Origin of the sequence: Brachybacterium aquaticum (assembly GCF_014204755.1) — a bacterium.
Taxonomy (GTDB): domain Bacteria; phylum Actinomycetota; class Actinomycetes; order Actinomycetales; family Dermabacteraceae; genus Brachybacterium; species Brachybacterium aquaticum.
This window is the reverse complement of record NZ_JACHLZ010000001.1, coordinates 1,477,222-1,534,892: the sequence shown is the minus strand read 5'-3', so window position 1 is coordinate 1,534,892 and position 57,671 is coordinate 1,477,222. Positions and strand designations below refer to the sequence as shown.

Here is a 57,671-nt window from a genome sequence, read left to right as displayed (position 1 = left end):
CCACCATCCCGAGCGGATCGCGCGCGCCCTCGGGATCCTCCGCTCCCACCGCGTGGACGGCCTCGTGCTCGGCATGATGACCGGCCGCGAGATCGCTCTGCCCGCCCCGGAGGGCGCCGAGGCGCGGATCGTGCTGAACGGCATCTCCGAGGGCTGGCCCGCCGTCGGCCCCGACGAGTTCCCCGCCGGGCAGGCGGCCGTGCGCCATCTGCTCGAGCGCGGCCATCGGCGCATCGCGCTCATCGGCCGCCATCCCGAGCGCGCCCTGCCCTCCGTCTCGACCAACATCCCCGTCCGTCTCGACGGGATCGACGACGCGACGGCCGAGGCGGGACTGCGCTTCACCGCCGAGCACCACGGCGACGTGTGGGAGCCCGAGCTCGGCTTCCGCGGCGCCCACGCCGTGCTCGACGCCGCCCCGGACACCACCGCGATCCTCGCCGTCAACGACCGCGTCGCCTTCGGTGTGCTCCAGGCCGCGGCCGAGCGCGGTCTGTGCGTGCCCGCGGACCTCTCGCTCATCTCCTTCGACGACGAGGAGCTCGCGACCATGGTGCGGCCGCAGCTGACCACGCTCCGCCTGCCCTACCGCGAGATGGGGGAGGTGGGTGCCGGCATGCTCCTGGACGCCGTCACCAGCGGCGCTGCGCTGCCCGCGGAGCGCACGCTGCTCCCGCTCGAGCTCATCGAGCGCGACACGGTCCAAACGATTTAGCAAAACCTCTAAGCAGGGGGCGAGCGGAGTGCTATGTACTACCTAATCGTTATAGCAACGATGGTCCGACCGGCTCCCTCCGCCGGCTCCGGCAGCGCATCACCCGGCAGTGCAGTGCCCCCAGGATTCCCCTGAGGGCGTCCCGCATCCCGACCCGCTTCAATGTCGAAAGGTCACCATGTCGACGTTCACCCGCTCCCTGCGGAACTCCTCGTACCAGTTCGGCTCCGTCACGATCCTGCTGTACTTCGCCTCCTGGGGGATCTGGTGGTCCTTCTTCCAGATCTGACTGACCAGCGAGGCCGGCGGCCTCCAGCTCACCGGCTCCCAGGTCGGCACCATCTATTCCGCCAACTCCGCGGCCACCCTCGTGTTGATGCTCCTGTACGGCACGATCCAGGACCGCCTGGACCTCAAGCGGAACGTCACCATCGTCATCTCCGCGCTGATGGCCCTCGTCGGCCCCTTCGCGATCTTCGTCTACAAGCCGCTGCTCGAGAACAACTTCGGACTCGGCGTCGCGCTGGGCTCCGTGTTCATCGCCGCGGCCTTCGTCGGCTCGACCGGCCTGTTCGAGGCCTTCGTGGAGCGCCTCAGCCGCCGCAACGGCTTCGAGTTCGGCCAGGCCCGCATGTGGGGCTCCTTCGGCTACGCGATCGTCGCGCTCATCGCCGGGTTCCTGTTCACCCGCGATCCCGACCTGAACTTCTGGGCCGGCTCCGTCCTGGGCCATGCGCTGCTGCTCGTCCAGCTCCTGTGGCGCCCGCGCGGCGCCGAGCAGCCGGTCGCCGGCCAGGTGCTCCCCAGCACCCCGGGCGTGCGCGAGATGGCGGGCCTGCTGAAGAGGCGCTCGCTGTGGGTCGTCATCGGCTTCGTGATCCTCTCGTGGACCTTCTACACCGTCTACGACCAGCAGATGTTCCCCGACTTCTACACCTCCCTGTTCGACGACCCGGCCGTGGGCCAGCAGACCTACGGTGCGCTGAACTCGGCGCAGGTGTTCCTCGAGGCGCTGATGATGGGCGCGGTCACGGTCGTGATGCGGCACGTGGGCGTGCGGAACACCCTCCTGCTCGGCGTGAGCGTGATGTTCGTGCGCATTCTCGGCACCGCGGTGCTGGACGGGCCCGTGCTCATCAGCATCGTGAAGATGCTCCACGCCTTCGAGGTGCCCCTGTTCGTGCTGGGCATCTTCCGCTACTTCACCCTGCACTTCAGCACCGGGCTGTCGGCGACGCTCTACCTGGTCGGCTTCAACATCTCCGCCCAGATCGGCAACGTCGTCCTCTCCCGCCCGCTCGGCGCGCTGCGCGACCAGCTCGGCTACCAGCCCACCTTCCTCGTCATCGCCGGGGTCGTCGCGCTCGCGGCGGTCTACGCGCTGGTGCTGCTGGAGAAGGACGACCGGCAGGTGCTCGGGGAGCCCTTCGTGCGGGGCCGCGCCCCGAAGCCCGAGGCTGCCGACGAGCCCGCCGCGGTCTGAGCGGGCCGGCTCCCACCCCGCCACCACACCGTTTCCGACCCTCCCGAGGAGATCATCGTGCCGACCACCGCTGAGTCCACTGCGGAGCCCACTGCTGAGTCCGCTGCAGCGCACGCTGCGGCGAGCCACGTGCACGCGGACGCCCTGGAGCGCGCCGCGGCGGCGAACACCGCCCTGCTCGCCACCCGCGACGACCGCTGGTACCCCACGTTCCACATCGCCGCACCGGCAGGCTGGATCAACGACCCCAACGGCCTGATCCACTTCCAGGGCCGCTACCACGTCTACTTCCAGCACCACCCCGCCGGCACCGACTGGGGGACGATGCACTGGGGCCACGTGTCCAGCGAGGACCTCGTCACCTGGCGGCGCGAGCCGCTCGCGCTCGCGCCGAGCCTCGAGGCGGATCGCGACGGGATCTTCTCCGGCTCCGCGGTCGAGGACGAGGACGGGACCCTGGCCGTGCTCTACACCGGGCACCGCTGGAACAACGGCACGGACGACTCGGGCGGCGTCACCCAGGTCCAGTGCCTGGCCACCTCCGAGGACGGGGTCCGCTTCACCAAGCACGGCACCGTCATCGAGGCACCCCAGGACGTGCTCGACTTCCGCGACCCCAAGGTGTGGCGGCAGGACGGCACCTGGTGGCTCGTCGCCGGTGCGCAGTCCACCGACCATCGCGGCCAGGTGCGGCTCTACCGCTCCGAGGACCTGCGCGAGTGGACCTTCGCGACGGTCCTGTTCGAGGACCCCGACCCGTCGGCGTACATGCTGGAATGCCCGGACCTCTTCCCGCTCGGTGACCGGTGGGTGCTCACCTACTGCCCGATGACGACCGCGCGTCCGGCCGGGTACGCCGGGCGCAATGGGCACAACGCCGGGTACGTCATCGGCGACTGGGCGCCTGGCGAGCAGTTCCGCACCGCGGCCGAGTACCGGCCCGCGGACTGGGGCCACACCTACTACGCGCCCCAGAGCTTCGAGGCCCCGGACGGTCGGCGCCTCCAGCTGGGATGGATGGGCGGATTCACCCTGCCGCTGGCCTCCCAGGCCGAGGACGGCTGGAGTGGCCAGCTCAGCGTGCCGCGCGAGCTGACGCTGGGGGAGGACCTGCGGCTGCGCGCCCTCCCCGTCGCCGAGCTCGCCACCCTGCGCGACAGCGCGGGGGAGCGGGTGCTCGAGGACGCCGACATCCCGTCGGACGTCACCGAGGTGCTCCTCGAGGACGTCGACGCCTGCGAGATCGAGCTCGAGGTCGACCTCGCCCGCACCACCTCCGAGCAGGTCGCCCTCGAGGTGCAGCGCACGGCGAGCGGATGCACCTGGGTCGCCTACGACGACCAGTCCGGGCGCGTGGTGCTGGACCGCCGCACGAGCGGCGGCGGGCCCGGCGATCGCGGATACCGCTCCGCACCCTTCGATGGCGGCGACACGCTGCGCCTGCGGGTGCTCGTGGACCGCGGCAGCGTCGAGGTGTTCCTCGGCGAGGGGGAGGAGACCCTCAGCTCCCTCGCCTTCCCGGCGGACGGTCCGCGCAGTCTCGCACTGACCTCGGTCGGCGGGGTGATCCATGTGACGCGCCTCGTCGCGCGCCGCCTGCACCCGATGTGGGAGACCCCGGACCGCTGAGCGGGGGTGCGTGCGCGGGCCTCGGTGCCCTCGCACGCCCCCACCTGGGGTACCGGATGCGGGACTCGAACCCGCACGCCCTCACGGACAGCGCATTTTGAGTGCGCCGCGTCTACCATTCCGCCAATCCGGCCTGCTCCTCGGCCTCGAGGGCTGGACTAGGATACCGCTGATGACCATCGGCCTCCGACGCACGGGCTCTTGCCCGTGACCCCGGGCTCCTGCCCGGGACGAGGCCCAGAACGAGACACAGGGCGACATGACTGACGACACCACCGACCTCCGCGACGACGCCCAGGACACCACCGCGGGCGACGGCGCGCCCCGCCGCACCGCCGTGGTGGCCGAGGACGAGAGCCTCATCCGCATGGACATCGTCGAGACTCTCACCGAGGCGGGCTTCGACGTGCTCGCCGCCGTCGGCGACGGCGAGAGCGCGATCGCCAAGACCCGCGAGCTGCGCCCCGACGTCGTCATCCTCGACGTCAAGATGCCGCAGACCGACGGCGTCACCGCCGCGGAGAAGATCGGCGAGGAGAACCTCGCCCCGGTCGTGATGCTCACCGCCTTCTCCCAGGCCGAGCTCGTCGAGCGCGCCCGCGACGCCGGCGCCATGGCGTACGTCGTCAAGCCCTTCACCCCGGCGGACCTGCTGCCCGCCGTCGAGATCGCGATCTCGCGGTACCAGCAGATCGTTCAGCTCGAGTCCGAGATCGCCGATCTCGGGGAGCGCTTCGAGACCCGCAAGCGCGTGGACCGCGCCAAGGGCCTGCTGCAGACCAACATGGGCCTGTCCGAGCCCGAGGCCTTCCGCTGGATCCAGAAGACCTCGATGGACCGCCGCCTGACCATGCGCGAGGTCGCCGACGCGGTCGTCGACCAGCTCGGCGGCCAGGGCAAGGACTGATCACGGACTGATCGACTGATCCAGGACTGATCTCGGCCCCGGCGCGCGGGGGCGCGTCGGGACGAGGGGACCGCACGGCAGCCGACGGGGCCGGGCGGGGAAGGGGGACGCGGCGACCATGGCGATCACGCGACGCAGCCTGGTGCGCGGGCTCGGCCTCGGGGTGCTCGGCGCCGGGGCGCTGAGCGCCTGCGAAGGCGGCCGCCGAGGGGGCAGTAGAGGCCAGACCACCCCGCCCCCGTCGGCCGGCGCGCTCGTGGAGCCCGAGCAGCCGCTCGTGATCGGCTCGATCGGGGCGTCCTACGGACGGATGGCGAAGTTCGAGGACGGGATCGCGATCGCGATCGACGTGGCCCGGATCGACGTCAACGCCCGCTGGGAGGGTCTGTTCGACCAGGAGATCGTGCTGGTGGAGCGGCACGTGATGGCGGCGCCCGACGAGGACCTCGCCCCGGTGATCCAGCAGATGGCGGAATCGGGGGTCACCTGCGTGATCACGTCCATCGACGAGGAGTCGCTGATCGCGGCGATCCCGTCGTTCGTGGAGCACCAGATGACCGTGATCGACCTGTTCAGCTCGGGAATGCAGGTGCGGGCCGAGGACGTGCAGACCTCGAACCTGCTGGTGCGCCTGGCGCCCAACGACGCGACGATCGCCGCGATGTACGCGGAGCTCGCGCTCGGAGCGAGCTCGGACCGCGGTGGGGCGCCCGGCACGATCGCCTACCTCTCCGAGGACACGCTCCAGGGGCGCAGCCTGCTCTCCGAGATCGAGCGGGTGCTGAACCCTGCGAGCGGTCGGGTCGTCTCCCAGCAGCTGTATGCCGTGGGGGACTTCGGCGACGTCGCCGCACGGGTCGGGGCCGTGCTCGAGACCCCTCCGGCACTGCTGGTCCTCAACGGCGGGGCCGAGGCGGCGCCCTTCCTCTCCGCCCTGCGCGAGGCGACGCTCGACGAGGGCGGACGCCCGAGCGTCGAGTTCCCGGTGCGCGTGGCACCGTGGGCGGTCATCGACTACGCCCAGGAGGAGGTGGCCGGGTCCCTGGCGGCCGAGTCGCTCTCCACGGCCACGGGCTTCGAGCCGGGCGGTGAGATCACCGTCGACCACGAGAACATGATGCTCAACCGCGACGCGTCCTTCCTGCAGCGCGGCTACGCCTACACCCAGCAGGGCTACGACGCGGTGGTCATCGCATGCCTCGCCGCGCAGCAGGCGCTGTCGGTGGAGGGGCCCGCCCTCGCCGCGGCCATCCCCAGGGTGCTCACCGGCTCCGAGGATTGCACCGACTACTCGGCATGCAGGCAGGTCCTCACCACCGCGGTGGACGCGGGGCAGACCGCGACGATCAGCTACTCCGGCCGGATGGGCGACCTCGAGCTCGGGCCGCGCTCGGATGCCCGCGTCGGGCAGATGCGCACCTACACCTGGTCCGAGGCGAACGCCCTCGAGGGCGGGAGCGCGGCGGGCTTCGAAGCACCCGCCTGAGCGCCCACCGAGAGTGCGTCCCCGCGCCTCAGCGTGGAGGCAGCAGCTGGGTGGAGACCGTGATGGTGCTCAACAGGCGCCCCGCCTCGTCGTGCACGTCCACGAGGTAGCTCGCCACCTGCCGACCCAGGTGCCGGGCCGTGCAGGTCGCCGTGACCGTGCCCTCCCGTGCGGAGCGGTGGTGCAGCGCGGAGACCGAGGTGCCGACCGCCGCCGCGCCCTCGCCGTGCACCGCCCGGGCCTGCAGCAGGGCGGCGATCGAGGCGATCGACTCGGCCAGCGCGATCGTCGCGCCGCCGTGCAGCAGACCGGCCGGCTGCGTGTTGCCCGCCACCGGCATGGTCATCGTCCCGCCGTGCGGAGCGATCGTCAGCAGCTCCATCCCGCAGCGCTCCACGAGGGTGCCCGCGAAGGCGGGCAGGAGCCGGGAGCGCAGCTCCTCGGTCAGCGGCGGCGCGGTCTCCTGGGCGAGGGCGGCGGGAGCCTGGGCTGCAGTGGCGGGCTCGGCGGGGCGGGGCGCATCGGTCATGGCACGAGACTGCCACAGCACTGCGGCTCTGCTACTGCACGGCGGCCCGGCGGCCCTGGGCGCGCACTGCACCGCAGGTCGTGGGAGACTGCTCCCCATGAGTGCGAGCGACACCGATGACCAGCGCCTCCTCCTGATCGACGGGCACGCCATGGCGTTCCGCGCCTTCTTCGCCCTGCCGGCCGACGGGTTCAGCGACGGCCGTGGCCAGGCCACCAACGCGGTCTACGGGTTCACCCGGATGATCATCAACGTCGTCGCCTCCGAGCGGCCCACCCACCTCGCCGTCGCCTTCGACCTGCCCGGCGGCACCTTCCGCGACCGCATCTACGACCAGTACAAGGGTGGCCGCGAGGAGACCCCGCCCGCGTTCCACGGGCAGATCGGCCTGATCCAGCAGGTCCTGGACGCCCTCGGGGTGCGCTGGCTGACCTACGAGGACTACGAGGCCGACGACATCATCGCCACCCTCGCCACCCGCGCCGAGGCGCAGGGGCACGAGACCCTGATCGTCTCCAGCGACCGCGACGCCATCCAGCTGGTGGGGGAGAAGGTCACCCTCCTCCAGCCCGTCAAGGGCGTCACCGAGATGCGCCGCATGACCCCCGCCGCCGTCGAGGAGAAGTACGGCATCCCGCCCGAGCAGTACCCGGACCTCGCGGCGCTGGTCGGCGAGGCCGCGGACAACCTCCCGGGCGTCCCCGGCGTCGGCCCCAAGACCGCCGCCAAGTGGATCGTCCAGTACGGCGGCCTCGCAGGTGTGCTCGAGCACGCGGAGGAGATCAAGGGCAAGGCCGGCCAGTCCCTGCGCGACCACCGCGAGGATGTCGAGCGCAACCGCCGCATGAACGCCGCCTTCACCACCCTGGACCTGCCCGAGGACGCGGCCCACTACGCCCTCGGCGGCGGTGACCGGGCGAAGGTGCTCGAGGTCTTCGACGACCTCGCCTTCGGCGATACCATCCGCCGCGACCTGCCCGCCGCCCTGCTCGGCGAGGCGGTGGAGGCCGACGAGGCCCCGGCACCCGCCGCGGACATCCTCCACGTCGAGGACGCGGCCGCCCTCGCGCAGCTGCTCGGCGACTCCGCCGACGTCCTCGCCCTCGACGTCGCCGAGGACGTGCGCGGCGGCGCGCTGCTCGGCCTCGCGACCGAGGAGACCGCCGGGGCCGTCGCGCTCGGCCGACTCGACTCCGAGGCGTCCGAGGCTCTCGCCGCCGCGCTCGAGGGCGCGCGCGAGCTGCGCATCGCCGACGTCCCCTCGGTGCGGACCTGGCTCGCCGAGAACGGCTACCGCCTGGGCGAGGGGGTGCGGGACCTGGCCCTGGAGGCGTTCGTGCTGCGACCCGGCGCCCGCAGCTACGACGCCGAGACCCTGGCCTCCGACCTCGCCGGGGTGAGCTTCGAGCCGAGGCCCCGCAAGCCCGCGGAGTCCACGCTGAAGAAGGAGGCCGCCGAGGTGAGGGCGGGCCACATCGCCCGCGCCGAGGAGCGCCTCGCCACCGCCGCGGCGGCCCTGCACCCGGCCGCCGCGGAGCTCGCCTCCCGCCTCGGCGAGGCGCCCTGGGCGGAGGGGATCCTCACCGACCTCGAGCGGCCCCTGCAGCAGGTGCTGGAGACGATGCACGAGCGCGGCATCGCCATCGACCACGACGCCCTGCAGACGCTGCGCGACGAGTTCGAGGGCTTCGTCGCCCAGGCAAAGCGCGAGGCCGGCGAGATCGTGGGGGAGGAGGTCAACCTCGCCTCGCCCAAGCAGCTCCAGGTGGTGCTGTTCGAGACCCTCGGTCTGCCCACGACCCGCAAGATCTCCTCGGGCCACTCCACCGACGCGGAGTCGCTCACCGACCTCATGGAGACGCTGGACCCCGAGTCCGCCGGGCACCGCTTCCTGTCCTGGCTGCTGCGCTACCGCGAGATGAGCAAGCTGACCGGCTACCTCGTGGGCCTGGACAAGGTGATGGACACCGGCGCCCGCGTCCACACCACCTTCCAGCAGACCGCGGCCGCGACCGGCCGTCTCGCCTCCACCGAACCGAACCTGCAGAACATCCCCGTGCGCACCGCGGAGGGTCAGCGCATCCGCGACGTGTTCGTGGCCGGCGAGGGCTTCGAGACGCTCATGACCGCGGACTACTCGCAGATCGAGATGCGCATCATGGCGCACCTGTCCGAGGACGAGGGCCTGATCGAGGCGTTCCGCTCCGGTGAGGACCTGCACAACTTCGTCGCCTCGCGCGTGTTCGGCGTGAGCCCGGACGCGGTCGACCCGGCCATGCGCTCCAAGACCAAGGCCGTCAGCTACGGCCTGGCCTACGGGCTGTCCGCGTTCGGCCTGTCCCGTCAGCTGCGGATCTCCCGCGCCGAGGCCACCGCCCTGCGCGACGGCTACTTCGAGCGCTTCGGCGGGGTGCGCGACTACCTCCACGAGTCCGTGGAGAAGGCCCGCGAGACCGGCTACACCGAGACCATCCTCGGCCGTCGCCGCTACCTTCCGGACCTCACCAGCGACAACCGCCAGCGCCGCGAGAACGCGGAGCGGGTCGCGCTGAACTCGCCCATCCAGGGCAGCGCCGCGGACATCATCAAGCTCGCGATGCTCGCCGTCGAGGCGCGGATGCGCGAGGCGGACCTGCGCTCGCGCATGCTCCTCCAGGTCCATGACGAGCTCGTGCTCGAGGTCGCGCCCGGCGAGCTCGAGCAGGTGCGCGAGATCGTCGAGGACGGCATGGACTCCGCCTACGAGCTCTCCGTCCCGCTCGAGGTCGGCATCGGCGTGGGCCGCACCTGGCGCGAAGCCGCCCACTGAGGGAGCGCGGGGCCGTCCGCCCCGTCGGCCGCACCCCCGCACGGGGTGCAGGACATCACACCGGGAGTGCGCCCGGCGCCCCGGCGCGCCCTCGCACACGGGGCACACGGCTGGTAGGCTTGTGAAGGTCTGTGCGCCTCGGCGCGCGGCGAACCCGCCTCTCGTGGGCGGAGCACGTCCCCCGACCCTACTCATTTCCTGTCCCGACGGAGCCCTTAACTACATGACCGACACCACGACCCCCCAGATCGCCATCAACGACATCGGTGACGCCGACGAGCTCATGGCAGCCATCGATGCGACCATCAAGTACTTCAACGATGGCGACATCGTCGAAGGCACCGTGGTCAAGGTCGATCACGACGAGGTCCTCCTGGACATCGGCTACAAGACCGAGGGCGTCATCCCCTCCCGCGAGCTGTCCATCAAGCACGACGTCGACCCCGGTGAGGTCGTCGAGGTCGGCGACGAGATCGAGGCCCTCGTCCTCCAGAAGGAGGACAAGGAGGGTCGCCTGATCCTGTCCAAGAAGCGCGCCCAGTACGAGCGCGCCTGGGGCACGATCGAGCAGATCAAGGAGGACGAGGGCGTCGTCACCGGTCGCGTCATCGAGGTCGTCAAGGGCGGTCTCATCGTCGACATCGGCCTGCGCGGCTTCCTCCCCGCCTCCCTCGTCGAGATGCGCCGCGTCCGCGACCTGCAGCCCTACGTCGGCCAGGAGATCGAGGCGAAGATCATCGAGCTGGACAAGAACCGCAACAACGTGGTCCTGTCCCGCCGCGCCTACCTCGAGGAGACCCAGTCCGCGGTCCGCTCGGACTTCCTGCAGACCCTGCAGAAGGGCCAGGTCCGCGAGGGCGCCGTGTCCTCCATCGTCAACTTCGGAGCGTTCGTCGATCTCGGCGGTGTCGACGGCCTGGTGCACGTCTCCGAGCTGTCCTGGAAGCACATCGACCACCCGTCCGAGGTCGTCGAGGTCGGTCAGAAGGTCAAGGTCGAGGTCCTGGACGTCGACATGGACCGCGAGCGCGTCTCCCTGTCGCTGAAGGCGACCCAGGAGGACCCGTGGCAGCTCTTCGCCCGCACCCACGCCATCGGCGAGGTCGTGCCGGGCAAGGTCACCAAGCTCGTCCCCTTCGGTGCGTTCGTGCGCGTCGAGGACGGCATCGAGGGCCTGGTGCACATCTCCGAGCTGGCCCAGCGCCACGTGGATCTGCCCGAGCAGGTCGTCACCGTCGACCAGGACGTCTTCGTCAAGGTCATCGACATCGACCTCGAGCGTCGCCGCATCTCCCTCTCTCTCAAGCAGGCGAACGAGGGCGTGGACCCCGAGGGCGACGACACCACCTTCGATCCGGCGCTCTACGGCATGGCCGCGGAGTACGACGCCAACGGCGAGTACAAGTACCCCGAGGGCTTCGACCCGGAGACCAACGAGTGGCTCGATGGCTACGACGCCCAGCGCGAGGAGTGGGAGGGCCAGTACGCGGCCGCCTACGAGCGCTGGACCGCCCACAAGGCCCAGGTCGCCGAGGCCATCAAGGCCGACGAGGAGTCCGCGAACGCTCCGGCCGCCGCCTCCACCTCGTCCTCCGAGTCCGCTCCGGCTTCGACCTCGTACCAGTCGAGCTCCTCGGACGAGGGCACCCTGGCCTCCGACGAGGCCCTGGCCGCCCTGCGCGCCAAGCTCACCGGCAACTGATCTCCGGATCGCTGCTTCGGACCGGCCCGGTCCCCGCACTGCGGGGGCCGGGCCGGTCCCGTTCCGCGAGGCGCTGCGAGCCCCGTCGGCCGACGGACCGCCGCGGACCCCGGAGACGAAGGCGCCGCCGAGAGGGCACACTGGTGCCATGACGACCGTGCTCGAGGACTCCCCGATCCACACGTGGCTGACCGACATGGACGGAGTGCTCGTCCACGAGAACACCGCCCTGCCCGGCGCCGCCGAGTTCATCGCCGCGCTGCAGCAGTTCGGCCGCCCCTTCCTGGTGCTCACCAACAACTCGATCTTCACACCGCGCGATCTGCGGGCGCGCCTGTCCCGCAGCGGCATCGAGCTGCCGGAGGCGGCGATCTGGACCAGCGCGCTTGCGACCGCCCGCTTCCTCGCCGAGCAGCAGCCGGGCTCGGCCGCCTATGTGATCGGCGAGGCCGGTCTCACCAGCGCCATGCACGACGAGGGCTTCATCCTCGCCGACACCGATGTCGAGTTCGTGGTGCTGGGGGAGACCCGCACCTATTCCTTCGAGGCGATCACCCGCGCGATCCGCCTGATCCGGGACGGCGCGAAGTTCATCGCCACCAACCCCGACGTCACTGGGCCGAGCGCCGAGGGTCCGCTGCCGGCCACCGGGGCGGTCGCCGCGATGATCACCGCCGCCACCGGCATCCAGCCCTACTACGTCGGCAAGCCGAACCCGCTGATGATGCGCACGGCCCTGAACCGCATCGGCGCCCACTCCGAGACCTCGGTGATGATCGGGGACCGCATGGACACCGACGTGAAGTCCGGGCTCGAGGCGGGCATGCGCTCCGTGCTCGTCCTCACGGGCTCCACCCGCGCCTCCGAGATCGCCCAGTACCCCTACCGGCCCACCGCCGTGCTCGACGGCATCGCCGATGTGGTGCCGCTGGTCGAGCGGCTCACCCCGCACGAGGCCGAGGAGCTCGACGAGGACTGACCGGCGCGGCCCGCCCTGCCCCGGCCGACGCGAGGACGGGACCCGGCCGACGCGAGGACGGGACCCGGCCGGTGCGGGGACGGGACCCGGCCGGTGCGGGGACGAGGCCGACGGGACGGGACGAGGAGCAGGTCACGGCGGACGCGGCCGCCCCGCCGCGGCACCCCGTGAGAGAATCGTGGGCATGCTGCGCTGGCTCACGGCCGGGGAATCCCACGGCCCCTCCCTCATCTCCCTGCTCGACGGCGTCCCCGCCGGGATCGAGCTGACCAGTGACGATCTCAAGGACGCGCTCGCCCGGCGCCGCCTCGGCCACGGCCGCGGCAGCCGCCAGAAGTTCGAGCAGGACGTCCTGACCGTCCACGGCGGTCTCCGCCACGGCCTCACCCTCGGCTCCCCGCTCGCGATCGAGATCGCGAACTCCGAGTGGCCCAAGTGGGAGAAGGTCATGAGCGCCGACCCGGTCCCGCGCGAGGACCTGCTGGTCGACGCCGGCACCGGCGACGAGCGCGAGATCGCCCGCAACCGCCCCCTGTCCCGTCCCCGCCCCGGCCACGCCGACCTCTCGGGGATGCTGAAGTACGGCTTCGACGAGGCCCGCCCGATCCTCGAGCGCGCGAGCGCCCGGGAGACCGCCGCCCGCGTGGTCGCCGGTCGCGTCGCTGCGGCGCTGCTCGAGCAGGCCGCCGGGATCCGCCTGGTCTCCCACACCCTGTCCGTCGGACCCGTGCGCGTCCCCGAGGGCGCGGCGCTGCCCACCCCGGACGATGTCGAGCGCCTGGACGCCGACCCGCTGCGCTGCTTCCACGAGGAGACCTCCGCGGCGATGGTTGCCGAGGTCGACGCCGCCAAGGCCGACGGCGACACCCTCGGCGGCGTCGTCGAGGTCCTCGCCTACGGCGTCCCTGTGGGACTCGGCTCCCACACCCAGTGGGACCGCCGCCTCGACGGCCGACTCGCCCAGGCCATCATGTCCATCCAGGCGATGAAGGGCGTCGAGATCGGCGACGGCTTCGACACCGCCGCCCGTCGCGGCTCCGCCGCCCACGACGAGATCCTCGCCGTCGGCAGCGAGGGCCACGAGGGCGAGGAGTCCTTCCCGCGCGTCAGCAACCGTGCCGGCGGCCTCGAGGGCGGCATGAGCAACGGCCAGGTCATCCGCGTGCGCGGCGCCCTGAAGCCGATCTCCACCGTCCCGCGCGCCCTGCGCACCGTGGACGTGTCCACCGGCGCCCAGGCCACCGCCAACCACCAGCGCTCGGACACCTGCGCCGTTGCCCCGGCCGCCGTGATCGCCGAGGCCGTGGTCGCGCTGACCCTCGCCGACGCGTTGCTGGAGAAGGCCGGCGGCGACTCGGTCGCCGAGATCCGCGCCCACCTCGAGGGGACGAAGGACCTGCAGGCGGCGCTGACCGACCGCCGCCCGGACAGCGCCTCGTGACCGACCCGCGCCCCGCCGACCCGTCGGCCGCGCGCCCGGCGGGCCCGCTGGCGATCCTGATCGGCCCCATGGCCGCAGGGAAGACCAGCGTCGGCAAGGCCCTCGCCGCCCGGCTCGGGGTCGCCTTCGCGGACCTCGATGCCCTGATCGTCCGGGCCGAGGGACGCTCCATCCGCGAGATCTTCGCGGCCGACGGGGAGAAGACCTTCCGCGCCCTGGAGGCGGACGCCCTCGCCCGTGCCTTGGACGAGCACGGCGGGATCCTGTCCCTCGGCGGGGGTGCGCCGCTGACCCCCGCCTCGGCCGAGCGCCTGCGCGGCCGTCCTGTCGTGCTGCTCGAGATCGACGAGCGCATCGTCGCCCAGCGCCTCGGCACCGGTGCGGACCGGCCGATGCTCGCCGGGGAGGACCCCCTGACCCGCTGGCGGGCCGTCACCTCGCAGCGCATGGAGGCCTATCGCGACCTCGCGCCCTATCGCATCGACGCGGGCCAGGGCAGCCCCGCCCTCGTCGCCCGCGCCATCGCCCGCATCCTGCAGCTCGACACGCCCTCACGGGTACCGGAGGAGACCGAATGAGCACCACGACCATCCCCGTGACCACTCCGACCGGCGGCTACGACGTCCTCGTCGGCCGCGGTCTGCTCGCCGACATCCCGACCCTCGTGCCCGAGCGGGCCCGCCGCGTCGTCCTCGTGCACCAGCCGAGCCTGCGGGAGGTCGCCGAGCAGGTCCGCGCCGCGATCGCCGAGACCGGTCGGCAGGCCTTCGCCGCCGAGATCCCCGACGGCGAGGAGGCGAAGACCGCGCAGGTCGCCGGGTTCCTGTGGGGCGTGTGCGGGCAGGCCGAGATCGGTCGCCAGGACCTCGTGATCGGGCTCGGCGGCGGCGCCGCCACCGATCTCGCGGGTTTCGTCGCCGCGTCGTGGCTGCGCGGCATCGACGTGCTGCAGGTCCCGACCACGGTCGCCGCCATGGTCGATGCGGCAGTGGGCGGCAAGACCGGCATCAACACCTCCGAGGGCAAGAACCTCGTCGGCGCCTTCCATCCGCCGATCGCCGTGATCGCCGACCTCGACGTGCTCGCCGGGCTCGGCGCCAATGACGTCGCCGCGGGCCTCGCCGAGGCGGTCAAGGCCGGGTTCATCGAGGACACCGCCATCCTCGACATCGTCGAGAAGGACCCGAAGGCCGTGCTGAACGTCTCCACCGACGCCTTCCGCGAGGCGATCGAGCGCGCGATCCGGGTCAAGGCCCGCGTCGTCTCCGCGGACCTCAAGGAGTCCGGGGAGCGGGAGATCCTCAACTACGGCCACACCCTCGGCCACGCCATCGAGCGCAACGAGCGCTACCAGTGGCGCCACGGCGCCGCCGTGAGCGTGGGCATGATGTTCGCCGCCGAGCTCTCGCACCTGGCCGGCAAGCTCTCCGAGGCCGAGGTGGACCGCCACCGCGACATCCTCGTCTCCCTTGGACTGCCCACCACGTACCGCGACCGCCAATGGCCCAAGCTCGAGGACGCCATGAAGCGGGACAAGAAGACCCGCGCCGGCCTGCTGCGCTTCGTGGTCCTGGACCGCATCGGCAAGGTCTCCCGCATCGAGGGGCCGGACCCGGCGCTGCTGCTGTCCGCCTACGCGGCGATCACCGAGGACTGACCGCCGTGAGCGACGAGCGGCGCCGCACCGCGACCGTGCGCGGGATCGAGCTGGGGCGCGGCCGGCCCGAGATCATCGTGCCGCTGGTGGGGGAGGACCTCGAGCCGCTCCTCGCCCAGGCGGAGTCGGCCCTCGCCTCCCCGGCGCGGATCCTCGAGTGGCGCCTGGACCTCTTCCGTCCGGACCTCGAGGACGCCGGGGCGCACCGGGAGGCGGTGCTCGAGGCGCTCTCGCCCCTGCGCACCGCCCTCGGCGCCGACCGGGCGCTGCTTGTCACCTTCCGCACCACCGCGGAGGGCGGGAGCCGGCCGCTCTCCGACCGGGACCTCGGCGCGCTGCTCGAGGCACTGATCACCGGTCGCCGCGCCGGCACCCAGTCCGCCGTGGACCTCGTGGACATCGAGACCGCCCGCGACCGGTCCGTCGTGGATTCCGTGATCGCCGCGGCCCGACGGCACGGCATCGCCGTGGTCGGGTCCTTCCACGACTTCGACGGCACCCCGGACGAGGCGCGGCTCGTGGAGCTCCTCCGCGCCCAGCGCGCTCGCGGCGCCGACATCCCCAAGATCGCCGTCACCCCGCGCAGCGCCCGCGACGTGCTCACCCTGCTCTCGGCGAGCCTCACCGTCGCCGAGGACCGCACCGGCCCGCACCTCGCGATCTCCATGGGATCGCTCGGCGCGACCAGCCGCGTCGCGGCCGAGGCCTTCGGCAGCGCCGCAACCTTCGCGAGCGTCGGCGAGGGCTCGGCGCCCGGCCAGCTCGCGGCCGACGAGGTCGCGCGGATGCTCGAGCTGCTGCGTCCCTGACCCGGCCTCAGCGCGCCCCGAGCGGTCCCTGCTGGGGATGCCCGCCGTCGGGCCCCGTCTCCTCGCCGTCGTGGAAGACCCGCTCGACGTACGCCGTCTCGTCGACGTCGTCCGTGATCAGGTCCTCGGCGAGGTCGTCGTTGTCCAGGTTCACCACCGGGATCGCACCGGTCTCCGCGGCGACCCGCTCGCGCTCGGCGGTGCGGGTGCGGCGAACCAGGCGCTTCAGCTGCGCGGCGGACATGGTCACCTGCCACTCGTTGTGCGCGGGCAGGCTCCAGCGCCGCCACGCGGCGACCCCGGCCAGCAGCGCCCCGACCGCGACCGCGATCAGCACCGTCGGGGCGGGCAGGCCCAGAGCGAAGACGAGCCAGGTCAGCACCGCGGTGAGCAGCGACCCGGTCGCGTACAGCGGGCCGCCGCCGAAGATCGCGGGGATACGCCCCACGAGCACATCGCGCAGCACACCGCCGCCCACCGCGCTCGCCACGCCCAGCAGCACCGCCGGCAGGGCGTCCAGGCCGTAACCGAGGGACTTCGCGGTGCCCGTCGCGGCCCACAGCCCCATCGCCATGATGTCCAGCACCGTCACCAGGCGACGCCACCACTGGCCCTCGGCGTTGATCAGGAACGAGAGCGCGGAGCCGGCCAGGGCGCAGGTGAGGTACCAGGGGCTGGAGAACGCGGCCGGCACGCCGAAGTCGAGGATCAGGTCGCGGACGATGCCGCCGCCGAGACCGGCGGTGATCCCGATGATCGCGAAGCCCACCACGTCGAAGTTCAGGCGGGCCGCGATCGCCCCTGCCGCGACACCCATGATGAAAACACCCACGAGGTCGAGCACGCGCAGGAGGTCGTTCGTCACGAGCAGCTGAAGCGGATCCACGCGAGCACCGTAGTACGCGCGCCCGCCAGTCGGAATGCTCCCGTGACCAGGTCGACCCGGCCCCGTCGGCCGAGCCCAGTCGGCCGGATCCCGTCGGCCGGTCCCCGTCGGCCGCTCCGCCCCCGTCGGCCGACCGCGCGCCCCGCGCGCCCTACGATCGGGGCATGGCTCCCGCACCCGCCCTCCACCGCATCGGCCTCACCGGCGGCATCGGCTCCGGCAAGTCCACCGTCGCCGCGCTCTGGCGCGAGGAGGGGATGCGGGTCATCGACCTCGACGCCCACTCCCGCGCGGTGCTCGACGTGCCCGGGGACGGGGTCGAGGAGGCGATCGCCCGCTTCGGCGAGGAGCTGCGCAACGCCGCCGGCACCATCGACCGCGCCGCCATGGCCCGTCTCGTCTTCGCCGACGACGCCGCCCGCGCCGACCTCGAGCGCATCGTGCTCAGCCGTGTCGACGAGGCCGTCGCCCGCGAGGAGGCGGAGGCCGCGGCGGCGGGGGAGTCCCTCGTCGTCCACGACAGTCCGCTGCTGCTGGAGAAGGGCAAGGAGGGCGACTACCGCGCAGTCGTGGCGGTGCTCGCACGGCGCGAGGACCGGATCGCCCGCGTGATGCGCGATCGCGGCAAGGACCGCGAGTACGTCGAGTCGATCATGGCCGCGCAGGTCACCGATCGCGAGCGGATCCTGCGCGCGGACCGTCTGGTGCTGAACACCGGCACCCGCGAGCAGCTCGCCGCGCGTGCCCGTCACACCCTGGAGCGCCTGCGCGCGGATGCGCCCTGAGCTGACAGCGCCGCCCGCACGTTCCGGCTGTCGCACCCGCGTCGTAGGCTGGTTCCCATGCGTCCTGTCACCGATCTGGTCCGCGCCGAGCATCCCTTCGAGGTCGTCTCCGAATACACGCCCTCGGGAGATCAGCCGCAGGCGATCCGGGAGCTCACCGAGCGGTTGAACAACGGCGAGCAGGACGTGGTGCTGCTCGGCGCGACCGGCACCGGCAAGTCCGCGACCACCGCCTGGCTCATCGAGCAGGTCCAGCGGCCCACCCTGATCATGGCGCACAACAAGACCCTCGCCGCGCAGCTGGCCGCGGAGTTCCGGGACCTGCTGCCCCACAACGCGGTGGAGTACTTCGTCTCCTACTACGACTACTACCAGCCCGAGGCGTACGTCCCGCAGTCGGACACCTACATCGAGAAGGACTCCTCGATCAACGCCGAGGTGGAGCGGCTGCGCCACAGCGCCACCAACTCGCTGCTCACCCGGCGCGACGTGGTCGTCGTGTCCTCCGTCTCCTGCATCTACGGCCTGGGCACCCCGCAGGAGTACGTGGACCGGATGGTCCAGCTCAGCCGCGGCGACACGATGGACCGCGACGAGCTGCTGCGCCGCTTCGTGGACATGCAGTACGACCGCAACGACGTCGCCTTCGAGCGCGGCACCTTCCGAGTGCGCGGCGACACGGTCGAGATCATCCCGATGTACGAGGAGCTCGCGATCCGCATCGAGTTCTTCGGCGACGAGATCGACGCGCTGTACACCCTGCACCCGATGACGGGCGAGGTCATCCGCGAGGAGGAACACATCCACGTCTTCCCCGCCTCCCACTACGTCGCGGGCCCCGAGCGGCTCTCCCGCGCGGTCGACTCCATCGAGGTCGAGCTCGGCGAACGGCTCGAGGAGCTCGAGTCCCAGAACAAGCTGCTGGAGGCTCAGCGTCTGCGCATGCGCACCACCCACGACCTGGAGATGCTGCGCCAGACCGGTTCCACCAACGGCGTGGAGAACTACTCCCGCCACCTCGACGGGCGCGGCCCCGGCACCGCCCCGAACACGCTGCTGGACTACTTCCCCGAGGACTTCCTGCTGGTCATCGACGAGTCCCATGTGACCGTCCCGCAGATCGGCGCGATGTACGAGGGGGATCGCTCCCGCAAGCGCACCCTGGTCGACTTCGGCTTCCGCCTCCCCTCGGCGCTGGACAACCGCCCGCTGACCTTCTCCGAGTTCACCGAGCGCACCGGTCAGACGGTCTACCTCTCTGCCACGCCGGCCGCGTACGAGCTGGGGCGCAGCGACGGCGTGGTCGAGCAGATCATCCGGCCGACGGGGCTGGTCGATCCCGAGGTGATCGTCAAGCCCGTCAAGGGCCAGATCGACGACCTGCGCGAGGAGATCGAGAAGCGGGTCCAGCGCGATGAGCGCGTGCTTGTCACCACCCTCACCAAGCGCATGGCCGAGGACCTCACCGACTTCCTCCTGGAGAACGGGGTGAAGGTCCAGTACCTCCACTCCGACGTGGACACCCTGCGCCGCGTCGAGCTGCTGCGCTCCCTGCGCCTCGGCGAGTTCGACGTGCTGGTGGGCATCAACCTGCTGCGCGAGGGCCTGGACCTGCCCGAGGTGTCGCTGGTCGCGATCCTGGACGCGGACAAGGAGGGCTTCCTCCGCTCGCGCACCTCGCTCATCCAGACCATCGGTCGCGCCGCCCGCAACGTCTCCGGCCAGGTGCACATGTACGCCGACCGGATCACCGACTCGATGCAGGAAGCGATCGACGAGACCAACCGCCGCCGCGAGAAGCAGATCGCCTACAACACCGAGCACGGCATCGACCCGACCCCGCTGCGCAAGCGCATCGCCGACGTCACCGACATGCTGGCCCGCGAGGACATCGACACTGAGACCCTCATGGCCACCGACTACCGCTCCGGCAAGGAGCGCGTGGCGCGGGACCGGGCGCGCGCGAACGCCGTCGACTCCGTGCAGGGCCGACAGATCGATCTCGGCGACGATCCCGTCGGCGCGCTCACCGGCATGATCGACGAGATGACCGCCCAGATGCACCAGGCCGCGGAATCCCTGAACTTCGAGCTCGCGGCCCGGCTGCGCGACGAGGTGCAGGAGCTGAAGAAGGAGCTGCGCGCGGTGCAGCGGTCCTGAGCCCGCTCCGGCCGGACCGTGGACGCCGGCTCTCACGTCGTGGCACGCTCGGATTCCATCGCGTCACGAGGGGAAGGCCGGACCCATGACCGCCGCGGAGAGCACCTCGACACCGCATCGGCATTCTCAGGACTGCTCCGCGGAGGCCGCCCGGCGTGCCCACACCGCCGCGCCCCGCGGGTCCGGGCATGATTCGGGAGACGGGGGAGGAGAGGACCTGGGAGCTGACCGGTCCCGAGGGAACTGTGCTCGAGATCCTCGTCTTGTCGGCGGCGGAGTTGGCGTGAGCCGGGTGCTCGGCGCCGTGCTCACGGCGGGGCACCGGCTGCGGCGGCTCTGGTGGCGGGTGCGCAGGCCGCGCACCTTCGGAGTGAAGGTGCTGCTGCATCCTCCGGAGGACCCTTTGCGGTTCCTCGCCGTGCGGCACTCCTACGTCGACCGGGACCGTTGGGCACTGCCGGGAGGCCGCTATCGTCCACGTCGCGAGAGCCCTGCCGAGGCCGGGCGTCGCGAAGTCGCCGAGGAGCTCGCCCTCGCGATCACGGGAGACCTCCAGGAGGTGACCGCTCTCGAGACGGTCACCGAGGGCAAGCGCGACCGGCTCACGATCCTCGTCGGCACCGCCGCCTCGAGGGAGGTGAGCACCTCGCTCGAGCTGAGCGAGGCCCGGTGGCTGCGCACCGATCTCGCGGACGTCCCGGATGGGGCGCCCCTCTCGCGCTGGCTGCGGATCGCGCTCAGCCCTCCGGATCCGTCGCCCGCTCCCAGCTCTCGACCGGACCCGGCACCACGGTGAACAGCGGATGCACCGTCGGCGCGGAATGCGCTGCGGTGAGCGCCTCGCTCCCGGGACTGCGCTGCGCGAGCTTGGCGAGCAGATGGCGCCATTCCAGGTCGACCTGTCCCCGGGTCACGGGGATCCGTGGCACGCCGGCCGCGGCATCCGTCGGCGCGTGGCCGGTGAGCTCCTCGGGGCGGCGGTCGATCCGCGAGAGGTCGAAGCGGTAGCCGCGAGCGGTCGCCTCCCGCGCGAGCACCTCGAGGTAGGTGCCCACGGCATCGAGCGGGGCGGGCTGGGCCCGGAACCGTTCGAGCTGCGGATGGGAGCGGTACCCGCGAGTGCGCCCGGCGAGCACGGCCTGCGCCAGCAGCGATTCCCGCCAGCAGCCCGTGAGACCCTGGCGGTCGAGGTGGCGGGGGTGCAGTGACCAGAGGCGCATCGGCCCATCCTCCCTCATCCGCCGAGCCGCGGTCGAAGGACACCCCGGGCACCGACGATCGTCGTCTGTCACAGTCGGCATCGCCCGATATCGTCGAGGGCACGCCCCGCCCCGTGGCGCACGGCGGGCCCCGCGGCGAGAGAAGAAAGACCCCGTGACACAGTCCCAGCGCTCCCGCATCGTGCGCCTGGCCGTCGGCACGGCTGCTGCGTCCGCCCTCGGGATGTTCCCTGTGCACCGTCTCCCGCGCCCGGTGCGCGTCGGACACGTCGCGCTCGCCGCGGTGCTGATCACCGGTGTCAGCCTCCTCGCCGCGCAGGGCCGGCCGGGAGCGCCGGACGACGGCGACGCGTCGCGCCTTCGCGGTCTGCGGACGCCGGCCCTCTCCGAGGCGGCGCTCGAGCTCGGCCTCGGTGGTCTGATGGCCGGAGCCGGTGCGGCAGGCCTCCGGCTGGATGGCGCGGTCGAGGGCTTCCTGCGTCGACGAGGCGTGCCCGCCCCGCGCGTCTGGATCGGGCTCGCCACCGGTGCGATGACCCTGGCATCGGTCCTGCTCGACGACCAGGACCCCGAGCACGAGGGCACCTCGACGCAGGAGCAGGTGCTCGCCCTCCTGACCCGGGAGGACCCGGCGGGCCTCGCCCCAACCACGGACGGCATGCCCGAGGACGAGTACGAGCCGGAGGCGCAGGCGATCGCGGAGCTGCTGGACACCGGTGTCGCTCCCACGGCGGCGCAGCTCGACGAGCTCTGGGAGCACTGGTTCTCCGAGCCGCTCAGCCCGCTGCTGGGCGCTCGACGCATGGACTCCCTGCTCGAGGAGCTCGCCGCGCTGGTCCCTGAGCACCCCGCCGTGTAGCACCCGCACCGGAGCGCGGGGGTCTGCCAGGATCGAGCGATGGGGACCCTTCGATGCGTGCCGCCGTTCGTCGTCCTGCGCGGGAACTCCGCCTCGGGGAAGTCGACGGTGGCACGACGCGTCCAGCGTGCCCTGCCGCGCGGCGAGGTCGCCGTGATCGGGCAGGACCATGTGCGGCGCGAGCCGTTGTGGGAGCACGACAGCGGGCAGGGTGAGACCGTGGGCCTGCTCGAGACGATGGTCCGGTACTGCCTCGGGGTCGGGCGGATCACGCTCCTCGGCGGCATCTTCGGCGCCGAGCGGTATCTCGGCATGTTCACGCGCATGCTGCGGGAGGCGCTCGGTCCGTGACTCGTGTACTACCTCGACGTGAGCCACCAGGAGACGCTGCGGGGCCGTCCCGGCAAGCCGATCGCGGGGCACGTGACCGCTGAGGAGGTCGCGTCCTGGTACCGCCCCCGCGACGTGCTCGGCGCCCGCGGGGAGCAGGTCCTCGGTGAGGAGCTCGCCGAGGAGCAGATGCTCGAGTGCATCCTCGCGGACCTCGCACGGCACGGGTGACGGTGGTCCTCCGCTTCACGCCGCGCCGGCCACCTCCGCACTGAGGCATCGGTCGCAGGGAGGCCAGCGGCGCTCACTTCTCCGCCGAGCGCTCCGTGATCGCGAGGTCCAGCGGAAAGTCGATCGGACTGCCGGGGAACAGCAGTCGCCCGGCCGCGTCGGCGCTCTCGCGGATGGCGGCGGCCGCGGCCTTCGCCTGACCGGCAGGGGCGTGCACGATCACCTCGTCGTGCAGGAAGAACGCCAGGTGCGCGCGGCGGGAGAACACCGGCCCCGAGGGCTCGGCCCGCTCCTCGAGCGCGGCCTCGGGCAGCTGCGCGAGCCGCAGCCGCAGCGCCGCCATCCAGGACAGCGCCCACTCGGCCGCGGTGCCCTGCACGACGAAGTTGCGGGTGAACCGCCCGCGATCCCGGGCCGCGCGCCGGGCGCGCTCCTGCTCACCGGCCCCCGCGTCGGGTCCGTTGGCGCTTCGTTGCGCGGCGGTCCAGGCCGCCTCCGGGGCGGGGGAGGAGCGCCCCAGCCAGGTCGTCACCGTCCCGCCCCGCTCGCCGGTCGCGGCCGCCCCGTCGACCAGGGCCATCGCGTCCGGGAAGGTCCGGCGCAGCCGCGGCACCACCCGGCCGCTGTCCCCGGTGGTCCCGCCGTACAGCGCGCCGAGCACCCCGACCTTCGCCTCCGGCCGGCTCGTGACCACCCCTGCCTCGACGATGCCGGAGTAGAGATCCTTCCCGGCCCCCGCCTCGATCATCGCCGCGTCGCGGGACATGGCGGCGAGCACCCGCGGCTCGAGCTGGGAGACGTCTGCGCTGACCAGCAGCCAGCCAGGATCGGCACGGAGCGCGGGCCGCAGCCGGCGCGGGATCTGCAGCGCCCCGCCGCCGCTGGAGGCCCAGCGCCCGGTGACCACGCCGCCCGGCACGTAGACGGGCCGGTAGCGGCCCTCCCGGACCCACTCGTCCAGCCACGTCCAGCCGTTGGCGGTCAGCAGGCGGGACATCTTCTTGTACCGCAGCAGCGGCTCGATCGCCGGATGCTCGTGCTTCTGCAGCTCCCACTGCGAGGTGGAGGAGACGTCGATGCCGGCGCGGTGCAGGGCGCGCAGCAGCTGTGGCGGCGAGTCCAGCGACACGGTCGGGTCCTCGAGAGCGGTGCGCACCTCGGCGGCGACCTGCACCATCTGCGCGGGGAGCGTCCCGGGGGAGGAGCGCGGCCCCAGGGCCTCGGTGAGGATGCGGTCGTGCTCGGCCACGTCCCAGGGGATCCCCGCCGCCTGCAGCTCGGCCGCGATCAGCGCGCCGGCCGACTCCGCCGCGAGCAGCAGCCGCAGCCGCCCCGGGTCCTCGGCGCCCGCGATCGCCGAGAGCTGCCGCTCGAGCTCCGCCCCGGTCTCCTCGATCCCGTCGGGCACGCCGTGGGCGGCCGACGGTCGGGCGTCGAGGTCGAAGAGTGTCGCGCCGAGGTCGCGCCGCGGCTCCTCCGGCTCGAGCGGGGTGTCCCAGTCTCTGCGCTCTCGCAGAGGACCGGGCTCCGTCACCAGCTCGGAATGGCGCAGGATCCGGTGCACCAGGCGCAGGTCGTGGCAGCGCTCGAGCGTCACCCCGGCTGCGAGCAGGCGCGGGTACCAGGCGGCGGCGTCGCTCCATACCCAGCGCGGCCGGTGCGCGGCCTCGAGCTCGGCGACGAGGGCGGGGAGCGCGTCGAGGGTGAAGGTCCGCTCGTCGAGGACGGAGCCGTCGGCCGCGACCTCGCGCAGCACGACTGCTCCGCCCGCCCCGCGACCGAGCACGCACCGCGCCGGGGCGGGCGTGGCGGTGCCCGGCGGGGGCGAGGTCACCAGCCCCGCTCGCGCCAGGCCGGGACGGAGGCCCGCTCGGCCCCGAGCGTGGTGTCGTCGCCGTGGCCCGGGTACACCCAGGTCGCATCGTCCAGCCGGTCGAAGATCCGTTGCTCGACGTCGTCGATCAGCTGCGCGAAGCGCTGCGGGTCCCGGTCGGTGTTGCCCACCCCGCCGGGGAAGAGGGAGTCACCGGTGAAGAGGTGGTCGCCCTCTTCGCCGCCGCGCCACAGCACCGCCACCGAGCCGGGGGTGTGGCCGCGCAGGTGGATGATCTCCACCCGCTGCTCGCCGAACTCGATCACGTCGCCGTGGGCGAGGGGCAGGTCGATCTTCTCCGCGATCTCCTTCGCGTCCTCCGCACCGGCGGCGGTGCGGGCGCCGGTCGCCGTGATCATCTCCGCCAGCGCCCCCACGTGGTCGTGGTGGCTGTGGGTGGTGAGGATGACGTCCAGCCAGTTGTGCTCTGCGCCCTCCGCGATCATCCGGCGCAGGGCGTCGGGGTCCGCGGCCGCGTCGATCAGCAGCTGGGCGCCGGTCGACCGACAGGTCAGCAGGTAAGCGTTGTTGTCCATCGGCCCGACGGACAGCTTGCGGACCTGCAGGTGCTCGAAGTCGCGCACGGCGGGCTCGCCGCCCGGCTCGACGTGTCCGGTGTACTCGTGATCAGCCATGGAGACAGTATGTCGCCCACATCTCCCCCGAACAACTGTTCGAAGGTCGGTCTGCGCCCCTAGAATGCCGGGGTGACTGATTCCCTGGTCGTCCGTGGTGCCCGCGAGCACAACCTCAAGAACATCGACATCGACATCCCCCGCGACAGGCTGGTGGTGTTCTCCGGCCTGTCCGGCTCGGGCAAGAGCTCCCTCGCCTTCGACACGATCTTCGCGGAGGGCCAGCGCCGCTACGTCGAGTCCCTCTCGAGCTACGCCCGCCAGTTCCTGGGCCAGATGGACAAGCCCAGCGTCGACCTCATCGAGGGCCTGTCCCCGGCGGTGTCGATCGACCAGAAGTCCACCAACCGCAACCCGCGCTCCACCGTCGGCACGATCACCGAGATCTACGACTACCTGCGCCTGCTCTTCTCCCGCACCGGCGAGCAGCACTGCCCCGTCTGCGGCGAGCTGGTCACCTCCTCCAGCGCCGAGCAGATCGTGGACACCCTCCTCGAGGAGGACGAAGGCACCCGCTTCCAGCTGCTGGCCCCCGTGGTCCAGGGCCGCAAGGGCGAGCACACGGATCTGCTCAGCTCCCTGCGCTCCCAGGGCTATGCCCGCGCGCGGATCGACGGGAAGAACCGGCGTCTGGACGAGGAGATCAGTCTCGACAAGCGCTACAAGCACACCATCGAGGTGGTCGTGGACCGCCTCGCCGCCAAGCCCGACTCCCGCCGCCGCCTCACCGACTCGGTCGAGACCGCGCTGCGCCTGGCCGAGGGCATCCTCATGGTCGACTTCGTGGACCTCGACGAGGACGATCCCGGCCGCACCCGCCGCTTCTCCGAGAAGCGCGCCTGCCCGAACGACCACCCCCTCGCGATCGACGACATCGAGCCGCGCACCTTCTCCTTCAACGCCCCCTACGGCGCCTGCCCCGAGTGCACCGGCCTCGGCCAGCGCCTCGAGGTGGACCTCGAGCTCGTGATCCCCGACGAGGACCTCTCCCTGGCCGACGGCGCGATCGCCCCCTGGGCCATGGGCTCCTCCGACCACCACCAGGAGGTCATGGCGGGCCTCGCCGAGGAGCTCGCCTTCTCCATGGACACCCCCTGGCGGGCGCTGCCGCAGCGCGCCAAGGAGGCGCTGCTGCACGGCAAGGACCACAAGGTCCACGTCAAGTACCGCAACCGCTTCGGCCGCGAGCGCACCTACTCCACCGGCTTCGAGGGCGTGATGCACTTCCTCGAGCGCCGCCACTCGGACACCGAGTCCGACTGGGCCAAGGACCGCTACGAGCAGTTCATGCGCGAGGTGCCCTGCCCCGCGTGCCAGGGTGCGCGCCTGCGCCCCGAGGTCCTCGCCGTCACCGTGGGCGGGCGCTCCATCGCCGAGGTGTGCGAGATGTCCATCCGCGACGCCCTCGCGTTCCACGACGGCCTCGAGCTCGGCGTGCGCGAGGCCGCGATCGCCGACGAGGTGCTGCGCGAGATCCGTGCCCGTCTCGGCTTCCTGCTCGACGTGGGCCTGGACTACCTCTCCCTCGCCCGCGCCGCCGCGACCCTCTCCGGCGGCGAGGCGCAGCGCATCCGCCTCGCCACCCAGATCGGCTCCGGCCTCGTGGGCGTGCTCTACGTGCTCGACGAGCCCTCCATCGGCCTGCACCAGCGCGACAACGAGCGCCTCATCGCCACCCTCGAGCGGCTCCGCGACCTCGGCAACACCCTCATCGTCGTCGAGCACGACGAGGACACCCTCAACGCCGCCGACTGGGTCGTGGACATCGGCCCGCTGGCCGGCGAGCACGGCGGCAGGGTCGTCCACTCCGGCACCGTCGAGGCGCTGAAGGAGAATCCCGAGAGCCTCACCGGCCGCTACCTCTCCGGCGAGCTCGAGATCCCCGTGCCCGAGTCGCGGCGGAAGATCGATCGCGACAGGAAGCTGACCGTCGTCGCCCCGCGCGCCAACAACCTCACCGGCCAGGACGTCACCTTCCCGCTCGGCGTGCTCACCGCCGTCACCGGCGTCTCCGGCTCCGGCAAGTCGTCCCTGGTCAACGACATCCTCTACTCGGTCCTCGCCAAGGAGCTCAACCGCGCCCGCATCGTCCCGGGCCGGCACAAGCGCGTGACGGGCCTGGAGCACCTGGACAAGGTGGTGCACGTGGACCAGTCGCCCATCGGCCGCACCCCGCGCTCCAATCCCGCCACCTACACCGGCGTGTGGGACCGGGTGCGCACCCTGTTCGCCCAGACCACCGAGGCGAAGATGCGCGGCTACACCGCCGGGCGCTTCTCCTTCAACGTCAAGGGCGGGCGCTGCGAGGCCTGCTCCGGCGACGGCACCCTGAAGATCGAGATGAACTTCCTGCCCGACGTGTACGTGCAGTGCGAGGTGTGCAAGGGCCAGCGCTACAACCGCGAGACCCTCGAGGTGAAGTTCAAGGACAAGAACGTCGCCGAGGTGCTGGACATGTCCATCGCCGAGGCGCTCGAGTTCTTCGACGCCGTCCCCGCCATCCGCCGCCAGATGCAGACCCTGGTCGACGTGGGCCTCGGCTACGTCAAGCTCGGCCAGTCCGCGACCACCCTCTCCGGCGGCGAGGCCCAGCGCGTGAAGCTCTCCTCCGAGCTGCACAAGCGCTCCAACGGCCGCACCGTGTACGTCCTCGACGAGCCCACCACGGGCCTGCACTTCGAGGACGTCCGCAAGCTCCTCGAGGTGCTGCAGGGCCTGGTCGACAAGGGCAACACCGTCATCGTCATCGAGCACAACCTCGACGTCATCAAGACCGCGGACCACGTCATCGACCTCGGTCCCGAGGGCGGCGCGGGCGGCGGGAAGGTCGTCGCCACCGGCACCCCCGAGCAGGTCGCGACGGTGGAGGGCTCCTACACCGGGCGCTTCCTCGCCCCGATGCTCGCGGCCGGGCGGAAGGGCCGCATGTCGAAGGGCGGCTCGAAGGGCTCCTCGAAGGCGGCGTCGAAGGCCGACGCGAAGGCCTGAGGGAGGATGCCCTGATGGCAGACCCGTCGACCTACCGCCCCGCCACCTCCACCATCCCCACCCGCCCGGGGGTGTACCGGTTCCGCGACGAGCACGGCCGCGTCATCTACGTCGGCAAGGCGAAGAACCTCCGCCAGCGCCTGGTGAACTACTTCCAGGACCTGTCGGTGCTGCACGAGCGCACCCGTCGCATGGTCACCACCGCCGCGAGCGTGGAGTGGACCGTGGTGGGCACCGAGGTCGAGGCCCTCACCCTCGAGTACACGTGGATCAAGGAGTTCGACCCGCGGTTCAACGTCAAGTTCCGCGACGACAAGTCCTACCCCTATCTCGTGCTGACGATGGGGGAGAAGGTGCCGCGCGTGCACATCACCCGTCGGCCGCGCGCGAAGGGGGACCGCACGTTCGGGCCGTACCCGCAGGTCGGCGCGATCCGCGAGACCCTCGACCTGATGCTGCGCGTGTTCCCGGTCCGCTCCTGCAGCGCCGGGGTGTACCGGCGCGCCGAGCGCTCGGGCCGGCCCTGCCTGCTGGGCTTCATCGGGAAGTGCTCCGCCCCCTGCACCGGCGAGATCTCCGAGGAGGAGCATCGACAGCTCGCCGAGCAGTTCGCGGACTTCATGGCCGGCAACACCTCCAAGTACACCCGCCGCATCGAGCAGCGGATGCGCGCCGCGGCCGCCGCGATGGACTACGAGACCGCCGCGAGCCTGCGCGACGACCTGCAGGCGCTCGAGAAGGTCATGGAGAAGAACTCCGTGGTCCTGTCCGATGCGACCGACGCCGACCTCATCGCCCTCGCCCAGGACGAGCTGGAGGCGTCCGTGCAGGTATTCCACGTGCGCGGCGGGCGCATCCGCGGTCAGCGCGGCTGGACCGCGGAGATCCTCGACGAGTCCGCCGCCCCCGACCTCGTCGAACGCGCGCTGACCACGCTGTACACCGAGGGCGACGCACCGAAGGAAGTGCTCGTCCCCGTCCTGCCCACCAACCTCGCCCAGGTGCGCGAGCTGCTCGGACCCCGCACCGACCTGCGCGTCCCGCAGCGCGGCGAGAAGAAGGACCTGCTGATCACCGTCGGCGAGAACGCGACCGAGGCGCTGCGCCTGCACCGCCTGAAGCGCACCGGCGACCTCACCGCCCGCACCAAGGCCCTCGAGGACCTGGGGGAGGCGCTGGGCATGGCGGAGCCGCCGCTGCGCATCGAGTGCTTCGACATCTCCCACTCCCAGGGCACCAACGTGGTCGGTTCCCAGGTCGTCTTCGAGGACGGGCTGCCCAAGAAGAGCGAGTACCGCCGCTACTCGGTCTCCGGCGCCGCCGCCCGCGACGACACCGCCTCGATGTACGACGTGATCTCCCGGCGCCTGAAGCACCACCTGGACCCGCCGGCGGAGGCGGAGGAGGAGCAGGGGAAGTTCAAGCGGTTCGCGTACCCGCCCTCCCTGATCCTCGTCGACGGGGGCCCGCCGCAGGTCGCCGCCGCCCAGCGCGCCTTCGACGACCTGGGCGTCACCGACATCGCGCTGGCCGGCATCGCCAAGCGCCTTGAGGAGATCTGGCTGCCGGACGACGAGTACCCGGTCATCCTGCCCCGCACCAGCGAGGCGCTGTTCCTGGTCCAGCGCCTGCGCGACGAGGCCCACCGCTTCGCCATCACCTATCACCGCTCCAAGCGCGGGCGGGCCATGCAGGCCAGCGCCCTGGACGGCATCGCCGGCCTCGGCCCGGCCCGCCGCCGCGCGCTGCTGGACCGCTTCGTCACCGTCTCCGCGATCCGCGAGGCGAGCGAGGAGGAGCTCACGGAGGTCGACGGGATCGGGCCCGCGTTGGCCGCGAACATTCACGCCGCGCTAACATCCCAGCAGGGGACCGACCAGGACACCGCTCAGGACTTCGCCGTGGACGAAACCGCCCGGGACAGCGCCGACAAGGACAGCGCCGACCAGGACGACGCGCTCGGTCTGGTGATCGACATGGCCACCGGCGAGATCCTCGAGGGCTGACCCCGCCCCGCGGCATCTGCGCGGGTCGGAGCCCCGTTCGACCACCCGATCCGGAAGGAGCCCCCGTGACCGAGGAGACCGCACCCGCCCCCGGCGGTGACGCCCCCATCGAGAGCCACGGCGAGGACGGCCGTCCCGGTCCCGGTGGCAGTGAGGAGGGCGGTGAGAACCGCGGCGACGTGGTGATCATCACCGGCCTCGCCGGCGCCGGCCGCGAGACCGCCGCCCACGCCCTGGAGGACATGGGCTGGTACGTCGTCTACAACATCGCCCCGCAGCTCATCCCCACCCTGTACGAGCTGCGTGCCAGCGCCGTCGGCCGTGAGAACCGCTTCGCGGTCGTCGTCGACCCCCGCTCCGGCCCCTTCTTCAACGAGCTCGGCGAGGTCATCGCGCAGCTGCGCCGCGCGGACCTGCGCCTGCGGGTCCTGTTCCTCACGGCCGACGAGTCCACCCTCGTGCGCCGCTTCGACTCCGTGCGCCGCCCCCACCCGCTCCAGGGCGAGGAGGGCGTGCTCGAGGGCATCCGCCGCGAGCGCGAGATGCTCGCCCCCTACCGGCGCCTCGCCGACCAGGTCATCGACACTTCGCCGCTGAACGTCCACCAGCTGACGATGAAGATGCGCACCCTCTTCGGCACCAGCGAGGAGCAGCGCCTCACCGTCACCATGCTGTCCTTCGGCTTCAAGTACGGCATCCCGCTGGAGGCCGACCACGTCAGCGACGTGCGCTTCATCCCGAACCCGTACTGGGTGCCCGAGCTGCGCCCCAAGCGCGGCACCGACGCCGAGGTCTCCGAGTTCGTGCTCGGCGACGCCAACGCCGCCGAGTTCGTCGAGAAGTACCTCGAGATGATCCACCCCGTGCTGCGCGGCTACAGCGCCGAGAACAAGCACTTCACCACCCTCGCAATAGGCTGCACGGGCGGCAAGCACCGCTCCGTCGCCGTCGCCGAGCACATCGGGGACGAGCTGCGCAGCGCCGGCCACGCCGTGCGGATCCGCCACCGCGACCTGGGGCGCGAATGAGCATCGCCCCCCGAGGTCCCCGCCACCGCCTGCGCAGCACCGACCGCTCCGCGACCGCCCGCCGCGGCGGCCGCGAGGCCCCGCAGCGCCCGGTCCGCGTCGTCGCCCTCGGCGGCGGGCACGGCCTGGCCGCGAACCTGCGCGCGCTGCGCCTGCTGACCGACGACATCACCGCCGTGGTCACCGTCGCCGACAACGGCGGCTCCTCCGGCCGCATCCGCACCGAGATGCCCGTGCTGCCGCCCGGCGACCTCCGCATGGCCCTGGCCGCCCTGTGCGAGGACTCCGAATGGGGCTCGATCTGGGGCGATGTCATCCAGCACCGCTTCGCCACCGACGGCGACCTCGACGGCCATGCGCTCGGCAACCTCATGATCGTCGCGCTCTGGCAGATCCTCGACGACCCCATCGAGGGCCTTGACCAGATGGCCGAGCTGCTCGGCGCACGCGGGCGCGTGCTGCCGATGGCGCTGGACCCGCTGGACATCGAGGCGCGGGTGCGATCGGCCGACGGGACGGTGCGCACCGTGTCCGGTCAGTACGAGGTCGCCACCGCCGAGGGCCGCGTCGAGGACGTGCACCTGATCCCGCCCCGCCCGCGCGTGCCCCAGGAGGTGCTGGACGCCCTGGCGCAGGCCGACTGGATCATCGTCGGCCCCGGCTCCTGGTACACCTCCGTGCTGCCGCACCTGATGATCCCCGAGATCGCCGAGGCGATCGCGAAGAGCCCCGCCCACCGCTGCATCACCACGAACCTCTCGGTCGGCTCGCAGGAGGCCGAGGGGATGACGAGCCTGGACATGCTCGAGGTGCTGCTGGGGCGGGCGGAGAACTGCCGCTTCGACGCGCTGCTGGCCGATCCGACCACCCTGGACGACGCCCTGGACCTCGCCGAGGCGTTGCAGGCCCGGGGGATACGCACCCTGCTGCGCCAGGTCAGCGTGGGCGACGGCACTCCGCGGCACGACCCCGTGCGCCTCGCCGCCGCCTATCGTGACCTGTTCGACGACCTTTACGGCGACGTGGAGCCCGAGGCTCCGACCACGACCACCCAGGAGGACTCGCATGGCGCTCACGGGTGAGGCGAAGGAGGAGCTGAGCCACCTCGAGGTGACCCGCCCCTCCGCCCGCAAGGCGGAGGCCGCGGCGATGCTGCGCTTCGCCGGGGGACTGCACCTGGTGGCCGGGCGCGTGGTGGTCGAGGCGGAGCTGGACTCCGCCGCCGTCGCGCGCCGACTGCACGGCATCATCGCCGACATGTACGGGCACCGCGCCGACCTGGCCGTGCTCGCCCCCTCCGGCATCCGCCGCACCACCCGCTACATCGTGCGGGTGGATCGCGAGGGCGGGATGCTCGCCCGCCAGACGGGCCTGCTCGATGCCCGCGGCCGTCCCGTGCGCGGGATGCCCCCCTTCGTGGTCGGCGGGGCGCTCGTGGACGCCGAGGCCGCCTGGCGCGGCGCCTTCCTCGCCCGCGGCACCCTCACCGAGCCCGGGCGCTCCAGCGCGCTCGAGCTGTCCTGCCCCGGCCCCGAGGTGGCACTGGCGATGGTGGGTGCGGCCCGCCGGCTCGGCGTCGCCTCCAAGGCGCGCGAGGCCCGCGGCGCGGACCGTGTGGTGCTGCGCGACGGCGATGCGATCTCCGCGCTGCTCTCCCGCATGGGCGCCCACGAGACCGTGAAGGCGTGGGAGGAGCGCCGCACCACCCGCGAGGTCAAGGCCACCGCGCACCGGCTGGCGAACTTCGACGACGCGAACCTGCGCCGCTCCGCGCGGGCCGCGGTCGCCGCTGGGCAGCGCGTCCAGCGCGCGATGGAGATCCTCGGCGACGACGTCCCCGAGCATCTGCAGGCCGCCGGTCGGCTCCGTCTGGAGCACCGTCAGGCGAGCCTCGAGGAGCTCGGACGGCTCGCGGATCCGCCGCTGACCAAGGACGCCGTCGCAGGTCGGATCCGTCGGCTCCTGGCCACGGCCGACAAGCGCGCGGAGGAGCTCGGGATCCCCGGGACCGACCACGGAGTGGACGAGGACCAACTACCCGCGTCACCCGACGCCGGACGTTGATACCATCGTCACGGTCGTCGGTCACATCCGGCGCCGCCCGAGCGTACGACGGCGTGCGCGCCAAGTGTCAGTACTCGAACTTCGCAGACATCTGCGGATCTAGGAGGAACCCTTGACCGTCAAGGTTGGTATCAACGGATTCGGCCGCATCGGCCGCAACTTCCTGCGCGCCGCTCTCGAGCAGAACGCCGACATCGAGATCGTCGGTGTGAACGACCTCACCGACAACGCGGCCCTCGCGAACCTCATCAAGTACGACTCCATCGGCGGCGTCCTGCCCGTCGAGGTGTCCTACGACGAGAACTCCATCACCGTCGGTGACAACACCTTCCGCGCGTTCGCCGAGCGCGACCCGAAGAACATCCCGTGGGGCGAGATCGGCGCGGACATCGTCGTCGAGTCCACCGGCATCTTCACCGACGCCGAGAAGGCCAAGGCCCACATCGAGGCCGGCGCCAAGAAGGTCATCATCTCCGCTCCGGCGAAGAACGAGGACGGCACCTTCGTGATCGGTGTGAACGAGGGCGACTACGACCCCGAGAAGCACCACATCATCTCCAACGCGTCCTGCACCACCAACAGCCTCGCCCCCGTGGCCAAGGTGCTCAACGACGAGTTCGGCATCGTCAAGGGCCTGATGACCACCATCCACGCCTACACGTCGGACCAGGTGCTCCAGGACGGCCCGCACCGCGACCCGCGTCGTGCCCGCGCCGCCGCCCTGAACATCGTCCCCACCACCACCGGTGCGGCCAAGGCCGTGGCGCTGGTGCTGCCCAAGCTGAAGGGCAAGCTGGACGGCTACTCGCTGCGCGTTCCGGTCCCCACCGGCTCGATCACCGACCTCACCTTCGAGGCGTCCCGCGAGGTGACCATCGAGGAGATCAACGCCGCGGTGAAGAAGGCCGCCGAGGGCCCGCTCAAGGGTGTTCTGCGCTACACCGAGGACCCGATCGTCTCGAAGGACATCGAGGGCGACCCGCACTCCTCGATCTTCGACTCGCAGCTCACCAAGGTGAACGGCAACCTGGTCAAGGTCTTCGCCTGGTACGACAACGAGTGGGGCTTCTCGAACCGCATGGTGGAGCTCTCGCTCCTCGTGGGCAAGTCCCTCTGATCCTCCCGTCGTCGCCCTGACGACCAGGACAGTCCCGGAGCCCGCCGGTCACCACCCCGAGGGGTCGGAGATCGGCGGGCTCCGCTCGTCCCCCGTCCCGACGCGCCGCTCCAGCGGGCGTCGGCCGCATCCTGAAGGAGCACCACTGTGCTGAAGACCATCGACTCGCTCGGGGAGCTGCGCGGCAAGCGCGTGCTGGTCCGTGCCGATCTCAACGTGCCGCTGGACGGCACCACCATCACCGACGACGGCCGCATCCGCGCCGCGCTGCCCACCCTCACCCGCCTCGTCGAGGCCGGGGCCCGGGTCGCGGTGATCTCCCACCTCGGCCGCCCCAAGGGCGCGCCGGAGGAGAAGTACTCCCTGCGCCCCGTCGTCGGCCGCCTCGGCGAGCTGCTGGGCCAGGACGTCGCCTTCGCGACCGACACCGTCGGCTCCTCCGCGCAGGAGACCGTCGCCGGACTCGCCGACGGCCAGGTCGCCGTGCTCGAGAACCTGCGCTTCAACCCGGGCGAGACCGCGAAGACCGACGAGGAGCGCCTCGCCTTCGCGCAGGAGCTCGCCGCGCTCGGCGACGCCTTCGTCTCCGACGGCTTCGGCGTCGTCCACCGCAAGCAGGCCTCCGTCTACGAGCTCGCCACGCTGCTGCCCGCGGCCGCCGGCGAGCTGGTGCTGCGCGAGGTCGAGTCGCTGCGCAAGGTGACCGACGAGCCCGAGCGCCCCTTCGTGGTGGTCCTCGGCGGCGCGAAGGTCGCCGACAAGCTCGGCGTCATCGACTCGCTGCTCGGCAAGGCCGACCGCATCCTCATCGGTGGCGGCATGGCCTACACCTTCCAGAAGGCGCTCGGCCACGAGGTCGGCCAGTCGCTGCTGGACGAGAGCAAGCTCGACGTGGTCACCGAGTACATGGAGCGCGCGAAGGCCAACGGCGTGGAGCTCGTGCTCCCCGTCGACACCGTCGTGGCCCCCGAGTTCTCGGCCGACGCCGCCCCGACCACCGTCGCGGTGGATCAGATCCCCGCCGACCAGGAGGGCATGGACATAGGCCCGGAGACCTCGAAGCTCTTCGGCGAGAAGATCTCCGACGCCGCGACCGTGTTCTGGAACGGCCCCATGGGCGTGTTCGAGTTCCCGACCTTCGCCGCCGGCACCACCGCCGTCGCCGAGGTGCTCTCCAAGGCTCCGGGCTACACCGTCGTGGGCGGCGGCGACTCCGCCGCGGCCGTGCGCAACCTGGGCTTCGACGAGAGCCTGTTCGACCACATCTCCACCGGCGGCGGCGCTTCCCTCGAGCTCATCGAGGGCAAGGAGCTGCCCGGAATCTCGATCCTCGAGGAGGACGCCAAGTGACCACCCGCACCCCGCTCATGGCGGGCAACTGGAAGATGAACCTCGACTGGAAGCAGGCCCTCGCCCTCGTCGAGGAGCTCGGCGAGCAGCTGAAGTCGGTCGACACCACCAAGGTCGAGACCGTCGTGCTGCCGCCCTTCGTGGACCTGCGCACCGTCCAGGTCGCTGTCGACGCGGGCAAGCTGCCCATCGCCTACGGCGCCCAGGACATCTCCGAGCACGAGTCAGGTGCCTACACCGGCGAGGTCTCCGGCGCGATGCTCAAGGCCCTCGGCGCGACCTACGTCGCCGTCGGCCACTCCGAGCGCCGCCAGTACCACGGCGAGGACGAAAAGGTCACGAACGCCAAGGTGAAGGCCGCCTTCGCCTCCGGTCTCGTCCCGATCCTCTGCGTCGGCGAGCCGCTCGAGGAGCGCCAGGCCGGCAAGCACGTCGAGTACACCCTCGCCCAGCTCGAGGGCGGCATCGAGGGCCTCACCGCCGAGCAGGCGAAGACGATCGTCATCGCCTACGAGCCCGTGTGGGCCATCGGCACCGGCGAGGTCGCCACGCCCGACGACGCCCAGGAGGTGTGCGCCGCGATCCGCGACGCGCTGCGGGCCCTGCACGGCGACGAGGTCGCCGACGCGGTGCGCGTCCTCTACGGCGGCAGCGTGAAGTCCTCCAACGTCGCCGAGCTCATGGAGCGCGCCGACGTGGACGGCGCCCTCGTGGGCGGCGCCTCGCTGAAGGCCGAGGAGTTCGCCAAGATCGCGGGTTTCCAGGGCTGAGCGACGTACGACGTACTGCGAGGTACGAGCGGTAGGAGCTCAGCCGAAAGGCAGAGTCTGAGCTGCTCCGCGTGACCTCTGCTGAGGCATGCGCCTCGCCACACGGGCCGGACCCCGACAGGGTCCGGCCCGTGCCGTATGCTGGATCGGTCCGACCGTCTCCGTGGAAGGCTGCCCCTGACGTGGATCTCCCTCTTCTGAAGCTCATCCTTCAGATCCTGCTGGCCGTGCTCGGCCTGATCACGATCATGCTCGTGCTCCTGCACAAGGGTCGCGGCGGTGGCCTGTCGGACATGTTCGGCGGCGGCGTGTCCTCCTCCGCGAGCGCTTCGGGCGTGGCGGAGCGGAACCTGAACCGCCTCACCGTCACCATGGCGGTGCTCTGGGGCGCGTCCGCCGTGGGCCTGGGGATCATCGAGCGCTTCCTCTGATCCCTCGCCGGCGCTCCAGACGCCGACCGAGAAGACTTCTGCAGCGGGCCGTTCCTCCGGGGACGGCCCGCTTCGCATGTGCACGTCGGCCGCGCGCACGCCAGCGGGCCTCGCATGCCCCACGATGCCTGAGTCGTCGCCACTTCCCGGGCAGGGTGCTTCAGGCGTCGCTAAGACACATCGGTGGCGACGCGTCAGGCACCGTGCCCCCGCAGTGGCGACGCGTCAGGCACCGTGCCCCCGCAGTGGCGACGCGTCAGGCACCGTGGCCCCGGCACAGCGACGCGTGAGGCACCGTGCCCCCGGCACAGCGACGCGTCGGGCACCGTGCCCCCGGCACAGCGACGCGTGAGGCACCGTGGTCTCGCAGTTGCGACGCGTCAAGCACCGTGCCCCCACCATGGCGACGCGTGAGGCCACCGCGCCACCGCATGTACGGAGGGCCGGCCACCTTGCGGTGACCGGCCCTCCGTGCAGCTGCTGTGCGAGCCCGAGCGAGATGACCTCACACGAGCTTCACCCAGACGTCACTCCGCGGTGCGTCCCGCGGCGGCCTGGTCGAGGAACCAGGTGGTGGACTCGAGGCCGCGCACCGCCGAGGCGGGCACCGCCCACGGGTCGATGCCCTCGTGGGCCCGCTTCACCGCGTCGGCCTTCTCGGCGCCCGCGACGAGCAGCGCCACGTGGCGTGCCGAGTTGAGCACCGGCCAGGTGAGCGAGATCCGCTCGGCCGGGGGCTTCGGCGAATTGGTCACCGCCACGGCGCTGGCGCGGACCTGGTTCTGGTCGGGGTGCTCGGGGAACAGCGAGGCGATGTGGCCGTCCGGTCCCATGCCCAGCATCAGCACGTCGAAGAACGCCTGACCGCGGGTGTGGAACGGGGCGTCGCCGCCCATCTGGTCGAGCTGCTGGCCGTACCAGGCGGCAGCGTCCTCGAGCGACATGCCGTCCGAGGGGGAGGGCATGTGGTGCACGTTGCGAGCGGGCAGGCCCTTCTCGCGCAGCACGTCCAGGAACGAGGCGCTCACGCCCGCGTCGTTGCGCTCGTCGGAGCCGTGCTCGACGAAGCGCTCGTCGCCCCACCAGAGGTGCAGTCGGGTGACGTCCACGCCGGCCTTCTCGAACGCTGCGGGCAGCGCGGCGGCGGTGAGGGTGCCGACGGTGCCGCCGGTGAGCACGAGGTGCGCGTGGTCGCGCTGCTCGATCGCGTCGGCCAGCTGCTCCGCGGCCGCGGAGGCGGCGGCCTGGGCGACCGCGTCGGCGTCGGCGACCACCAGGTCGGCGGGCTCGGGCTTGCCGGTGGCGAAGGTGCCGGTGTCCCCGATGGAGGAGAACGCGGCGCCGAGCACCTCGCCGTAGACCTCATCGGGGTCCAGGCGGCGCAGCTCCTCGGTGACCAGCTCGGCGAGGGTGCGGCGCGGCATGGTCACGTGCTGGCCGGAGTCGTCACCGGGCAGCTTCATGATGATCGAGTCGTCGCTAATGCGGGTCAGCTCGATGGTGCCGTCCTCGCGGACCAGGCGCACGGAGTGCACGCCCGCGAACTCGGGGTTGCCCTCGGGCGGCGGGAGGATCTCCGCCTCGACGCCCAGGGTGTGCTCGAGCCAGGTGGCCATGAGCAGCACGGAGGGGTTGCCCTCGGTGCCCGAGACCTCGACCTTGGTGGGGATCGAGACCGGCGGCACCTCGAAGGCGCTCGCGACGAGACCGCGCCAGCGGGTCAGCCGCGCCCACGCGAAGTCGGAGTCGCCGGAGGCGTAGCCGCGGCGGAGGCGCTTCAGGGTGCCGAGCGGATCCGTGCAGGCGGCCGAGTCGGTGATGCGGCGCTGGGACATGGAGCCGAGCACGTCGTAAACGGGGGAGGACGGGGCGTTCTCCGGCCACCAGGTGACGATCGGCGCGTCCGGCAGGAGCAGCGCCATCACCAGGGTGTCCAGCGACCAGGTGACGCTGCCGCGGGCCTTGAGGATGACGATCTCGCCGGCGCCGGCGTCGCGGCCGACGCGGATCTCCGCGTCGAGCCCCGAGGTCTCGGCCTCCGGGTCGGTGTCGACCACGAGCACACGGGCGGGGTGCTCGTGGCTGGCGGCGATGGCCGCGTCGAGCACCTCCTCGATGTCCCCGGTGGCGATGATGATCAGGGTCAGCACGCGACCGATCGTGTTCTCGCCGAAGGTCTCCCGCATCTCGGTCATGGTCTTGTCGACCGCCGACGCGGTGGTGTCGTTGAGGGTGGTGATCACGGTCGCCTCCAGGTACGCCCGTCACGGGCGAGCATCTCGTGTGCGGTGTCCGGGCCCCAGGTGCCCGGACGGTACGGCGCGGGGTCGAGGTTCTCGGCCCAGAACTCGGTGATGGGGTCGAGGATCTTCCAGGAGAGCTCGACCTCCTTCTGGCGCGGGAACAGCGGCGGGTCGCCCAGCAGCATGTCCAGGATGAGGCGCTCGTACGCCTCGGGGGACTCCTCGGTGAAGTTCATGCCGTAGGCGAAGTCCATGGTCACGTCGCGCACCTCCATCTGGGTGCCGGGGACCTTGGAGCCGAAGCGCATGGTGACGCCCTCGTCCGGCTGGACGCGGATCACGATGGCGTTCTGGCCGAGGTCCGCGGTGTCCGTGGAGCGGAAGGGCAGGAACGGGGCGCGCTTGAACACGACCGCGATCTCGGTGACGCGGCGTCCCAGGCGCTTGCCGGCGCGCAGGTAGAAGGGCACGCCCGCCCAGCGACGGGTGGCGATGTCCAGGCGCATGGCCGCGAAGGTCTCGGTGGTGGAGTCGGCGGGGATGCCGTCCTCCTCGAGGTACGGGCGCACCTCCTGGCCACCCTGCCAGCCGCCCACGTACTGGCCGCGCGCGGTGTGCGCGGCGAGGTCCTCGGGCAGCTCGACGGCGGCGAGCACCTTCTCCTTCTCGGCGCGAAGGTCCGAGGCGCGGAAGGAGACGGGCTCCTCCATCGCGGTCAGGGCCAGCAGCTGCAGGAGGTGGTTCTGGATGACGTCGCGAGCGGTGCCGATGCCGTCGTAGTAGCCGGCACGCGAGCCGATGCCGATGTCCTCGGCCATCGTGATCTGCACGTGGTCGACATAGCTGGCGTTCCAGATCGGCTCGAACAGCTGGTTCGAGAACCGCAGCGCCATGATGTTCTGGACGGTCTCCTTGCCCAGGTAGTGGTCGATGCGGAAGACGTCCTCGGGACGGAACGCCTTCTCGACCACGTCGTTGAGCTCGCGCGCGGAGGCGAGGTCGTGGCCGAAGGGCTTCTCGATGACCACGCGGCGCCAGGAGCCGTCGGCCGGGGTGTTCAGGCCCGAGTTCGCGAGCTGTCCGCAGACCTGCGGGAAGGCGTCCGGCGGGATGGAGAGGTAGAAGGCGTGGTTGCCGCCGGTGCCGCGGGTGCGGTCCAGCTCGCCGACGACCTCGGTGAGCCGCTCGAAGGCGGCGGTGTCGTCGAAGGTGCCGGTGACGAAGCGGAGGCCGCCGCGCAGCTGCTCGAAGACGCTCTCGTCGAAGCCGGTGCGGGAGTGCTCGGAGACGGACTTCTTGACGTAGTCGGCGAAGTCGTCGTCGGACCAGTCGCGTCGGCCGTAGCCGACCAGGCCGAAGCTGGGCGGGAGCAGGCCGCGGTGGGTGAGGTCGTAGATCGCGGGCAGGAGCTTCTTGCGCGCGAGGTCTCCGGTGACGCCGAACATCACCATGGAGCTGGGGCCGGCGATCAGCGGGAGCCGGCGGTCGCGGGGGTCGCGGAGCGGGTTGGCTCCGTCGGCCGCGAGGAGGGTGGGGGAGTCGGTCACGATCGTCCTTTCTCGGACACGGGACGGCCGGAGCACGGCCCCTCACAGGGGCTGGGCCGTGCTCGTCCGGGGGATCAGGCGCGGGCGGCCTCGACGGAGGCGGAGACGGTCTCGATGAGCTCGTTCCAGGCCTTCTCGAACTTCTCGACGCCCTCGCGCTCGAGGACGGCGAACACGTCGGCGAGGTCCACACCGGCGTCGGCGACGGAGGCGAGGACCTGCTCGCCGGTCTTCGCGGACTCGGCCGACAGCGCCGCGGCGGGCGCGGAGTGGTCGGCGGCGGCCTCGAGGGTCTTCTCGGGCATGGTGTTCACGGTCGGGTCGGCGATGAGGTTGTCCACGTACAGGGTGTCCGAGTAGTCGGGGTTCTTCACACCGGTGGACGCCCACAGCGCGCGCTGCACGTTGGCGCCCTTGGCCTTGAGGGCCTCGAAGCGCTCGGAGCCGAAGGCCTCGAGGTACTCGCCGAAGGCGGCCTGGGCGTTGGCGACGCCCGCCTTGCCCTTCAGGTCGACCGCGGCGCCACCGATCGCGTCCAGGCGCGCATCGATCTCGGTGTCCACGCGGGAGACGAAGAACGAGGCGACGGAGTGGATGGTGGAGAGGTCCTTGCCGGCCTCGGCGGCCTGCTCGAGGCCGGTGAGGTAGGCGTCGATGACGGCCTGGTAGCGCTCGACGGAGAAGATCAGGGTGACGTTGACGCTGATGCCCTCGGCGATGACCGCGGTGATGGCCGGCAGCCCCTCCTCGGTGGCGGGGATCTTGATCATGACGTTCTCGCGGCCGACGACCTCGTGGAGGTGCTTGGCCTGCTCGATGGTCTTCTCGGTCTCGTGGGCCAGACGCGGATCGACCTCGATGGAGACGCGGCCGTCGTAGCCGCCGGTGGCGGAGTAGACGTCCTTCAGCAGGTCGGAGGCGTTACGCACGTCATCGGTGGTGAGCACCTCGATGACCGCGTCGACGTCCTTGCCTTCGCCGGCGAGGCGGGCGATGTCGGCGTCGTACTCGTCCGAGCCGGAGATCGCGGCCTGGAAGATGGAGGGGTTCGTGGTCACGCCCACGATGTTGCGGGTGGCGAGCAGCTCGGCGAGGTTGCCGGTCTCCAGCCGCTTGCGGGAGAGGTCATCGAGCCAGATCGAGACGCCGGCGTCGGAGAGGGCCTGGGTGGAGGAGTTCTGCGTCATGACGTTCCTTCCGGGCGCACCGCGCCCTGGGTCGCATTGCTGTCGTGGAGTCGAACGGATGCGGGGGAGATCCGTTTCCGACCTGTGGCGCACGGAACGCCGCGGTCGGAAGGGCCGGTCGGCGGGGATCGTCGGCCGACGGGGGAGGGGGAGAGCGGCGGGGGCAGGACCAGGAGGCCCCGCCCCCGCAGGTGATCAGGCGCCGGCGGAGGCCAGCGACTCCTTGGCGGCCTCGACGACCGCCTCGGCGGTGAAGCCGTACTCGCGGAACAGCGTCTTCGCATCGGCGGAGGCGCCGTAGTGCTCGAGCGACACAGCCTTGCCGTGGGCGCCGAGGAAGCGGTACCACGGCATGGCGATGCCGGCCTCGACGGTCACGCGGGCGGTGACCGACGAGGGGAGCACCGACTCCTTGTACTCGTCGTCCTGCTCGTCGAACCACTCGACCGACGGCATGGACACCAGGCGGGTCGGGGTGCCCTCGGCCTCGAGCTGCTTCTGCGCTTCGGCGGCGTACTGCACCTCGGAGCCGGTGGCGATGAGGATGACCTTCGGCTGGCCGTCGGAGGCGTCCTTCATGACGTAGCCGCCCTTGACGAGGTTCTCCGCACCCGCGTACTCGGTGCGGTCGAAGGTGGGCAGCGCCTGGCGGGAGAGGATCAGGCCGACGGGGCCGTTGTCCCGCTCGAGCAGGGCCTTCCACGCCTGGGAGGTCTCGTTGGCGTCCGCCGGGCGCACGATCGACAGGTTCGGGATCGCGCGGTAGGCGGCCAGGTGCTCGACCGGCTGGTGGGTCGGGCCGTCCTCGCCGAGGCCGATGGAGTCGTGGGTCCACACGTAGGTGGCCGGGGTCTTCATCAGCGAGGCGAGGCGCACGGCGCCGCGCATGTAGTCCGCGAACTGGAAGAAGGTGCCGCCGTAGGGGCGGGTGAGCCCGTGCAGGGAGATGCCCGACAGGATCGAGCCCATGGCGTGCTCGCGGATGCCGAAGTGGAGGGTGCGGCCGTACACGTCACCGGCGAACTCCTCGGTGGAGAGCTCGGCGGGGAGGAAGGACGGCTCGCCCTTCATGGTGGTGTTGTTGGAGCCGGCGAGGTCGGCGGAGCCGCCCCACAGCTCGGGCATGACCGCGGCGAGCTCGCCGAGAACCTTGCCGGAGGCGGCGCGGGTGGCGACGCCCTTCTCGTCGGCCTCGAAGGTCGGGAACGCCTCGGCGAAGCCCTCGGGCAGCTCGCGGGCGACCAGACGGTCCAGGAGCTGCGCGCGCTCGGGGTTGGCGGAGCGCCAGGCCTCGTAGCCCTTGTCCCACTCGGCCTTCGCCTCGACGGCGCGGTCCGCGAGGGCGCGGGTGTGGGCCAGCACGTCCTCGTCGACCTGGAAGGTCTGCTCGGGGTCGAAGCCGACGGCCTTCTTCAGACCGGCCACGCCCTCGGTGCCGAGCTTGGCGCCGTGCACGGAGTGCTTGCCGGCGAGCTCGGGGATCGGCCAGCCGATCACGGTGCGCAGACGGATGAAGGTGGGCTTGTCGGTGACCTTCTGGCCCTCGAGGATCGCGTCCTTGAGCGCCGCGACGTCCTCGACGTACTCGGTGCCGCCGTTGGTCCAGTCCACGGTGCGCACGTCCCAGCCGTAGGCCTCGTAGCGCGCGGCGGTGTCCTCGGTGAAGGCGATGGAGGTGCCGCCCTCGATGGAGATCTCGTTGTCGTCCCAGATGACGATGAGGCTGCCCAGCTGCTGAGTGCCCGCGAGGGAGCTGGCCTCGGAGGAGACGCCCTCCTCGAGGTCGCCGTCGGAGGCGATCACGTAGGTGAAGTGGTCGAAGGGGCTCTCGCCGGGCGCCGCGTCGGGATCGAGCAGGCCGCGCTCGCGGCGCTGCGCCATGGCGAAGCCGACCGCGGAGGAGATGCCCTGGCCGAGGGGGCCGGTGGTGATCTCCACGCCCTCGGTGTGGAAGTTCTCGGGGTGGCCCGGGGTCTTCGAGCCCCACGTGCGCAGCTCCTCGATGTCCTTCTTCTCGAGGCCGAAGCCGCCGAGGAAGAGCTGGATGTACTGGGTCAGGCTCGAGTGGCCCGCGGAGAGGACGAAGCGGTCGCGGCCCAGCCACTGGTGATCCTTGGGATCGTGGCGCATCACGTCCTGGTAGAGCAGGTACGCGGCCGGGGCGAGGCTCACCGCGGTGCCGGGGTGGCCGTTGCCGACCTTCTCGACGGCGTCGGCGGCCAGGACGCGGACGGTGTCGACCGCCCGCTTGTCCAGCTCGGTCCAGCCCTCGGGGGCCTTGAAGTTCTCCGTCATGTCGAATACATCCTTTCGCCGGTTCGCGGCCTCTGCGGCCGCAGGAAAGACAGGCCCCGCATCGCGCCTCCCGGGGGAGACGGCGCCGAGCGCGCACCGCGACCGTCGCGGCGCGCGGTGGGGCACGGTCCCGTATGCGGGGCGACGGGCCCTACCTTAGTGCGGCTGGGGGACCCCCGGGGCCTTCGACCCCCCTGTTGCCGTGCCTGGCGGTGCCGTGCGTCACCCCTGTCCGCTCCCCGCGAACGGGACCTTCGCCTAGACTGTGGCGGTTCGTGCGGCCCGGTGCCGCGACCTCAGGAAGGATGGTGGGCGGTGACCGCCACCCAGGGAGCCTCGCTCCGGGACGCCGGCCAGGACGGCGGCCGCCCCGCGCGGTCCGTGCGCTCTACGCTGCGCGCGTACGTCGCGCTGACCAAGCCGCGCATCATCGAGCTGCTGCTCATCACGACCATCCCCACGATGTTTCTGGCCGCCGGGGGATTCCCCTCGCTCGGGCTGATCCTCGCCACCATGATCGGCGGCTACCTCGCCGCCGGCGGCGCGAACACGCTGAACATGTACCTCGAGCGCGACATCGACGCGAAGATGAAGCGCACGAAGAACCGGCCCCTGGTCACCGGGGCGGTCACGCCGCGCGCCGCGCTGATCTTCGGCATCACCCTCTCGAGCGTCTCCGCGCTGTGGCTGGGTCTGCTGGTGAACTGGATGTCCGCCGCCCTCGCGGTCGGCGCGATCCTGCTCTACGTCGTCTTCTACACGATGATCCTGAAGCGCCGCACCAGCCAGAACATCGTCTGGGGCGGGGTCGCCGGGTGCATGCCCGTGCTGATCGGCTGGTCCTCGGTGACCGGCACCGTGTCCTGGACCGCCGTGCTGCTGTTCCTGGTGATCTTCTTCTGGACCCCGCCGCACTACTGGCCGCTCGCCGAGAAGTTCTCCAAGGACTACGCCGCCGCCGGGGTGCCGATGCTGCCGGTGGTCTCCTCGCGGTCGAACGTGGCGGGCCAGATGATCATGCACACGGCGCTCATGATCGCTGCGAGCCTCGCGATCATCCCGCTCGGGGAGACCGGCTGGGTGTACGGGATCGCCGCCGTGGGCGCCGGCGCCTGGTTCGGCTACCTGGTGATCCGCTACGCCCTGCGCGTGCACAAGGGCCTGACCGGGAAGGCGCTCGCGCCGATGACGGTCTTCCACGGCTCGATCACCTACCTGACGGTCCTGTTCGTCGCGCTCGCGATCGACCCCTTCGTCACCCTCTGACCTCGTGACGGTCCCGGCCGACGAGGGGGCACCGGCCGACGGCGGCCTGCGGCCCGGCGACCGGCGCCTGCTCGAGCAGTACCTCGGTCACCTGCGCGTGGAGCGGGGCCTCTCGGACAACACCCTCGCCGCCTACTCCCGCGACCTGCGCCGCTACCTGCGCGATCTCGCGCAGCGCGACCTCGAGGCCACCGCGGTGGACCCCTCCGACCTGGGGGAGTGGCTGCAGGCCCTGCGCACCGGGGCCGACGGGGGCAGCGCCCTCTCGGCCGCCTCCGCCGCCCGCTCCCTCGCCGCGGTGCGGGGGCTGCACTCCTTCCTCGACGCCGAGCGCGCCTCCACCACCGGCGACCCCTCCCGTCTCGTGCCGAGCCCCTCCCTGCCCCATCGGCTGCCGCACCCGCTCTCCCTCGACCAGGTCGAGGCGCTGCTGGAGGCGGCGGGCCGGCCGGGCACCGGCCGGGAGGCGACCGAGCGGTCCCTGCGCGACCGGGCGCTCGTGGAGATCCTGTACGGCCTCGGCGCCCGGATCTCCGAGGCGACCGGTCTGGACCTCGACGACGTGGATGCGCGGGAGCGCTCCGCCGTGCTGCGCGGCAAGGGCGACAAGCACCGCGTGGTCCCCGTCGGCCGCTATGCCCTCGAGGCGCTCGGCGCCTACCTCACCCGCGGCCGACCGGCGCTCGCGGCCCACGGCACCGGGACCCCGGCGATCTTCCTCGGCTCCCGCGGCACCCGGCTCACCCGCCAGGCGGCCTGGCAGATCGTCCAGCGCGCCGCCCGCGACGCGGGGCTCGAGGACCTTCCGCAGCCCATCAGCCCCCACACCCTGCGCCACTCCTACGCCACGCACCTCCTGCACGGCGGTGCGGACGTGCGCAGCGTCCAGGAGCTGCTCGGCCACGCCTCGGTCACCACCACGCAGCTGTACACGCAGGTGACGGTCGACTCCCTGCGCGAGACCCATGCCGCGGCCCACCCCCGCGCCCGGAAGGGGGCTTAGACTTGGGCGGCACGAAGCCCCCGCCCGGCCCCGCCCGACGGGGGCGCCCCGCGGCCGATGGCAGCGCACAGGCGCAGCCGTCGCTGCCCGGACTGGGACCGGAGCATCTCCGCGCCCCGCAGGCTGAGCCGCGCACCCGCACCAGACCACGACGCCGACGACAGGAACACTCCGTGAGCCCGACCTCCCCCCAGCAGCTGGACATCGACCTCGGCCCCACCGGCCGACCGATGCCGGAGCTCCCGGAGCCGGCCCCGCTCGACTCCCACGGCCCCGCGCGGATCATCTCGATGGTCAACCAGAAGGGCGGCGTCGGGAAGACCACCAGCGTCATCAACCTCGGCGCGGCCCTCGCCGAGCTGGGCCGCAAGGTGCTGCTGGTGGACCTCGACCCCCAGGGTGCCCTCAGCGCCGGCACCGGCGTGAACCCCTACGACCTCGACGTCACCGTCTACAACCTGCTCATGGAGCGCGGTCATGACGTGCGCGAGGTGATCCAGGAGACCGACACCGAGAACCTCGACGTGCTCCCGGCGAACATCGACCTCTCCGCCGCGGAGGTCACCCTCGTCAACGAGGTGGCCCGAGAGATGGCGCTCGCCCGCGTGCTGCGCCCCGTCGCCGACGACTACGACGTCATCATCATCGACTGCCAGCCCTCGCTCGGCCTGCTCACCGTCAATGCCCTCGCGGCCAGCCACGGCGTGATCATCCCGCTGGAAGCCGAGTACTTTGCGCTGCGCGGTGTGGCCCTGCTGGTGGAGACCATCGAGAAGGTCCAGGACCGCATCAACCCGCGCCTGGAGCTCGACGGCATCCTCATCACCATGTTCGATCCGCGCACCCTGCACGCCCGCGAGGTGTGCCAGCGCGTGGTCGAGGCGTTCCCGGACCAGGTCTTCCACACCACCATCAACCGCACGGTGAAGTTCCCCGACGCGTCCGTCGCGGCGGAGCCGATCATCTCCTTCGCCTCCTCCAACAAGGGCGCCGAGGCCTACCGGCAGCTCGCCCGGGAGCTCATCTCCCGCGGCGGCGCCGCCTGATGGCGACCGGCGGGCAGGGCGGCTCCGGGGGCAGGCGCGGCTCCGGCAGCAAGGGCAGTTCCGGCGGCAAGGCCGGCTCCGGCGGCGCCCGCTCGGGCGGCTCCCGCTCCGGCGGCGGGAAGCAGCGCCGCCGCAGCGCCTTCACCCCGCCGCGCAGCACGCGCCTGCGCGACGACGAGGGCGCGGTGCGCCCCGTCCCGACCGACGCCGACGGCGAGATGCCGGACCTGCACCGCGAGGGCGGCGAGCGGCTCCAGAAGGTGCTCGCCCAGGCCGGGTTCGGCTCCCGCCGCGCCTGCGAGGCGCTGATCGGCGCGGGCCGCGTGAAGGTCGACGGCGCCGTCGTGCTCGAGCAGGGCGTGCGCATCGACCCGTCCACCCAGGTGGTCCACGTCGACGGCCGACGCCTGCAGCTGGACACCACCAAGCTCACCGTCGCCCTGCACAAGCCCCGCCACGTCGTCTCCGCCATGAGCGACCCCGAGGGGCGGCGCGACCTCACCGAGTTCACCGCCGAGTTCCCCCAGCGGCTCTACCACGTGGGCCGGCTCGACTACGAGACCGAGGGCCTGCTGCTGCTGACGAACGACGGCGAGCTCGCCCACCGCCTCACCCACCCCTCCTTCGCGGTGGAGAAGACCTACGTGTGCCGTTTCGACGCGCCCGGCGGTCCGCCCCGCGGGCTGGTGAAGACCCTGCGCGAGGGCGTGGAGCTCGAGGACGGCCCGGCCCGCGCCGACCGCGCCCGCGTGCTCGCCCAGGATGGCCGCGAGGCCGTGGTCGAGGTGACCCTCCACGAGGGCCGCAACCGCATCGTGCGCCGCATGTTCGCCTCCCAGGGCTTCGAGCTGACAGCGCTCGTGCGCACCCGCATCGGCCCGGTGCTGCTCGGCGACCTCGCCCCCGGCGCGACCCGCGAGCTCACCCATCGCGAGCTCGGCACCCTGATGGCGGAGGTGGGACTGTGAGGGGTGGGACTGTGAGGAGCCTCGTGCCCTCCCCGGTGCGGATCATCGGCACCGGCCTGATCGGCGGCTCCCTCGGCATGGCCCTGCGCCGCGCCGGCGTGGACGTGCAGGTCGAGGACGTCTCCCCGGGCACCGCGGCCCTCGCCGTCGAGCTCGGCGTGGGGGAGCTGCCCACCACCGGCTCCCGCTCCCCGGAGCTGGTCCTGGTCGCCGCGCCCCCGGACGTCGCCGCCTCCCTCGTGGACCGTGCCCTGCGCCGCTGGCCCGACGCCCTGGTCGCGGACGTGGCGAGCGTGAAGACCACCGTCCTCGAGGGCCTGCGCCTCCTCGCCCGCGAGGAGGACCTGCCCCGCTACATCGGCGGGCATCCCATGGCCGGCCGTGAGGTCTCCGGCGTCATCGCCGCCCGCGCGGACCTCTTCCAGGGCCGCCCCTTCGTGGTCGTCCCCCACGAGAGCACCCTCCCGGACGCCGTGACGGTGCTGAAGGGACTGGCGACCGAGATCGGCTCCGTTCCGATCACCATGGACGCCGGCGCGCACGACACCGCCGTCGCCCACGTCTCCCACGTCCCCCAGGTGCTCTCGAGCCTGCTGGCGACCACCCTGCTCGAGCCCTCCGAGCAGGCGCTGGGCCTGGCCGGCCAGGGACTGCGCGACACGACGCGCATCGCCGACTCGGACCCGCGGCTGTGGGTCGAGATCCTCGGCGCCAACGCCGCCGCCGTCGGCGAGGTGCTCACCGCGGTCGCTGCCCGCCTCGAGCAGGTCCGCGAGGCGCTCACCACCCTGCAGGGCGATCCCGACCCCGGCACCGGCTCCCGCCGGGCGCTGGCCGACCTCATCGCCGAGGGCAACCGCGGCGTGCGCCGCATCCCCGGCAAGCACGGCGGCGGCACCGACGCGTTCTCCACGATCGTCGTGCTCGTCCCGGACCGTCCCGGCGAGCTCGCCCGGCTCCTCACCGAGATCGGGCAGATCGGCGTGAACCTCGAGGACCTCCGCCTCGAGCACGAGCTGGGCCGTGAGGTGGGCCTCGCGCACGTCGCCATCGACGCCACCCGTGAGGACCTGCTCACGCGAGAGCTCACGGCACGCGGCTGGAGGGTCGCCGAGGCGTGAGCGCCCCGTATCCTTCAGGGATGCACACCAGCGCGCCGCAGACCCCCGCCGAGGGCATCACGATCGCGATCGACGGCCCGGCCGGGTCCGGGAAGTCGACCGTCTCCCGCCTCGTCGCAGAGGCACTGGATGGCGGCATCCTCGACACCGGCGCGATGTACCGCGCCGTCGCCTGGTCCTGCCTCGAGGACGGCGTGGACCTCACCGACCGCGAGGCCGTGGCCCGCGTCGCCGAGGAGATCGACCTCGACCTCGGCACCGACCCTGCAGGGGCGACCGTCGTCGTCGCCGGCACCGACATCACCTCTGAGATCCGCACCCAGCGCATCTCCCAGCAGGTCTCCGCCGTCGCCACCAACACCCTGGTGCGCCCGATCCTGCAGCGCCGCCAGCGCGAGGTCCTGTTCGCCACCGCCGCCGAGCGCGGCTTCTGCGTCGCGGAGGGCCGTGACATCACCACCGTCGTCGCCCCCGACGCCCGCGTGCGCGTGCTCCTGACCGCCTCCGACGAGGAGCGCATGCGCCGTCGCGCCGCGGAGCTCGGCCTCGAGGACACCCCCGAGAACCGCGAGCTCATGGCCGACCAGGTGCTGCGCCGCGACCGCGACGACTCCGCCGTCTCCGAGTTCCTCACCGCCGCCGAGGGCGTGCACGAGGTCGACACGACGGGCCTGGAGATCGAGGACGTCGTCGAGAAGATCCTGATGCTCGTCGCGGCCGCCGAGGCCGAGGACGAGGAGGCCGAGTTCGGCCCGGCCGAGCCGGCCCTCGCAGGCCCGTCGGCCGCGTCCCCGTCGGCCGACGGGGCCGGCGCGCCCCTCGGCCTCGCGGGCGCCGAGGGCTCGGCGCCGGGGGAGGGGCCGACGGACGAGGAGATCGAGGCCGCGCTGCGCGCAGGCCTGTCCGAGTACGAGCTGGACGACGAGGACCTCGCGCTGCTGACCGGCGAGGACGGCGAGCCGCTGCTGCCCTCCGTGCAGCGCAACCTGCCGGTCGTCGCCGTGGTCGGCCGCCCGAACGTCGGCAAGTCCACCCTGGTCAACCGCATCCTCGGCCGCCGCGAGGCCGTCGTCGAGGACCGCCCGGGCGTGACCCGCGACCGCGTCTTCTACGAGGCCGAGTGGGCGGGCAAGGACTTCTGGCTGGTGGACACCGGCGGCTGGGAGGACAAGGTCCAGGGCATCGCCTACCGCGTCGCCGAGCAGGCCGAGGTCGCCGTGTCCCTGGCGGACGTGGTCATGTTCATCGTGGACGCGAACGTCGGCATCACCACCACCGACGAGCAGCTGCTCAAGGTCCTGCGCCGCGCGAACGTGCCGATCGTGCTGGTCGCCAACAAGGTCGACGACCAGCGCGGCGAGCTCGAGGCCGCGGCGCTGTGGAACCTCGGCCTCGGCGAGCCGTACCCGGTCTCCGCCCTGCACGGCCGCGGCTCCGGCGACCTGCTGGACGCCGTGGTCGCCGCGATGCCCGAGGAGGGCCGCGGCGCACCGGTCGATCACGGGCCGCGCCGGGTCGCGCTCGTCGGACGCCCGAACGTGGGCAAGTCCTCCCTCCTGAACCGTCTCGCCCGCGAGCAGCGCGTGGTCGTCGACGACGTCGCCGGGACCACCCGCGACCCGGTCGACGAGAAGATCACCCTCGGCGGCAAGGAGTGGACCTTCGTGGACACCGCCGGCATCCGCCGCCGCGTGCTGCAGTCCCAGGGCGCCGACTACTACGCGTCCCTGCGCACCCATGCCGCGCTCGAGCGCGCCGAGGTCGCGGTCGTGCTGCTGGAGGCCTCCGAGCCGATCTCCACGCAGGACCTCAAGATCATCGACATGGTGCTCGAGTCCGGGCGCGCCCTCGTGCTCGCCTTCAACAAGTGGGACCTGCTGGACGAGGAGCGCCACAAGGCCCTCGAGCGGGAGATCGAGCGGGACCTCGCGCACGTCGCCTGGGCGCCGCGCGTGAACATCTCCGCCGCCACCGGGCGTCACGCCGAGAAGCTCGTGCCCGCGCTCGAGAAGGCGCTGGAGAGCTGGGACCGCCGCGTCCCGACCGGCCGTCTGAACGCCTTCCTCGGCCAGCTCGTCGCCGCCCACCCGCACCCGCTGCGCGGCGGCAAGCAGTCGCGGATCCTGTTCGCGACCCAGGCGCGCACCCGTCCGCCGCGGTTCGTCATCTTCGCCTCCGGCTTCCTCGAGCACGGCTACCGACGCTTCATCGAGCGCCGGCTGCGCGAGGACTTCGAGTTCACCGGCTCGCCGATCGTGATCGGCGTGCGGATCCGGGAGAAGCGCCGCCGCTGATCGTCGCGCGGGAACCTGCCCGGGGGCCGACGGAAGGAGGGCCGCGGGAGACGGAGGTCGGGTGCGGCCTGTGCGCTCGGCCCCGTATCGTGGAGCCATGAGCAACCCCGGTGAGAACGGCGCCCCCTCCGAGCAGTACGGGCAGCAGAACCCCTACGGCCAGCCGCCCGCGCAGGACCCGTCCTCGCAGGCGTCCCCGTACGGGCAGCAGCCCCCGGCCCAGGATCCGTACGGGCAGAACTCGTACGGGCAGGACCCGTCCGCGCAGGCGTCGCCCTACGCTCAGCCGTCCCCGTACGGCCAGCCCTCGCCCTACGACCAGGCGTCCCCCTACGGCCAGGCCTCCCCGTACGGCCAGCCCTCGCCCTACGGTCAGGCCTCGGCCTCGGACCCGGCCGCCGAGGGCGCCGGCTGGTCGGCAGTGCCGGGCGCCGGAGCGCCGGGTGCCGACCCGTACGGCACCCAACCCCCGGCCGGCGGGCAGCCGCCCGTCGGCGGTCAGCCTCCGTACAACGGCCAGCCCCCGTACGGCGGCGGCGGTCCGGTCCCGCAGCAGCCGGGCCAGGTGCCCGGGGGAGAGGGGCAGAACCGTCTGCTCGTCGGTCTGCTGGGCATCTTCCTCGGCGGCTTCGGCGTGCACCGCTTCCTGCTGGGCTACACCACCATCGGCATCATCCAGATCGTCGTCACCCTGATCACCTGCGGAGCCGGCGCCCTTTGGGGCCTCATCGAGGGCATCATGGTGCTCGCCAAGGCGCCCGCCTTCGAGAAGGACGCCCATGGCCGCCCGCTGCAGGACTTCTGAGTCCCGCCCGCTCCCCTTCCCCTCCTCGCCCGCCCACCCGAAGGACGGCACGCCATGACCTACCTGCCCCAGGCCCCCGACCGCGGCTCGATCCAGACCCAGGCGATCATCCTGATCATCGTCGGATTCCTGTGCGCGTCGATGATCCCCTCGATCTTCGGGATCATCGCGCTGGTCCAGATGGACAGCGACCCCGTCAGCGCGAAGAAGATGAACAAGATCGGCTGGATCATCCTCGCCGTGATCATCGGGATCGGCGTGCTCGCGGTCATCGCGTATGTCGTGATCATGATCTTCGTGGTCGGGGTCGCGGCGACCACCGGCGGCTGAGCTCCGACGCGCCCCCAGCGACCACCTGCACTTCTTCCGCCCAGGAGGCACCCATCCCCACCCCCGACTTCGTGCTCGACCTTCGCGAGCGCATCGGCAACGACCTGCTGTGGATGACCGGCGTGACCGCGCTGGTGCTCGACCCGAGCCGCACCCGGATGCTCGCCGTGCGCCGCGCGGACGACGGCCGCTGGACCCCGGTCACCGGGATCGTCGACCCCGGCGAGGAGCCGGCCCGCGCCGCAGTGCGCGAGGTCGCCGAGGAGTCGGGGATCGCCGCCACCGCTCTGCGCCTCGTCGACGTGCGCGTCCTGCCCGAGATCTCCTACCCCAACGGCGACCGCGCCCAGTACCTGGACCTGTGCTTCCTGTGCGAGGCGGACGCGGACCAGGAGCCCCATCCGGCCGACGGGGAGAACACCGCCGCGCAGTGGTTCCCCCTGGACGCCCTGCCGCCGATGAACGACCGGTTTCGGGACAACCTCGCCTTCGCGCTCGAGGACCGCCCCGAGGCGCGGTTCCGCCGATGAGCCCCGCGTCGAACCCGCTGCCTGGCACCCGGGTGCGGATCCCGCTGACGGACGCGACCGGGGACGACGCCGTGGTGCGCGTGATCGCCGCACCCTGCCGCGACATGGCCCGCGACGGGATCCTCTCGGAGCCGCTGCGCCCCTTTTCCGATGCCCTGCTCGTGGACGTCCACGTGGGAGGTCGCCTCGTGCTGCCTGGTGCCTGGGTCGAGCACGAGGTGCTGCGGCGCGGCACCCCCATCGCCCCCACCCCGGTCGCCGCCGCGGACCTGCGCCCGCCCGCCGTCATCGCCGGCACCCCCGAGCACGCGGAGCTGCACTGGGGGGAGACGGTGTGGCCGCTGGACCTCGGGGGAGCGGTCGCGATCCCCGACTCCGCCCGCGCCGAGCCGCACGCCCTCTCGCGGCTGCGCCGCCTGCTCCTGGTCGCCGCCGGACGCCGCGACGAGATCGCACTGACCATGTGGCAGGCCGCCGAATTCGAGATCCCCTGGCAGGACGTGCGACTGCTGCCGCGCGCCGCCTCCTGGTTCGAGCTCGCCCAGGTCCCGCCCGGAATGCGCTACGCCGACGCGGAGCAGCTCCAGGGCGTGGGACGGGCCGCGCGGCGCTGAGCGCGCCGCGGCGATCCGTCAGCGGAAGATGATCGTGCGCGTCCCGTCCAGCAGCACGCGCGACTGCGCGTACCAGGCCACGGCCTGACGCAGCGCCCGCGCCTCGGTGTCCTGACCGATCGACATCAGCTCCTGCGGGGAGCGGGTGTGGTCCACGCGGATCACCTGCTGCTCGATGATCGGGCCCTCGTCGAGGTCTGTGGTGACGAAGTGCGCGGTCGCACCGATCTGCTTCACCCCGCGGGCGTACGCCTGGCGGTACGGGTTCGCGCCCTTGAAGCCGGGAAGGAAGGAGTGATGGATGTTGATGCAGCGCCCGTTGAGGAACTCGACCAGCTCGGGGGAGAGGACCTGCATGTAGCGGGCGAGGACCACGAGCTCGATGTCCTGCTCCTCGACCACCTCACGCACCCGCTGCTCGAAGGCGGCCTTGTCCTCGGGGGAGGCGATGGGGCGGTGCTCGAAGGGCACGTCGTAGAACGCTGCGAGCTTCCCGACGGTGTCGTGGTTCGCGAGGATCAGCGGCACCTCGATCGGCAGGTGGCTGTTGTCGCGCTGGTAGAGCAGGTCGTTGATGCAGTGGGTCGTCTTGGAGGCGAGGATCAGCGTACGCACGGGACGGCCGACGACGTCGATGGCCCAGTCCAGCGAGAAGCGCTGGATCGCGGGTGCGAGCGCGGCGGTGACCTCGTCCTGCGAGGCCTCGGTGGCGATCACCACGCGCATGTAGAAGCGGTGGGAGTCGAAGCTCTCGAACTGACGGCTCTCGACGATGTTGCCGCCGGCCTCGAGCAGGGCTCCGGTGACGGCATGGACGATGCCCGGCTGGTCCTCGCACACGAAGGTGAGGACGAACTTGTGCGGGGCGGGCGCGGGGGAGGGCGCGGAGTTCTGCATGCCTGGGAGTGTAGGAGCGGAGCTCGGGTGCTCGCCGGGTCGCCCACGGGGATGGAAGCCCAGATCACGATTTGAGGACCGCGATCCAGGGCAGACGGGCTGCGTTGCCACACGCATTGCTGCACAGGCCCCCGCAGAGACGGGGACAGGCACTCCCCAGAATCTGGAAAGTGCCTGTCACCTGCGGTTCTCTCGGTCGGGCTGACAGGATTTGAACCTGCGACCCCTTGACCCCCAGTCAAGTGCGCTACCAAGCTGCGCCACAGCCCGAGATCCTCCGTCTCCGGAGGACCGAGGAACACAGTACCCCGATGGGGGCCTCGCGAGCCAATCGAGAGGGGCGTGACCTGCGGCACCCGTGGCGCACGCGCGTTCCGGGGCGGGGGTGCGATAGTGGAGGCGGATGCCCGCCCCGATGGCCCAGGAGGTTCGATGTCGACCGACGAGCAGGAGCTGCAGCGCTGGCGCGACGCCCTTGCCGAGCAGCCCACAGGATGGGACTTCTCCACCCTCACCGGCTTTCGCGAGGAAGAGCCGCCGTGGCGCTGGCGCACCGCCGTGGAGAACCTCTCCCAGAAGGCGGACCGGGTCCTCGACCTCGGCACCGGCGGGGGAGAGGTGCTCGCCTCCCTCGCGGATGCCCTGCCCGAGGGGACCGTCGCCACCGAGGGCTGGGCGCCGAACCTGCCTATCGCCCGGGAGCGCCTTGTCCCGCTCGGCATCGAGGTCGTCGAGCACGACTCCGAGGCGCCCGGTGCTCGCCTCCCGTTCGAGGACGACTCCTTCGACCTGATCCTCAGCCGCCACGAGGCGTTCGCTCCGGCCGACGTCGCCCGCGTGCTCCGCCCGTCCGGTGCGTTCCTCACCCAGCAGGTGGGCGGGGACGACCTCCGCGAGGTGCGCGAGGCCTTCGGGCTCGGCGACCCCCATGCGGACGTGACGCTGGAGAGCATGGTCCACGACCTCGTCGCCGCCGGGCTGCGGGTGGACCGCTCCCACGCCTTCCACGGCCGCTACGAGTTCGACGACATGTCGAGCCTGCTCGGCTACCTGCGCCGCGCCCCGTGGGATGCGCCGGAGGACCTCGACGTGGACCGCCACCGCGAGGCCCTCGAGCGCCTCGCAGCGCAGATGCAGGACGGGCCGCTCATCGCGACGGTCAGCCGTTTCGTGATCCTCGCCCGCGCCCCGGAGGCCCCGGACGCCGGCCGCGTCGACTTCTCGGCGCTGACCGGGCAGGACCTGGAGGTGCCCCGCGTCTGAGAGTCCCCGACACGGCCGTCGCTCCTACACTGCTGGCATGAGCACGCGACCAGGGAAGCTCCGCGAGGAGCATCCGACACCGCACGGTGAGACTCCGTACTCTCCCACCTCTCTCCTTCGCGCCCTCACCGCGGACCCGTACTCCGTCGACGACCTGCGCGAGCAGGAGCACCCCGCCGGCGAGGCGACCCCGCCCGACAACCGGGCCACCCGCACCATCACGCTGCTGCTGGCACTGCTGCTCGGCTTCGTCGTCAGCGCCGCGGTCGTGGACCTGCGGTACGACGCCGCCGCCGAGGACAGCCCCCGCGCGCTCCTCGAGCAGGAGGTGCGAGACACCCGTGCCGAGGCGGATCAGCTCGAGGAGCGTCAGGGCGAGCTCGAGGCGCAGATCGCCGAGGCCCAGGGTGTGGTGCTGGACGGGACGGACGACCGCTCCGCCGAGGAGCTCGCCGCGCACGAGCAGGCCGGCGCCGCGGTCGCGATGACCGGCCCCGGGATCGACCTCGTCCTGGACGATTCCGCCCCTCTGCCCTCGAGTCCCGGTGCCGGCCCCGGCGCCGTCAACCGCGTCACCGATGCCGACGTGCAGATCGCCGTGAACGGGCTGTGGGCCGCCGGGGCCGAGGCGATCGCCGTGAACGGTCAGCGCGTCTCCAGCACCACTGCGATCCGCACCGCCGGCTCCGCGGTCCTCGTCGACTTCCGGCCGCTGTCTCCGCCCTACCGGATCACCGCCCTCGGCGATCCCGAGCAGCTGCGCACCGGGGTCGAGGACTCCGAGTCCGGCGAGTACCTCGCGGACATCTCCTCCCGCTACGGCATCCAGCTCGCCTGGGAGCCGGGGGAGGAGCTGACCCTCCCGGCCCGCGCCGTCGGCACCCTGCGCGAGGCCACCGTGCCCGGGGCCGAGCCGGAGCCCGCCCCGGAGACCCCGCCGACCACCGCCCCGGACGACCCGCTGACCCGTCAGCCCGACAGTGCCGCGGCCACCACCGGCCCGGACCAGGAGGACCCTCTGTGATCGCCATCCTCGGACTCGTGCTGGGCATCGTGCTCGGCGTCGTGGTCCAGCCCGACATCCCCGTCGCGCTGCAGCCCTACCTCCCCATCGCGGTCGTGGCGGCGCTGGACACCCTCGCCGGCGGTCTCCGCGCAAGCCTCGACGGCGCCTTCGACTCCCACGTGTTCATCACGTCGTTCCTGTTCAACGTGCTGATCGCGGCGTTCCTCGTGTTCCTCGGCGATCAGCTCGGCGTGGGCTCGCAGCTGTCCACCGCGGTGATCGTGGTGCTCGGCATCCGCATCTTCTCCAACGCCGCCGCGATCCGCCGGCTCCTGTTCCGCTCATGAGCGACGGCACCCGCACCCCCGAGAGCCGAG

51 protein-coding genes and 2 tRNA genes (2 of these 53 only partly in view) are annotated in these 57,671 nt (G+C 72.0%); 41 read left to right on the top strand and 12 right to left on the bottom strand.

Annotated elements, in window-relative coordinates; translation table 11 throughout:
- The 3 genes from HNR70_RS06875 to HNR70_RS06865 form a co-directional block, all read left to right on the top strand.
- Positions 1-715: the 3' portion of a LacI family DNA-binding transcriptional regulator gene (locus HNR70_RS06875; protein ID WP_184324990.1), read on the top strand. The gene continues 317 nt to the left of window position 1, outside the view; only the last 715 of its 1,032 coding nucleotides appear in the window; the start codon falls outside the window, past its left edge; its stop codon occupies positions 713-715.
- A gap of 289 nt (positions 716-1,004) precedes the next feature.
- Positions 1,005-2,198 (top strand): oligosaccharide MFS transporter, encoded by a 1,194-nt coding sequence (locus HNR70_RS06870; protein WP_221421349.1) that lies wholly within the window; start codon positions 1,005-1,007, stop codon positions 2,196-2,198.
- Positions 2,199-2,255: 57 nt separating this feature from the next.
- Positions 2,256-3,827, top strand: a complete 1,572-nt coding sequence (locus HNR70_RS06865; protein WP_221421105.1) for a glycoside hydrolase family 32 protein — start codon at positions 2,256-2,258, stop codon at positions 3,825-3,827.
- A gap of 50 nt (positions 3,828-3,877) precedes the next feature.
- Here HNR70_RS06865 and HNR70_RS06860 read toward each other — a convergent pair.
- Positions 3,878-3,960 (bottom strand) — tRNA-Leu (locus tag HNR70_RS06860).
- Positions 3,961-4,086: 126 nt separating this feature from the next.
- Here HNR70_RS06860 and HNR70_RS06855 point away from each other — a divergent pair.
- Positions 4,087-4,734, top strand: a complete 648-nt coding sequence (locus HNR70_RS06855; RefSeq protein WP_184324989.1) for an ANTAR domain-containing response regulator — start codon at positions 4,087-4,089, stop codon at positions 4,732-4,734.
- 118 nt (positions 4,735-4,852) lie between these two features.
- Positions 4,853-6,220 (top strand): ABC transporter substrate-binding protein, encoded by a 1,368-nt coding sequence (locus HNR70_RS06850; RefSeq protein WP_184324988.1) that lies wholly within the window; start codon positions 4,853-4,855, stop codon positions 6,218-6,220.
- A gap of 28 nt (positions 6,221-6,248) precedes the next feature.
- On the opposite strand, the gene HNR70_RS06845 is transcribed toward HNR70_RS06850, so the two are convergent.
- Positions 6,249-6,749: a hotdog fold thioesterase gene (locus HNR70_RS06845; protein ID WP_184324987.1), complete on the bottom strand. Its 501-nt coding sequence runs from the start codon at positions 6,747-6,749 to the stop codon at positions 6,249-6,251.
- A gap of 97 nt (positions 6,750-6,846) precedes the next feature.
- On the opposite strand from HNR70_RS06845, the gene polA reads away from it, so the two are divergent.
- The 7 genes from polA to aroD all read left to right on the top strand — a co-directional run bounded on the left by polA (position 6,847) and on the right by aroD (position 16,146).
- The gene (gene polA / locus HNR70_RS06840) at positions 6,847-9,558 is read left to right on the top strand and encodes a DNA polymerase I (RefSeq protein ID WP_184324986.1); all 2,712 of its coding nucleotides are present in this window, start codon (positions 6,847-6,849) and stop codon (positions 9,556-9,558) included.
- 223 nt (positions 9,559-9,781) lie between these two features.
- Positions 9,782-11,260 carry a 30S ribosomal protein S1 gene (rpsA, locus tag HNR70_RS06835; protein ID WP_184324985.1) on the top strand — a complete coding sequence of 493 codons (1,479 nt, stop codon included), beginning with the start codon at positions 9,782-9,784 and terminating at the stop codon, positions 11,258-11,260.
- 148 nt (positions 11,261-11,408) lie between these two features.
- A complete protein-coding gene (locus HNR70_RS06830; RefSeq protein ID WP_184324984.1) occupies positions 11,409-12,239 on the top strand; it encodes an HAD-IIA family hydrolase in 831 nt (276 codons plus the stop codon).
- Positions 12,240-12,423: 184 nt separating this feature from the next.
- Entirely contained in the window at positions 12,424-13,680 is a 1,257-nt protein-coding gene (aroC, locus tag HNR70_RS06825) for a chorismate synthase (RefSeq protein ID WP_184324983.1), read from the top strand.
- A complete protein-coding gene (locus HNR70_RS06820; RefSeq protein ID WP_312857597.1) occupies positions 13,677-14,258 on the top strand; it encodes a shikimate kinase in 582 nt (193 codons plus the stop codon). Before aroC ends, HNR70_RS06820 begins: the two co-directional genes overlap by 4 nt.
- Positions 14,255-15,337, top strand: coding sequence for a 3-dehydroquinate synthase (aroB, locus tag HNR70_RS06815; RefSeq protein ID WP_184324982.1), 1,083 nt, complete (start codon positions 14,255-14,257; stop codon positions 15,335-15,337). The genes HNR70_RS06820 and aroB overlap by 4 nt, the downstream gene beginning before the upstream one ends.
- Positions 15,338-15,342: 5 nt before the next feature.
- A complete protein-coding gene (gene aroD / locus HNR70_RS06810; RefSeq protein WP_184324981.1) occupies positions 15,343-16,146 on the top strand; it encodes a type I 3-dehydroquinate dehydratase in 804 nt (267 codons plus the stop codon).
- A 7-nt stretch (positions 16,147-16,153) separates the two neighbouring features.
- Here aroD and HNR70_RS06805 read toward each other — a convergent pair whose 3' ends face one another.
- The gene (locus HNR70_RS06805) at positions 16,154-17,032 is read right to left on the bottom strand and encodes a trimeric intracellular cation channel family protein (RefSeq protein WP_184324980.1); all 879 of its coding nucleotides are present in this window, start codon (positions 17,030-17,032) and stop codon (positions 16,154-16,156) included.
- Between the two features lie 164 nt (positions 17,033-17,196).
- On the opposite strand from HNR70_RS06805, the gene coaE reads away from it, so the two are divergent.
- From coaE to HNR70_RS06790, 3 genes are all read left to right on the top strand, one after another.
- Complete coding sequence (gene coaE / locus HNR70_RS06800) at positions 17,197-17,817, top strand: dephospho-CoA kinase (protein WP_184324979.1); 621 nt, start codon at positions 17,197-17,199, stop codon at positions 17,815-17,817.
- A 57-nt stretch (positions 17,818-17,874) separates the two neighbouring features.
- A complete protein-coding gene (gene uvrB, locus HNR70_RS06795) occupies positions 17,875-19,977 on the top strand; it encodes an excinuclease ABC subunit UvrB (RefSeq protein WP_184324978.1) in 2,103 nt (700 codons plus the stop codon).
- A 283-nt stretch (positions 19,978-20,260) separates the two neighbouring features.
- The gene (locus HNR70_RS06790) at positions 20,261-20,773 is read left to right on the top strand and encodes an NUDIX domain-containing protein (protein WP_312857596.1); all 513 of its coding nucleotides are present in this window, start codon (positions 20,261-20,263) and stop codon (positions 20,771-20,773) included.
- On the opposite strand, the gene HNR70_RS06785 is transcribed toward HNR70_RS06790, so the two are convergent.
- Positions 20,715-21,197 carry a pyrimidine dimer DNA glycosylase/endonuclease V gene (locus HNR70_RS06785; protein ID WP_070501340.1) on the bottom strand — a complete coding sequence of 161 codons (483 nt, stop codon included), beginning with the start codon at positions 21,195-21,197 and terminating at the stop codon, positions 20,715-20,717. The genes HNR70_RS06790 and HNR70_RS06785 overlap by 59 nt on opposite strands.
- 154 nt (positions 21,198-21,351) lie before the next feature.
- On the opposite strand from HNR70_RS06785, the gene HNR70_RS06780 reads away from it, so the two are divergent.
- The 3 genes from HNR70_RS06780 to HNR70_RS15850 are packed head-to-tail and all read left to right on the top strand — an operon-like array spanning position 21,352 to position 22,617.
- Entirely contained in the window at positions 21,352-22,056 is a 705-nt protein-coding gene (locus tag HNR70_RS06780) for a hypothetical protein (RefSeq protein WP_184324976.1), read from the top strand.
- A gap of 57 nt (positions 22,057-22,113) precedes the next feature.
- A complete protein-coding gene (locus tag HNR70_RS15855) occupies positions 22,114-22,407 on the top strand; it encodes a P-loop NTPase family protein (protein ID WP_246375169.1) in 294 nt (97 codons plus the stop codon).
- An 18-nt stretch (positions 22,408-22,425) separates the two neighbouring features.
- Complete coding sequence (locus tag HNR70_RS15850) at positions 22,426-22,617, top strand: P-loop NTPase family protein (RefSeq protein WP_246375168.1); 192 nt, start codon at positions 22,426-22,428, stop codon at positions 22,615-22,617.
- Positions 22,618-22,690: 73 nt separating this feature from the next.
- Here the strand turns inward: HNR70_RS15850 and HNR70_RS06770 are convergent, their stop codons facing one another.
- Both HNR70_RS06770 and HNR70_RS06765 read right to left on the bottom strand, forming a co-directional pair.
- Entirely contained in the window at positions 22,691-24,451 is a 1,761-nt protein-coding gene (locus HNR70_RS06770; RefSeq protein ID WP_312857595.1) for a bifunctional 3'-5' exonuclease/DNA polymerase, read from the bottom strand.
- Positions 24,448-25,125 carry an MBL fold metallo-hydrolase gene (locus HNR70_RS06765; protein WP_184324975.1) on the bottom strand — a complete coding sequence of 226 codons (678 nt, stop codon included), beginning with the start codon at positions 25,123-25,125 and terminating at the stop codon, positions 24,448-24,450. The genes HNR70_RS06770 and HNR70_RS06765 overlap by 4 nt, the downstream gene beginning before the upstream one ends.
- Positions 25,126-25,197: 72 nt before the next feature.
- Between HNR70_RS06765 and uvrA the strand changes: the two genes are divergently transcribed.
- The 9 genes from uvrA (at position 25,198) to secG (ending at position 36,879) form a co-directional block, all read left to right on the top strand.
- Positions 25,198-28,113, top strand: coding sequence for an excinuclease ABC subunit UvrA (gene uvrA, locus HNR70_RS06760; protein WP_184324974.1), 2,916 nt, complete (start codon positions 25,198-25,200; stop codon positions 28,111-28,113).
- A 14-nt stretch (positions 28,114-28,127) separates the two neighbouring features.
- Complete coding sequence (uvrC, locus tag HNR70_RS06755) at positions 28,128-30,119, top strand: excinuclease ABC subunit UvrC (protein WP_184324973.1); 1,992 nt, start codon at positions 28,128-28,130, stop codon at positions 30,117-30,119.
- A gap of 65 nt (positions 30,120-30,184) precedes the next feature.
- Positions 30,185-31,147 carry an RNase adapter RapZ gene (rapZ, locus tag HNR70_RS06750; protein WP_376768817.1) on the top strand — a complete coding sequence of 321 codons (963 nt, stop codon included), beginning with the start codon at positions 30,185-30,187 and terminating at the stop codon, positions 31,145-31,147.
- On the top strand, positions 31,144-32,229 hold the full coding sequence (locus HNR70_RS06745) for a gluconeogenesis factor YvcK family protein (RefSeq protein WP_184324972.1): 1,086 nt from the start codon (positions 31,144-31,146) through the stop codon (positions 32,227-32,229). The genes rapZ and HNR70_RS06745 overlap by 4 nt, the downstream gene beginning before the upstream one ends.
- A complete protein-coding gene (gene whiA, locus HNR70_RS06740) occupies positions 32,213-33,211 on the top strand; it encodes a DNA-binding protein WhiA (protein WP_184324971.1) in 999 nt (332 codons plus the stop codon). The genes HNR70_RS06745 and whiA overlap by 17 nt, the downstream gene beginning before the upstream one ends.
- 112 nt (positions 33,212-33,323) lie before the next feature.
- Positions 33,324-34,328 (top strand): type I glyceraldehyde-3-phosphate dehydrogenase, encoded by a 1,005-nt coding sequence (gene gap / locus HNR70_RS06735; protein WP_184324970.1) that lies wholly within the window; start codon positions 33,324-33,326, stop codon positions 34,326-34,328.
- 147 nt (positions 34,329-34,475) lie between these two features.
- On the top strand, positions 34,476-35,678 hold the full coding sequence (locus HNR70_RS06730) for a phosphoglycerate kinase (RefSeq protein WP_312857594.1): 1,203 nt from the start codon (positions 34,476-34,478) through the stop codon (positions 35,676-35,678).
- On the top strand, positions 35,675-36,448 hold the full coding sequence (gene tpiA, locus HNR70_RS06725) for a triose-phosphate isomerase (RefSeq protein WP_184324969.1): 774 nt from the start codon (positions 35,675-35,677) through the stop codon (positions 36,446-36,448). Before HNR70_RS06730 ends, tpiA begins: the two co-directional genes overlap by 4 nt.
- A 182-nt stretch (positions 36,449-36,630) precedes the next feature.
- Complete coding sequence (secG, locus tag HNR70_RS15845) at positions 36,631-36,879, top strand: preprotein translocase subunit SecG (RefSeq protein WP_184324968.1); 249 nt, start codon at positions 36,631-36,633, stop codon at positions 36,877-36,879.
- Between the two features lie 527 nt (positions 36,880-37,406).
- Here secG and pgl read toward each other — a convergent pair.
- The 4 genes from pgl to tkt all read right to left on the bottom strand — a co-directional run bounded on the left by pgl (position 37,407) and on the right by tkt (position 44,151).
- Positions 37,407-39,122 (bottom strand): 6-phosphogluconolactonase, encoded by a 1,716-nt coding sequence (gene pgl, locus HNR70_RS06715; RefSeq protein WP_184324967.1) that lies wholly within the window; start codon positions 39,120-39,122, stop codon positions 37,407-37,409.
- Positions 39,119-40,669, bottom strand: coding sequence for a glucose-6-phosphate dehydrogenase (gene zwf, locus HNR70_RS06710; protein ID WP_184324966.1), 1,551 nt, complete (start codon positions 40,667-40,669; stop codon positions 39,119-39,121). Before zwf ends, pgl begins: the two co-directional genes overlap by 4 nt.
- A gap of 74 nt (positions 40,670-40,743) precedes the next feature.
- Entirely contained in the window at positions 40,744-41,856 is a 1,113-nt protein-coding gene (gene tal, locus HNR70_RS06705; protein ID WP_184324965.1) for a transaldolase, read from the bottom strand.
- Between the two features lie 195 nt (positions 41,857-42,051).
- A complete protein-coding gene (gene tkt / locus HNR70_RS06700; protein ID WP_184324964.1) occupies positions 42,052-44,151 on the bottom strand; it encodes a transketolase in 2,100 nt (699 codons plus the stop codon).
- 315 nt (positions 44,152-44,466) lie between these two features.
- On the opposite strand from tkt, the gene HNR70_RS06695 reads away from it, so the two are divergent.
- The 10 genes from HNR70_RS06695 to HNR70_RS06650 all read left to right on the top strand — a co-directional run bounded on the left by HNR70_RS06695 (position 44,467) and on the right by HNR70_RS06650 (position 54,128).
- Complete coding sequence (locus tag HNR70_RS06695) at positions 44,467-45,417, top strand: heme o synthase (RefSeq protein ID WP_184324963.1); 951 nt, start codon at positions 44,467-44,469, stop codon at positions 45,415-45,417.
- A gap of 4 nt (positions 45,418-45,421) precedes the next feature.
- On the top strand, positions 45,422-46,420 hold the full coding sequence (locus HNR70_RS06690; protein WP_312857593.1) for a tyrosine recombinase: 999 nt from the start codon (positions 45,422-45,424) through the stop codon (positions 46,418-46,420).
- A 173-nt stretch (positions 46,421-46,593) separates the two neighbouring features.
- A complete protein-coding gene (locus HNR70_RS06685) occupies positions 46,594-47,466 on the top strand; it encodes a ParA family protein (protein ID WP_184324962.1) in 873 nt (290 codons plus the stop codon).
- Positions 47,466-48,434, top strand: coding sequence for a pseudouridine synthase (locus tag HNR70_RS06680; protein ID WP_184324961.1), 969 nt, complete (start codon positions 47,466-47,468; stop codon positions 48,432-48,434). Before HNR70_RS06685 ends, HNR70_RS06680 begins: the two co-directional genes overlap by 1 nt.
- Positions 48,435-48,445: 11 nt before the next feature.
- Positions 48,446-49,555 (top strand): prephenate dehydrogenase, encoded by a 1,110-nt coding sequence (locus HNR70_RS06675; protein ID WP_184324960.1) that lies wholly within the window; start codon positions 48,446-48,448, stop codon positions 49,553-49,555.
- 20 nt (positions 49,556-49,575) lie between these two features.
- On the top strand, positions 49,576-51,849 hold the full coding sequence (gene der, locus HNR70_RS06670) for a bifunctional cytidylate kinase/GTPase Der (protein WP_184324959.1): 2,274 nt from the start codon (positions 49,576-49,578) through the stop codon (positions 51,847-51,849).
- 97 nt (positions 51,850-51,946) lie between these two features.
- Complete coding sequence (locus tag HNR70_RS06665; RefSeq protein WP_184324958.1) at positions 51,947-52,654, top strand: TM2 domain-containing protein; 708 nt, start codon at positions 51,947-51,949, stop codon at positions 52,652-52,654.
- Between the two features lie 54 nt (positions 52,655-52,708).
- Complete coding sequence (locus HNR70_RS06660) at positions 52,709-52,984, top strand: hypothetical protein (protein WP_184324957.1); 276 nt, start codon at positions 52,709-52,711, stop codon at positions 52,982-52,984.
- Between the two features lie 53 nt (positions 52,985-53,037).
- Positions 53,038-53,514, top strand: coding sequence for an NUDIX hydrolase (locus tag HNR70_RS06655; protein ID WP_184326583.1), 477 nt, complete (start codon positions 53,038-53,040; stop codon positions 53,512-53,514).
- On the top strand, positions 53,511-54,128 hold the full coding sequence (locus HNR70_RS06650; protein ID WP_184324956.1) for a hypothetical protein: 618 nt from the start codon (positions 53,511-53,513) through the stop codon (positions 54,126-54,128). Before HNR70_RS06655 ends, HNR70_RS06650 begins: the two co-directional genes overlap by 4 nt.
- Before the next feature lie 18 nt (positions 54,129-54,146).
- On the opposite strand, the gene purU is transcribed toward HNR70_RS06650, so the two are convergent.
- Both purU and HNR70_RS06640 read right to left on the bottom strand, forming a co-directional pair.
- The gene (gene purU / locus HNR70_RS06645) at positions 54,147-55,025 is read right to left on the bottom strand and encodes a formyltetrahydrofolate deformylase (RefSeq protein ID WP_184324955.1); all 879 of its coding nucleotides are present in this window, start codon (positions 55,023-55,025) and stop codon (positions 54,147-54,149) included.
- A gap of 196 nt (positions 55,026-55,221) precedes the next feature.
- Positions 55,222-55,295 (bottom strand) — tRNA-Pro (locus HNR70_RS06640).
- 162 nt (positions 55,296-55,457) lie between these two features.
- Between HNR70_RS06640 and HNR70_RS06635 the strand changes: the two genes are divergently transcribed.
- The 4 genes in view from HNR70_RS06635 to HNR70_RS06620 are tightly spaced (at most 37 nt apart) and all read left to right on the top strand, a layout consistent with a single transcriptional unit that may run on beyond the window.
- On the top strand, positions 55,458-56,288 hold the full coding sequence (locus HNR70_RS06635) for a class I SAM-dependent methyltransferase (protein ID WP_184324954.1): 831 nt from the start codon (positions 55,458-55,460) through the stop codon (positions 56,286-56,288).
- A 37-nt stretch (positions 56,289-56,325) separates the two neighbouring features.
- On the top strand, positions 56,326-57,312 hold the full coding sequence (locus tag HNR70_RS06630; RefSeq protein ID WP_184324953.1) for a DUF881 domain-containing protein: 987 nt from the start codon (positions 56,326-56,328) through the stop codon (positions 57,310-57,312).
- Positions 57,309-57,641 carry a small basic family protein gene (locus tag HNR70_RS06625; RefSeq protein WP_184324952.1) on the top strand — a complete coding sequence of 111 codons (333 nt, stop codon included), beginning with the start codon at positions 57,309-57,311 and terminating at the stop codon, positions 57,639-57,641. Before HNR70_RS06630 ends, HNR70_RS06625 begins: the two co-directional genes overlap by 4 nt.
- Positions 57,638-57,671 carry the beginning of a DUF881 domain-containing protein gene (locus tag HNR70_RS06620; protein ID WP_184324951.1) on the top strand. It continues 719 nt past the right edge of the window, so 34 of the gene's 753 nt are visible here — the first part of the coding sequence; the start codon lies at positions 57,638-57,640; its stop codon lies off the right edge, out of view. Before HNR70_RS06625 ends, HNR70_RS06620 begins: the two co-directional genes overlap by 4 nt.

Bases quoted from the DNA above. Each gene is read 5' to 3' on its own strand.
- HNR70_RS06855 (WP_184324989.1), top strand. From the start codon at position 4,087: ATGACTGACGACACCACCGACCTCCGCGACGACGCCCAGGACACCACC.
- HNR70_RS06850 (WP_184324988.1), top strand. From the start codon at position 4,853: ATGGCGATCACGCGACGCAGCCTGGTGCGCGGGCTCGGCCTCGGGGTG.
- HNR70_RS06845 (WP_184324987.1), bottom strand. From the start codon at position 6,749: ATGACCGATGCGCCCCGCCCCGCCGAGCCCGCCACTGCAGCCCAGGCT.
- polA (WP_184324986.1), top strand. From the start codon at position 6,847: ATGAGTGCGAGCGACACCGATGACCAGCGCCTCCTCCTGATCGACGGG.
- rpsA (WP_184324985.1), top strand. From the start codon at position 9,782: ATGACCGACACCACGACCCCCCAGATCGCCATCAACGACATCGGTGAC.
- HNR70_RS06830 (WP_184324984.1), top strand. From the start codon at position 11,409: ATGACGACCGTGCTCGAGGACTCCCCGATCCACACGTGGCTGACCGAC.
- aroC (WP_184324983.1), top strand. From the start codon at position 12,424: ATGCTGCGCTGGCTCACGGCCGGGGAATCCCACGGCCCCTCCCTCATC.
- aroB (WP_184324982.1), top strand. From the start codon at position 14,255: ATGAGCACCACGACCATCCCCGTGACCACTCCGACCGGCGGCTACGAC.
- coaE (WP_184324979.1), top strand. From the start codon at position 17,197: ATGGCTCCCGCACCCGCCCTCCACCGCATCGGCCTCACCGGCGGCATC.
- uvrB (WP_184324978.1), top strand. From the start codon at position 17,875: ATGCGTCCTGTCACCGATCTGGTCCGCGCCGAGCATCCCTTCGAGGTC.
- HNR70_RS06785 (WP_070501340.1), bottom strand. From the start codon at position 21,197: ATGCGCCTCTGGTCACTGCACCCCCGCCACCTCGACCGCCAGGGTCTC.
- HNR70_RS06765 (WP_184324975.1), bottom strand. From the start codon at position 25,125: ATGGCTGATCACGAGTACACCGGACACGTCGAGCCGGGCGGCGAGCCC.
- uvrC (WP_184324973.1), top strand. From the start codon at position 28,128: ATGGCAGACCCGTCGACCTACCGCCCCGCCACCTCCACCATCCCCACC.
- HNR70_RS06745 (WP_184324972.1), top strand. From the start codon at position 31,144: ATGAGCATCGCCCCCCGAGGTCCCCGCCACCGCCTGCGCAGCACCGAC.
- whiA (WP_184324971.1), top strand. From the start codon at position 32,213: ATGGCGCTCACGGGTGAGGCGAAGGAGGAGCTGAGCCACCTCGAGGTG.
- tal (WP_184324965.1), bottom strand. From the start codon at position 41,856: ATGACGCAGAACTCCTCCACCCAGGCCCTCTCCGACGCCGGCGTCTCG.
- tkt (WP_184324964.1), bottom strand. From the start codon at position 44,151: ATGACGGAGAACTTCAAGGCCCCCGAGGGCTGGACCGAGCTGGACAAG.
- HNR70_RS06680 (WP_184324961.1), top strand. From the start codon at position 47,466: ATGGCGACCGGCGGGCAGGGCGGCTCCGGGGGCAGGCGCGGCTCCGGC.
- der (WP_184324959.1), top strand. From the start codon at position 49,576: ATGCACACCAGCGCGCCGCAGACCCCCGCCGAGGGCATCACGATCGCG.
- HNR70_RS06665 (WP_184324958.1), top strand. From the start codon at position 51,947: ATGAGCAACCCCGGTGAGAACGGCGCCCCCTCCGAGCAGTACGGGCAG.
- HNR70_RS06660 (WP_184324957.1), top strand. From the start codon at position 52,709: ATGACCTACCTGCCCCAGGCCCCCGACCGCGGCTCGATCCAGACCCAG.
- HNR70_RS06650 (WP_184324956.1), top strand. From the start codon at position 53,511: ATGAGCCCCGCGTCGAACCCGCTGCCTGGCACCCGGGTGCGGATCCCG.
- purU (WP_184324955.1), bottom strand. From the start codon at position 55,025: ATGCAGAACTCCGCGCCCTCCCCCGCGCCCGCCCCGCACAAGTTCGTC.
- HNR70_RS06635 (WP_184324954.1), top strand. From the start codon at position 55,458: ATGTCGACCGACGAGCAGGAGCTGCAGCGCTGGCGCGACGCCCTTGCC.
- HNR70_RS06630 (WP_184324953.1), top strand. From the start codon at position 56,326: ATGAGCACGCGACCAGGGAAGCTCCGCGAGGAGCATCCGACACCGCAC.